The sequence below is a fragment of the Halobaculum saliterrae genome (assembly GCF_009831625.1).
In the GTDB taxonomy this organism is placed as follows: domain Archaea; phylum Halobacteriota; class Halobacteria; order Halobacteriales; family Haloferacaceae; genus Halobaculum; species Halobaculum saliterrae.
Genome location: NZ_WUUS01000012.1, coordinates 55711 through 108416, shown reverse-complemented (window position 1 = coordinate 108416; position 52706 = coordinate 55711). Strand labels below are relative to the sequence as shown.

Genomic DNA, 52706 nt, shown 5'->3' with positions numbered 1-52706 from the left:
GTGGAGATGGCCTGTTGATCCTGCCGCTCTTTCTCGTTCTGACGGGTGTCGTCCTCGTGTTCACCGGCCTTCCGCTGTTACAGGGTGCATATGTCAGTCTGAAGATGCGACAGCCGAACACGGACCTGCTTGTCGCACTCCCCATCGTGAGTGCCTACGTGTACAGTACGATCGCCTTTCTCCTCGGTCGGATCGATATTTTCTACGATCTCACAATCGTGGTTGCCGCGAGTGTGGTGGCTGCCATCTTCTACGAATCACTGAGCAAGCAGCGGGCGATGGATCGCCTGACTAATCTCACTATCTCCCACGTCACCAAAGCCAGGCGGTATGGCGCCGATGGGACGACGACGATGGTCGACGTACACGGTCTTGAACCCNGGGAACGGGTTCTCGTCCGTGAGGGCGAACGCATCCCAGTCGATGGTGTTCTCGCTGAGGGTGAGTGCACGGTCGATGAAGCGATCGTGACGGGCGAGTCGCTACCGGTATCGAAACAAGCTGGGGACGAGGTCGTCGGCGGGGCGATCGTCACAAATGGGGCTGCTGTCCTCACGGTGAGCGNTGAGACAACCAGTAGTATCGATCGCCTCATCACCTCTGTCTGGAATCTCCAGAGTGGGGATCACGGTGTCCAGCGGCAGGCCGATAGGCTCGCGTCAGTCATCATCCCGNTCGTCGTCGGTGGGGCGGTANTCGCTGGATTGGGGTCGCTTCTGGTGGGGGCTGGCATTCCCGTCGCCGTCCTGACGGCGCTGGTAGTTCTCTTGGTGGGGTGTCCGTGGGCACTTGGCNTGGCAACCCCGCTCTCGGTGGCAACCAGTATCGAACAAGCGGTAGAGCGGGGCATCGTCATCTTCGACGAGACCGTCTTCGAGCGCCTTCGGGACGTCGACGTCGTCGTCTTCGACAANACGGGGACGCTCACGACCGGCCAGATGGATGTCCTCGAGGCGGATGCACCGTCGGATCTGCTTGCAATCGTCGCGGCCCTCGAACAGCGAGCATCCCACCCAGCGGCCGACGCAATCGTGAATACGTTTGTACAAAGGAATCAGGAGGGCGATCGCTCGAGAGCCGATGGGGGGGTTGCCGATGGCAGTGACCACGAGTACGCAGCTGACATCACTGAATTCACGAGCCACGCGACCGGCGTCGAAGGAGTCGTCGAGGACACGCGCGTTCTCGTAGGGAATCTCGATCTCTTCGCAGAACTGGGGTGGTCGGTTAGCGAGCGGATCGAGACGCGTGCCGCAGAGGCACGAACGGCCGGTCACCTTCCGGTCGTCGTCGGTCGTGACGGTCATGCAGAGGGTGTCATCGTCGTGGGCGACGAACCACGGGCAGGTTGGGATGACACACTCACGCAGCTGAATGACCGTGATATCGAGATCGTCGTTCTGACCGGTGATGACGAGGCTGCCACTGACTTTCTCGACAGTCATCCTGGCATCGGTCACGTGTTTGCGGGGGTCCCGCCGGCAGGCAAGACCGCGACGATCCGGCGGTTACAGTCCCGGGGACAGGTTACGATGGTTGGTGATGGAACGAACGATGCACCGGCTCTTGCGACCGCAGACCTGGGAATCTCGCTCGGTGGTGGAACGGCACTCGCGTCCGATGCCGCGGATATTTCTCTCGTCGATGACGACCTCGCAGCGGTGGGGACGACGTTCGACCTCGCAGATGCAGCTCGTCGGCGTGTCAAACAGAACAACGGGCTAGCGCTGCTCTACAATGGGCTCACGATGCCCCTTGCAGCGACGGGGTTGCTAAATCCGGTGTTTGCGATGGGAGCGGTCGTGGCGACCGGCGGTCTCCTCGCGGCGAATTCGTTTCGAGACCTGCTTACCGAGTAGCAGCTCTAACCCCGCGAAGCGGCAGATACCTGCTGTAACCGGGTGGAGTCGGTTCATATCGCTTCATTTGAGAAGTTCGAAGACACTGAGGCCCGCGTACCCGACCGCAAAGCCTGCGACGATGATAGCTCCAGAGAAGATCTGGTAGAACGGGGTCGACGGGAGGAAGCCGGTCGCGAGGGTACCGACAACGATCAGTACCGCTGCCAGTACCAAAAACACGTACTGACGACGTTTCCCGTTCATATATTGAGACATTTGTACCCCCTAGGTACCGTGAGATCACGGTAGATACCTTACCTCAGTCCGCCGGGATGATGGCAGCCGATTGATCGGGCTGTCGGGCTGCTTGGACCGAGTAGATCAGACTTCCGGTGAAGAGGACGAAGCTTCCAACGATGAATACTGCACTGAGCGGCGAGGCCGAATCGACGAACACCCAGTAGAGAGGGGCGGCAATCGATGGCCCGGCAGCAAGTACCGCGATCTTCGCGACGAGTGGCCCACAGCAGCCACAGGTACACGTCCCGACGATTGCAGCACTTCCGGCGGTCCCTTCGGTCATGCCGGCTCGTTCCTCGACGCGCCAGTGACGGGCTATTAGAGCGGCGTTTAATCCGATGAGTGCGCTTAGCATCCCGACGACGATGACCTGGCCGGGTGACAGGGCTAGGAAGAACGGGATATGTATGAACGGGAGATGCGGAATCGCGATTTCGAGGGTGGGCCACGATACTAGCTGATAGATTGCGGGTAGAACGACGACCGTCACCTCTTCGGGGAAGCCCTCCTCGGGGAAAAACGAGAGGTACCCCGTCACGGAAACGAAAAAGAGCGCTAACACGACACCAACGCCGATGCCGAAGCGACGCGCAACCGGATCACGCAAAACTGCGCGAATGACACCTCCTGCGTCCTTCCAGACAACATAGCCGACCATGATTGGCGTTCCGAGGACGATAGCGTATCCGAGTGGATGTGTATCGCTTGCCAGTCCAGGAAGGAGGTATGGATAGGAAATCCACAATCCCATAAGTATGCCGAGAAATGTGTACCGCGGCCGGGATGGCCAGCGGAGCCACCCAATAATGAAGCTCACGACCATGATACCTAAGCCACTCAGCAGGGCCAGTGGCTGATACCACGCTCGAGGGAAGGGCATCGAACTCGCAGTATATGTCGGATCTGGGGAGAGCCCTTCGAAGAGAACGGCTCCGAGCGCGGTGATAGCGATTCCGACGAATACGCCGTAAAGCGCCGTTGTCGGCGTGACACGATCAGTCCGTTTGAGAAGGATGAATCCGCCGAGGATGACAGCACCGACGAGAATAAGAATAATACCGTGTCCTTGCGAGAGTCCACCGCTTCCGGTTGTACCGTGGGCGGACGCGACGGGAACTTGAGTTAGCGTGAAGATCGCGGCGAGAAATACAGAGAGTGGCCGAACAGACCCGATTCGAGAGGTCTGTCCACGAGGAGGTTCCTCCCGTGGTTGACGCCCTTCCGATGACATTATTCAAACTTGAGCAGGGAGCCACTTCTACCTGACTAATCTACCTCTGATATCCCGGATTTAACTGCCGCTGTATCATACTGGATGGAAGCATGACCTTTTCCGAAATTATGGGCGGTACAGTAAATTCACTCGTCGTCCAGAAAGACGATGAACTGTATATGCTTCAGAAACCAGACCGGAAGAACGGCTCCAACCCCTGCAGCGAGTAGGAGACTAGTCGACACTGTCCACGCGATCTGCCCAAGCACGGTTCCAAGAATCAAGACGCCGTTGTATGCAATCGCATTCACCGCTAGTTCGCCTCTCGACTCCGGCTGCGGCCACTTGATGAGACTGAACTCGACCACTGACGTCCGGTCAGAAGCTACTGCGACAAGAAGTCCGAACAAGCCGGATACAAACCATCCGAGTACGGTCAGTGGCCAGCCGTATACCACCGTTGCGGTTGCAAGAATAGTTAGACATGGGCTGGTGATTGTACCGATCTCTACGGCGGAATAGCGGGTCAAAATGTGTTCCTTGGTGTCTTGTTGTGCGGCGGCCATCTGTGAGGAGTCTGAGGAGACCATTGCAATGGAGCAGGGATGCTCCGTCGAGGATTTGAACCTCGGTCCTCGGCGTGAGATACCGAGATGATTGGCCGAGCTACACTAACGGAGCACATCTACATCGGGGCCTCAGTATTTCAAATACGACCGGTGTCCTACCCAGTGGGAATCCGCCGTTTCCCCTTATGTTGGGGTCTTTGATAAAACGGTATGGAGCGTCGACAAGTCCTCAAGACAGCTGGAATTCTTGCTACAGGTGGCGTAACTGGTCTCGCCGGATGCAGTAGTTCGGGGAACGGAGATGGTGGCGGTGAGCCGACCACGACTGAAACGCCGGAGACAGCTGGTGGGTCAGGAGACTCGAATACCGTTATGATGGTCACCGAAGGGAGCGAGTACTATTTCGATCCCATCGGTCTGTTCATCGAATCCGGTGAGACAGTCACGTTCGAAATCCAGAGTGGGAGTCACTCGGCAACCGCCTACAAAGAGGGAACGAGCACAGCATCAGTTACCCGGATTCCCGACGGAGCGGAAGCGTTCAACAGTGAGGTTCTGAGTGAACAGGGTGCAACGTTCGAGCACACGTTCGAGACCACGGGCACGTACGATTATTTCTGTATCCCGCACAAGTCCCTAGGGATGGTTGGTCGGATTGTCGTCGGCGAACCCGGCGGTCCGGCGGAGGGGAGTATGCCGCCGGATGGAGACGTTCCCGAAAGCCAGACCATCGTTGATCAAGGCAGCGTCTCGTACAGCTCCTTCTCCGGATAGGCGGCCGCGTACACTGCGAGCTGTGCGCTCCGGAATCACTTGTACACCATATGGCTGACATTGACTGTGCTTCGGACCGACAGTATCGAGACATACGCTGTCGATGACGCTCGCACAAGGCTCGTGGCCGACATACACGGATGCTGCCCTCGATAGTGTTCGGCGAGAACGACGCGAGATCGAACGCGAATGTCAAGCCTTCCAACGGTTTCGCCAGCGTATTCAGACTGTCGAAACACAGACTCCACGGTTCGAACGGTCAGTTGTTGGAATGAATCAGAACCTTACATCCGAAGAGAAGTCGGTTCGTGATACCATCGAGCCGTGGTATCATGATACTGTGATGGCGGTCGACCACTACGGCGACGTGTACGGTGATTCGTTCGAGGCGTGCCTCAGTGCCGAATTCGGGATCGATGTGCTGGTTCTAATTTCAGAAGCGACTACGTTCTCACCGCTCATCAAACAACGACTCCTCGAGGCCGCACAGCAGTGTATTGACAACCGCTGGGTCTTTCTGGAGACGCTCCAGGCTGAATTCACTACGCTCAAAGACGCACAGTCTACAGTTCAAGAGATTCGAGAGACGATAGTAGAACTTGATTCTACGGAATCACAGGGAATCTCAGATACTGAACTGACTGATCGATACGACACGCTTCACACGTTGAATGATGAATGTAAGAGCTGGATCCAGCAACGGCAGGAGGAAATCCACGCTCATCGAATCGATCGGTCGGCAGACGTGGACGCCTACACTGACCTCTGTTCGTACCTCTATGAGGGTCTGGAGGTTGACTATCCGGTATTGGCGACGTTTGTCGATATCTTGGAGATCATCTCCCAATATGAGTAGTTCTCTCTTTCACCTCCTACTCAGTCTTGACGTCCTCCCATGGCTGAACAGTAGTTGCTGATTTGGCTGCGATTAGTGCTGGCAAATTCGGCGATGGAATCGAAGGACCCCGTGGACCAGGTGCACGGCTCTCAGAATCGGCGTGAGTGGGCGTCAAACACATCAAATAATCGACTTCATCAACTACTGTGAAGGGGTGGCTTCCGCTCGCCCCGTGTCAGTGCCGGTTTCCAGCAAATCTACTTTGTTAACGGTTTTGTCTATCCGGTCACAACAGTACATATGGAATTCGACTTTGTGCGCTCGGTGGCTCCCCTCGTCGTAATTGTCGCTGTCGCGGCGATTGCGCTCACGACCGTGATGACCTCCTCGACGGTCTTTATGATGGTTCTACCCTCGATGATTGTCTTCTCGGTCATCGCGTTCTTCCTGGGAATGAAACATGGCGAGTTCCGCGCCAGTCCATAATAGGCTGACTCAGTAGCCGCAGTCCGCTGGGTTATGGTCCATGCTAGCCCCCCAGCTGTGTTGATTCAGATTTATTTCGATGCAATAGGGATCCACCAGAGCCGGGTAACCCCTATCGTTCAGTTAGACCCAGTCCTGGTCGTCGTGTAGAGCGTCTCTACGTGGAGTAACCGGCGTACTCCATAAGCTGGTTGAAGATGTCCGTATCCATGACGGACCGATAGACCACGCCGGTAAGCATCCCGCCGGGATAGAACGTGCCGTTCATGACGTGGTTGACCTTGTGGCAGTGCATCAAATAGATACCGGGGTCTGCATCGGCAGTAAATTCGATCGTGTGTCGTTCAGCAGGGGCAACGTTCGTGACGTCCATGTCGTGGCGGGCAGCCTCCGGAATCGTCCCGCCGTCCTTTTCGACACGCTGGAAGCGGTGGTTATGGATGTGCATCGGGTGCGACATGTACCCACCGTTAACGAGGTGGATACGAACTGAGTCGCCCTCGTCGACGATGATCGGTGACCCTTCTTCGGGGTGCAGCGTCCGGGGTGCGCTCTTCCCGTTGACGGTGAACACGTCCGGATTACGACTGGCCGAATTGTATGTGAAGTCCGCCTCACCGGCCCACTTCCGCGGAACCCGCGAATCCCAGTCCTTGATCGTCATGAAGTATTCGCGGTCCGCCGGTTCGTAGCCTTCGGGATCAACTCGGTAGATCCCGTACATGCCCATGTCGATATGCCGGTGGGTCTGGAAGTGACAATGGTAGAAATGCGTTCCAGGGACGTTAGCGGGAATCTCGTAGGTATGCGTCTCACCCGGCGGGACCTGAATTCCGGTCGTCGTCGGGACGCCGTCGTTCTCCCACGTTTTGCGTACCCCGTGGAAGTGAATCGTGTGGGGGCGTCTGCCGTCGGTATTGTCGAGTGTCACTTCCATCGCGTTACCCTCAGTCGTTCTGAGTATCGGACCTGGGACGCTGGGGTCGTTGTCGTCGGCCTGGAACGCCCAGACGCGTGGGAATTCGACGGGGCCACCCATCGTATCGAGCGGGTGGACCGCGTGTCGGGCCTGCTGGGTCCGCATCGTTACTTCGCCTCCCTGCTCGTCGACGTCGACAACCGCTGGAGGACTGGTGTAGGGGAGGTCAGCCGATGTGGCTTGTGTTTCAGTCGGTGTGTCGGTGGCTGCTGCCGATTCGTCAGCTCCACTTGTTGAACAGCCCGCCAGCGCCGAAACGCTGGTCACGCCGGTCGCAGCGAGAAATTCCCGCCGCGACAGTCCGGTTCCGGGGGCACCGATACGTGTGGTCATAATACATTCGATGGTTTGTAGAGCCCCAACATAGGGGGACGGGGGAGTCCCAATTCACGGGACAGCGCGTGGATATGTTCGGCAACAGCCGGATGGGTATCGCAGGTGAAGCTCTATGATGCTGTCGTGAATCCATTACCGGGGATCAAAGATTGGCGAGCTGTTATATCCCGCCCGTCGCTGTCAGGTATGCGCTCGCAAATTGTACCGCATTGTATGCTCCGTGAATCACGGCCGGGACAGCGAGGTTGTCGGTGTACTCGTAGGTTGCGCCCAGTACCAGGGCGAGAACGAACGCGATACCGACGTACACCAACTTCCCTTCACCGGTCAGTGAGAAGAGATGGATCGACGCAAAGAGGGCGCTTGCAAGAACGATTGCACGGGCTGGATGCAGGGTTTCTCGGAGTGTACCCTGAACCAGCCCCCGGTATAGTAATTCCTCGCCTGGACCGACCAACAGAAACGAGAGAGGAACAAGCAGTAGAAACACTGCTGGATTCTGCTGACCAATCGTTACGATCTGATTTTGCGCCGATTCGAGTCCGAATGAGGAGATGATCCTCGACGCGATTACGAGCAGGCCGAGGAGCGTAACTATTCCGGCAATGGTCACGGCCACATCGCGCCTGTCCGGAATCGTAAGCGGAACGAAGTCGACGTCGAGATCGCGGAATTTGAGATAGAGGACAGCGAGCCCTCCGAACGTTACCCCTTGCAAGAGGACTGTACTCAACACGAGACGCAACGATGGACGAGCTGTGACATCGATCCCGAATACAGCCAGCAACGTGGCAGCGGCAGCGACGACGACCGAGCCGATGATCGTGGAGCCGTATGTGAGTCCAATCGCAGTCACAACGGAGCGGATCCGTGAGGTTGATTCCGTCATTTGAGGAAGCTGAGAATGGTGCAAACTGTACAAGCTATACGCGGAGCTTCGGTACTCAATCGTGTTTGTGAGTTATCGTTGGGTTCTCTCATAGTTTGTGTGTTGTCGCCTCGTTCCGGTTCACAGTCATTCTCGAACAGATGAGCCCTGTGGCTGTGACGAATAGAAATGCGAGAAGAGAGAGGTTCGGAATCGTCAACTCGAGTATCGGTGCCTGCCACTGGACAGCTGCACACGACCCTTCGAAAGAGCAGGTGGTTGTCGTCACCTGTAGTATCGAGTGATACGCTGCGGTCACTCCCCCGGGGACTGAAAGCGGAATAACAGTCCGCCAGACTGCAGGACGGGCTTCGATTGTTGCGACACCGAGGATGACGACTAGCGGGTACATCAGGATTCGTTGGTACCAACAGAGGTCACAGGGTGCCAATCCGAGACCGAGGCTAAACCAGAGACTCCCCGCTGTTGCGATCCCGGCGATGAGGGTAGCACTGGCCAATACGAGGCGGAGTCGGTCATGAACCATCTGCGAGTTGCTCGATGAGGGTACGGGTTCGTTGTTCGTCACTCAGCGGGTTGACCGTCTCACCATCAATTACGAGGGCCGGGGTTCCCGAAACGCCTGCGTCGGCTGCTGCCTGACTGGTCTCCCGAATCGGTGATTCGTAGGCCTGCTCCTGAATCTTCGTTCGGAGCTGTCCCGTCTCCGGTACTCCAGCTTCCTCGGCGAATGATACGAGTTTGTCAGTGGTCGCCCACGTCGCACTCTCTGGTGGTTGGTTGGCGAAGACGTATTCGTGGTATCGCCAGTAGGTTTCAGGCCCCACGTTCCAGGCTGCGAGTCCAGCTTGAGCAGCACGAGGGGCATCAGGGCCGAGGAATGGCTCGCCGTCAATGTAGGCTAACGCACGGAATTGTAGGTTGACGTCACCGGGCTCAACGTAGTCTGTGATGATATCGCCGAGGAAACCCGTGCTGAAATCCGCACAGTACGGACATTTCCAGTTTCCATAATAGGTCACAGTTGGTCGATCAGCCGATCCTGTCCTTGCGTACGTGAACGATCTGGGGTCGTCGGGGATCGGTGCGTTTGCTACTGGTCCCTCTACCTCAGTATCTGGTGACCCCGTGTCTTCGCCACTGAGACATCCACTGAGTGCAATTACTCCACTTGCCGCGAGGAACCGGCGTCGCGTTAGTAGTCTACGTTCTCCGACAGATGACGTACACTGGGTTGAGTTACGTTCGGTATCGGTCATATTTCTTCAATTACGCGGTGGATTTCTGAATTCTTTCGTTACGAACGTAAGTCGTGAGCACGGTTGTGAGCAGGCTGAGGAGAATGAGCGTGGCGACTCCGAGATGCGTCGTGACGATTATCGGTTTGAGGTTCTCTGTGACAGTTAATCCTCCGAGTACGACCTGAATTGGAAGTAAGACGAGTGCCGTTGTTGCGGACCATTTGACTAGCGAATCGTCTGGATAGACGACCCACGCCCCAACTGCTGTCCCTGTAATAAACAGGCCAGCAGTCATCGCAAGGCCCCGGTGCGCCCATTCAGCGAATATCTGGAGGGCAGAGTATGGCGAATTTGCGATGATGCCGGGCTGAAGGAAGGGGACCCAGGTGCCATAGCAGGCCGGCCAGTCGGGGCAAGAGAGTCCGGCACCGATCGCGCTCGTGTAGGCACCGAGAAGCATGACGATATACGTCAGAACCAGCGTTAGGCTGGCGATGTGCCCGTACTTGACCGGAATCTCTGAAATCGTCTTTCGCAGGTAGTCCGAGATCGTTGAATGTTGAGACATATATCGGTTGAGGGGAGATACCAAATTGCGATATGAATTGTTGAAGCCGTGGTGACAAAGGTATACGTCGGATTCCCATCGACTGGGATTCCGCCATCTATTCAATGCGGATCCATCCCACGGTATTGGTAAGAAGACCCACGATTTGTTGGGAGACCACCTATCCGTGCGAAGTTTATGATACATCAAAAACATACACGCGAACGGACGTCAGATGGCCGCGAGCGGAGCTCGGAGTCTGTTGAAGGGGATACGTGTCCCGAGTGTCAAGGCCAAATCACCCACGGTGGTGACGGGGGAGAAGCGACCTGTGAGAGCTGCGGATTGGTTTTCGAGGGTAGCCGGGTTGACCACGGGCCCGAGTGGCGTGCTTTCACGTCGGACGAACGCGATGAAAAGAGTCGGGTCGGTGCTCCGACGACGCAACTGATGCACGACAAGGGGCTGAGCACGACTATCGGCTGGCAGGACAAGGACGCCTACGGACAGGCGGTTTCTGGTCGAAAACGTGCTCAATTACAGCGCCTTCGGACCTGGGACGAGCGGTTCCGGACGAAGGATGCCCACGAGCGGAATCTCAAGCAAGCGCTCGGTGAGATCAGCCGGATGGCGTCTGCTCTCGGGCTTCCAGAATCGGTTCGGGAAACCACCGGTGTCCTATACAGGCGTGCTGTAGAGGAGGACCTGCTCCCCGGTCGGTCAATCGAGGGAATGTCGACGGCGTCGTTGTATGCGGCTGCCCGACAGCACGGAATGCCACGGACCCTGACTGAATTTGCTGACGTGAGCCGTGTCGAAAAAATACGGATCCAGCGAGCATACCGATATCTTTCCCGTGAACTCGGGTTGGAAATCGAGCCGGAAAATCCGACTCGGTATATTCCACAATTCGCGTCATCACTTGACGTGAGCGACGAAGCAGAACGGCGCTCTCGAGAACTTCTTGAGGTGGCAACAAATAATGCCGTCCACAGTGGGAAGAGCCCTGCTGGATTGGCGGCGGCCGCTCTGTATGCTGCGACCCATCTCACCAACGAACAGCTCACACAGGAGACGGTAAGTGAGGTGGCCCACGTGAGTCGAGTAACGATCCGAAATCGATATCAGGAACTTCTCGAGGTGTACGCGGAGCATGACTGACCGGGCGGCTTGTTCGGACGGCGTACAGCTCGTGATTCACCCAGAGTCCGAGTTCTAAAATGAACGAATTCTCACTCCAAACCGACATTGACGTTTTGGAAATGCTTGCTGATCGGTCGCCTTGTCACGTGATGGAGATCGCTAATGCCGTCGATGGACATCCGATTACTGTCGACCAGACATGTGCCAATCTCCATACTGACGAGTGTATCCGTCCGCTCGGCCGAGGCCTCTACGAAATCACTGAAAAGGGGCAACAACGACTCGAAACGGAACACCGGTCATAACACCCCGCTACCAGTGTCACTATGTCGATTCTCGTCTCGCGACTCTTCCGACAGCTCCTCCGTTATGAGCGGAGAGATTCAATCTGTTATGAATTTGTACTGTCGGGCGAGTTCTCGAACGACAATCGGACACCATATCCCGACGAACGCGTATAATCAGATAATGGGAGACAATTCAGTGTCGTCAGAGGACACGCCGGAGTTGCAGGATGTCCTCGATGCGCTGGATGATCCCGAGTGCCGGGCCATTCTCCGTGAAACCGTTGAACCCATGACTGCGAACGAACTCATCGACGCCTGTGACATCCCCAAGTCGACGTTGTATCGTAAATTAGAACTGCTCAGTTCCGCTTCTCTTGTACGAGAGCGGGATACGATCAACCCAGGTGGCGGACGCGTCACCCATTACGAACGGTCGTTCGATGACGTGACGATTTCAATGGACGACACAGGCGAGTTTTCGGTGAGTGTCGAACGGCCACCGCAGTCTACCGACGAACGGCTTGCAGACATCTGGTCGATGATGGGGGACGAGGTATGAACGGAGTCATAACCGCGATTGCGGTGGTTAAGTTCGTAATCCTACTTCTCGGGGGTGGGATCACCTACATCGCGTTCAAAGCCTATCGACGAACGGGTGAGAATTCGCTCCGTATTCTGGGTATCGGATTCGGTGTCATCACGCTCGGCGCTCTACTGACTGGTGTGGCCAACCAGTTCTTTTCTGTCTCGCTAGCCCGTGGTGTACTCATCAACAGTGTGTTTGTCGCGCTTGGCCTTGCAGTTATCATGTACTCCCTTCATATCCAGAAATGAACTCCGTTCCGAACTTTGGCGTACCTGATTTGCGTCGGGGTGACTATCTGATCCTTTTCGGCGTGGTTTTGTTCGTTCTCACCATTAGTAGCAGTGCAATACTCGCCCCTGCTATTGGGACGGCTTCGGAGACAGGTCCGGCTTCTCGAACCTTGGTCGGTTCTCAGGGGGGTGGCCCGGGATGGCATGAATACGGGAGCGTCTACCTGCTTAACGGCACGAACAGCACATGGCGTGAATCGAGTGCCGATAGCTATTTCGACGTCACAAAAACAGAGAATGGAACGGTGTTAGCAGGTTTTATGGACAGCGGATACACTTCGTGTGGTCCGTACGAGTCACCCTGTACTCGAACGGGATTTCGGGTCATTAGCCCGGGCCCCGACCCTCAGGTGTTTTCGGAGTATAGCTTCCCGGTGCGAACAAACAAGAACAGCGAAGTTCACGATGTCGAACGGCTCCAGTCCGGCGAATACCTGCTCACGGACATGGAGTACGAGCGTATCTTTACCGTCAAAAACGGCGAGATCACATGGCAGTGGAACGCGAGTTCCTTCTATGACGCGCCTCCAAATCCGACGAAAACTGACTGGCTGCACATCAACGACGTCGACGTCATCGACGAGGGCCGGTACCTAGTCTCGGTCCGCAACGCCAACCAGCTCCTGATTGTCGAGCGTGGTGAAGGAGTCATTGATGTCATCAACGAGGACACAACCGATTCAAACGATGGCAACTGCCGCCAATCCGGTCAACTCACCGATTACGACGACGATGGGGAGGTCCGGTGTGGTGATCCCACTGTCCTGAATCATCAGCATAACCCGCAATGGCTTGGGGATGGCGCTGTTCTCGTCGCCGACAGCGAGAATGACCGCGTCGTCGAACTCCACCGGACTGATAATAGCAGCTGGAAGCCGGCATGGGCGCTCGACGGTGCGGGTGGGATCGCGTTCAACTGGCCACGAGATGCTGATCGGCTCTCGAACGGAAATACGTTGATTACGGACACGTTGAATCGGCGGATCGTCGAAGTGAACGAGTCAGGGGCAGTCGTCTGGAGTGTGCAAACTGAGCGGATTCCGTATGAAGCAGATCGACTTCCCGAGGGAGAATCGGTTGATGCACCTCGCTACGCGGTCAACTCATCGATAGGCAACAGTCCGTCTAACGATGTATCGATTCTTTCGCTCATGCTTGTCGGTCTTCGGGCGGTCGTTCCATCGACACCGTTCTGGTTTCGCGAGCCGCAACTTGCCGTAACTCTCGTTTCAATGCTCCTCATACTCGCAGGTGGAGTCGTCAGATTACAAGATTGAGACCGCCGAGAACGGGCTGTGATTGGCTTGAACTCCCCTTCCTAGCAGAACCTTGCGAATGTCCTGAGTTAGTAAGGCGCTGTCTAGTCCACCAATCCCCGAGGTACCAGGCCTGGAGTCGGACGCGACACCGGTCGCATCGTGAGATGAACAGCACGACTCGGACTATTCCATTTCTTCGCCGAACTGGCTGTCTTCACCCGGTCATCGGTATCCGGACCGGTCCCGGAGCCAGTTGAGGGCCTCTTCGCTGTTGTTCAGCTCAAAGTACCGCATCTCCTCCGGTGCGACTGGCCAGATCGGTCGAATGACACGCCACCAGTCGAAGAGGAGCTTTGCCCACTTCGAGTCCCCGACTGCCGCGTACCGGCCGATATCGAACTCCGGGCCATCTCGGAGATCGGGAACGATTCCATGGAAATGAGTAAGAAACGTCCGGAACGTCCAGTTTGGGACTTCCTCGTAGACGTGGATCTGCCCGTATTTTCCGGTCTTCTCTTTGAGAAGGGAGTACAGCTCCCGATATCCCTTAGGGGTACCTTGCCTGATACGAATCGCGACGAGGTTACCTTCCGTTTCATCCAGCACGTCGAACATCTGGGTTGTATCCGATGACATCGGTTAGTGGCTGTGGGTCGTCGAACCAGTCGGGCCATCCTCGGAATCGGATTCCCCGACCAATTCGACAGTTGCGTGGTCGACTCCTCGGCCAGAGAGGTGATCGTGAACTCGGCGTCGGATTTCTTGCTGTTCTTCGAGCGATGTCGCTGACACGGCCACGTGAACAGTGGCGACGGTCAGCTGACTGCACACCTGCCACACGTGCAGATCGGCAATTTGTTCGACGCCCTCGATAGCGGTGAGTTCGGCTTCGAGTTCGTCGGATGCGATCGGACTTCGTTGGAGGAGGATCGACGTACTCTCTCGAAGTACCCGACCGGCAGACCAGAGTATCAAGACGGCAATCAGAATTGCGGCAGCGGGATCAGCGATCGGGAGATCGAACAGAGCGACGGCAACGGTCGACACGATGACCGCAATAGAACCACCGGCATCTCCGAGCAGGTGATAGAACGCACCACGTTCGTTGAGGCTCATCTGGTCGCCCTGGAGGACGTACACCGAGCCAAGATTGACTAACAGGCCACCGACAGCGATAACGAGTGTCAGGCCAATATCGATACTGACGGGGGCGAGAAACCGTTGATACGACTCCCAGACGATGTAGGCGACCATCGGGATGAGGAGCACGCCATTGAGGAAGGCGGCGACCGGCTCGAGGCGGTGCAACCCGTACGACCACGTCTCACCGCCTTCGAACCGCTCAGCCGTATAGCCGGCGCTGAACGCCATCACGTACGCCAGCATATCGAACAGCATGTGGATCGCGTCGCTGATCAGTGCGACGGACCCGAACAGGATTCCACCGGCCAGTTCAACGACGAAACCAACGAAATTGATGATCGCGACCAGTGCAAGCCGACGGATGCTCCTGCCGGTATCAGATGAAGCTGTATCGTCGTCCGAATGATCGTGGAGTGCCATCGATAGATTCCGGTGAACTGGCGCTATGTCGAGTCTGAGGTCTCCGCTCTCTCTGGAGCGGAAGATTGCGAGGTGTTCTTGTTTGGGGGAGTATTGGACTGATCCGGTTCCTCGGCAGCGTTTGCGGTTTCAGCGTCGTCATGGTCTTCGCTCTCTGTTTCGACCTGCTCGGATTCAGTAGCAGGTGATGTGTCCTGAGCAGAGGAGCCACTGAAATCGAGCGGCCGAAGCCAGATGAACCAGACGACCAAGACGGTCGTCCCATAGCCAACGATCCAGACGAAATCAGCCACTGTAGAGAGGTTGGCTTGTTCGAGGGCGTATACGCCCAAGCCGGGACCGATGAGTCCAACGAGGACGACGAGAACGAACAGCTGGCGAGAGGACAGACCGAACGGATAGTCTCGCGAGGGAGAGTCGGAACGGGGGTCGACGTCTGTTTCAGGCTCTGTTCCCATTGTCCCCCTCCAGAGAGCCAGTTTCGGTCGCTGTGTCCGGACGAATCCGTGACAGCCGCATCGCGTTCCCGGTGACGGCCGTCGTCATCCCGGCGTCACCAGCGAGGACGGCAAGCCAAATAGGGACGTATCCGAATGGGACTGCGACTGCCAGACCGGCTTTGACGGCGAGACTCGACCAGATGTTCTGCCGGATGACGTCGTTCGCATCGTGTGCGAGTTCGTAGAGGTAGGGGAGCTTTCCAAGGTCATCTCCCATTAGGGCGATATCAGCGGTTTCTAATGCCGTGTCAGTACCGGCAGCTCCCATCGCTACGCCAACTGTGGCGGTAGCGAGCGCCGGTGCGTCGTTGATGCCGTCACCGACCATCGCGACGCCGTCATACTCGTCGACGAGATCCTCTATCGCGGTCACCTTCTCCTCGGGGAGCAATTCGGCCTGGAACTCGTCGACACCAACCTGTTCCGCAATCGCGCGGGCAGTCCGCGTGTTGTCACCCGTCAACATCACCGTTCGGGAGACGCCGAGTTGTTTGAGTCGCGCCACTGTTCGCTTCGCTTCCGGCCGGATCTCGTCAGCGACCGCGATGACGCCTTCGAGTTCGTCTTCGGTTCCAACGAGCACGACGGTCTTCCCTTCTGCCTGGAGTTCGGGGACGGTCTCTTCGAGGAGGTCGAGACAGTTGTTCCGGTCACACATCTGACGGGCTGTCTGCGTAACGACGCCCCCGTCGGTCGTCGCGTGAACGTGCGAGAGGTCGAAACCCAGTTCCTCGAACAGTCCTGGCTTGCCAGCGAAATGGGGGGTTCCGTCGAGGTCGGCACGCACGCCCTTGCCGGTGATGCTCTCGAACTCATCGATCTCGCGCTCGGCGACCCCCATGCTGCCGGCTTCAGCGACGATCGCCTCGCCGATGGGATGTTCGCTCCGCTGTTCGAGTCCACGTGCACACCGAAGGACGTCCTCCTCTGAATTTTCGTTCAATGGAACGACGTCAGTGACGGTGAGTTCACCTTTCGTGAGTGTCCCGGTCTTGTCGAATGCGACAACGTCGACGGCTCCCATCGCTTCGAGGTGATTGCCGCCTTTGATCAGGACGCCATTCTTTGCGGCACTCGTGATGCCCGACACCACGGAGACAGGTGTCGAGATGACGAACGCACACGGACAGGCCAATACCAGTAACGTCAGCCCGTAGACGACGGCTGTGGGCCAGGTCGTGCCGAGGACGTACGGACTTCCTACCGTCGTCAGGATGGCGAAGGCGACGACGACAGGCGTGTAGTACGTCGAGAAGCGTTCGACGAACTGTTCCCGTTCGGTCTTGTTCGACTGGGCGTCCTCGACCATCTCCACGATACGCGAGAGCGTGTTATCGCCAGCTTCGGAGGTAACCTCCACCTCGAGATATCCCGCTTCGTTGATCGTGCCGGCGTACACTTCGTCTCCCATCGTCTTGTCGACGGGTACGCTCTCGCCCGTGATGGGCGCCTGATTGACGGCGCTTTCACCGTCGACGACGGTCCCGTCCATCGGAATTTTCTCTCCCGGCTTGACGACGACCACGTCGCCGACAGCAACCTCGTCGACGGGAACCGTCTCTGTGCTATCCTCTCGCTTGACGGTCGCCTCGTCCGGTGAGAGGTCCATCAGCTCTCGGAGCGAGTTCCGGGCGCGATCCATCGAATACCGCTCCAACAGTTCGGCGACGCTGAACAGGAACGCGAGGGTGGCGGCCTCGAAGTAGAGCGCCTCACCGAAGGCCAGGCTCGCAACGAGTGCCCCGAGGATAGCCACCGACATCAAGAAATCAATATCGAGGTTCAGATTCCGCGCCGAGTAGTAGCCGTTGCGAAGGATCTCTTGCCCACCGGAGGCGACAGCAACGAGGAACAGTACGTCGGCAACGAGCAGCTCCGTACCGAGAAGACTTGCAATCTGGATATTCTGCCCGACCAGGAAGAACTCGAAGAGCAAGCCGAGGGCGACGAATCCACCACTAATCCACGTTTTGAGCGCCCGCGGGCTCGTCCAGATGTTTTCGCGCTCCTCAGTCCCCTCCTGATTTACTGATTCGTCGCTCGACGTGTCTGTTACCTCGTACCCGGTCCGTTCGATAGCACCGACGACATCGGCTTCTCCAGCCCTCGATGAATCGTACGTGACAACGACGGTTCCAGTCGTTGGCTGAGTTTCGTATGTTGTGACTCCCTCCACCCTGTCGAGAGCGTTTTCGATTTTGCCCGCGCACGACGGGCAATCCATTTCCGGAACCGTGAATTTCGAGGTTACCTCACCAGTGTCCTCCACGGTGTATCCGGCCTTTTCAACCCGACCAGCTATCGCAGTTGAACTCGTTTCCTCGCCGTCGTACGAGACGGTCAACGTCCCTGTGGTCACTTGCGGGTCGACACTGCGGATTCCGTCCAGTTTTTCGACGCTGTTCTCGACCTTTCCCGCACAGGATGGGCAATCCATCTCCGGGACCGAGAACTGTGCAACCTCCCCCTGTTCGATTGGTGGGGAAACGCTATCGGCACCCCGTTCTGCCTGTTCAGTGTGCTCCTGATCGCCATGGTCGTGATCATTCCTGTGACTATGCTCGTGAGACCCCTCTTCGTGCTCGTGGGTGTGATCCGGTGGTTCACCACTTCTGTCGTGGGAATCGTCGTCAGGTGAGGTCATCACTCACCGCTAGCCACTACAAGTTTATTAATCCGGCTGCTATAAAATGCCCATATTATACTAACTCCTAATAAAGAATCTGGAGTGAGTTATTAACTCTGCCATTGCCTCGTCTCAAACACAGGTCTAGACGCGGTTAGATCGATACTCACTATGTTTGATCCCGAGGAGGAGCGTAAGGATTCCAAACACGATGAGGCCGATGCTTACCATCACGATTGTGCTGGTGTTCATTCAGCCTCATCATCGTTCCACCAAGTATGATGGCGAGCAGGGCAACGAACGCAATCACCGTTTTCGCTCTATTGAATTCCATCTCTATTTGTTACTGAAACTCAGTCAGATGTTGTTTCCGATGGCTCGGCTGTCGACACATTGGCGCGGGTATTCTTTCGAACGTAGCCTATCCAGAGGAGTGCGCCAGCAAGACACATGATGCCAGCGATAGCGATCGATTGACCACGGATTGTCGTCCCGGTCTGGTTCTCTGTGATCAATAGGATACCGATGCCGACGAGGACGAGTCCTTGAACACCTGTTGCTTTCGCTGGTCTAGCAATATACCCCGCCTCTGTGAGAATGCCAGCGACAGACCCTACGAACAACAGGAGTCCCGCAACAGAGACAGGACGAAGGCCGAGAACGACACCGACCTCCGAGAGAACAAATCCAAGAGCGACGAAGAGTGGCCATGGACTCGATCCTGTGAAGGTTGAGTCCGAGTCTGATGATTCGCTCATTATCCCGATTTGGGAATCGAGATATAATAAATCGGCTGCTATCGACCTCCAGATTTTTATTAGAATATGCCAGAATTATACCGTTCAGTTAATACTCTCTCGATATCGAGGGAATTCTCTTGAGCCGAGTGAGGCTCTTCAAACATTGAACCAGAACGGTTTCAACGCTGACTGGCCTAGAGCCGACTAACAGTTTCCGAGTTATGTCATACGAGGAGACTACTATTCCACAGAGTGATTCACCCGCAGGTCGGTGTGAGTACTGTGGGCATCCGTTTCCAACGACTGGTCGTCTCGTCCTCCACAAAGGCTTAGAACACCCCCAGCAGCTGGATGACGACGAAGAGGAGGCATTCCGTTCTGCCCGAGCAGATGAAGAAGACGAGTTACGTACGCTGCGTCTGAAAGCACTTGGAGCCCTCGTGCTCCTGTACTTTGGTTTCTTGATGCTATATGCCATCTTCGCCTGACTCAGACACGAACTCCGGAGCATGCAGAGAGGGACACACAGAATCAAATCCAGAGTTGAGACTTCGTAATTGGGTCGTATCGAACACAAAATTCAGACTCTTCGTTCAGTTTGTAACTTGGGTTGCGATACTGACCTTGTTTACTGAGACAGTCGCTGCCGGGAACGGAATGACACTCTCAAAGCAGCCTCGGGATACTCTTGCCGTCCCCAGATGGCTGTATCTTGCCACTGGCGGCGCCACGATTGGAGCCTCTGCCCTACTTGCGAGCTTCGTCACTGATCGGGCGTTTATCCGGTATCTCCACAATTGGTCGTTCCCTGGCCCGACAGTCGACGACTGGTGGACGCTGCTCCAGTGGGCCGGACGTAGTCTTGGGGTTGCCGTCCTTGGACTGGCAGTGTACATCGGGCTGACCGGACCACAGCTTCCGACGGCAAGCTTCACCATCCTCATCACATTTGTCGTCGTTCGAGCGGGCTTGCCGATGTTCACGTATCTCGGAGGAAACATCTGGCCGGCACTGAACCCCTGGCGAGGGATCGTCTCGCTCCTCCCGACTGGATATCGGGCCTATCCGGATGCGTTCGGCCGATGGCCGGCTGTCGGTGGCCTGCTGCTCCTCGTGTGGATTGAGGTGATCTTCCCCGTCAGTACGATTCCAGCTGTTCTTTCGATTGCAATCCTCGGATACAGTGCAATCACTATCGCTGGCGCTGTACTCTTCGGTCCCAATACCTGGTTCGAAAACGGGGATCCGTTGTCTGTCCTATTCCGATTCTTCGGCGCTGTCGCACCTATCCAACGGCGGGATGAGACACTCACTGTAAAACTACCCGGTAGCGACTTGACGGCCTCGGAATTGGTCACTGATACGTCCGATGTCGCGTTCGTCATCGCTCTCATCTGGGAGCTCACGTACAGCGGATTCATCACGACCCAGACGGGTGCAGCAACTATCGAGACACTCGTCAACCTGACCAATATTGGAGTAGGAGCTATGCAGGCCCGGGCGATTCTCATCTACACACTGCTTTTCGTCGGTGGCTACGTCGTTTTCTTCGCCGCATATTGGTATGCGAGTATTCTCTCTCGGCGGCGGACTGGGACATACATCACCGCACAGCGGATCGCCTTTCGATTTGCACCCTCGCTATTGGCCATAGCAGCGGGATACCACCTCGCGCACTACACCGGGTTGGCAGTGTCTCTCAGTCCGGCTCTGGGGATGGCGATTGTATCCCCACTATCGCCACCAGCGAATCCACTGACGCTGTCTCCTCCCGGATGGTTCGATGGGTTGAGTATCGCCGTCGTACTCATCGGGCACCTCCTCGCTATCTGGGCAGCGCACGCAACCGCCTACGAACTCTTCTCGAGTCGACTCGTCGCAATCCGAAGCCAATACCCGTTCATCGCCGTGATGATCGGCTACACCGTCATTAGCCTCTGGATTCTTTCTCTTCCCGGTGCAACGCCTCCATATCTACCCTAACCGCAATTGGCTTTGAGAAAAGTATCGGTGACGCACAAAATCGGATCTGACCGTGAGAGGAATCACTCGACAGTGAACTCGATTGGGTCCATGTCGATAAACGCGGTTTCGTAGCCATCGTGACGTGCCAGTTGTGGTGGCGTCTGAACAGCGATTCTCACCGTGTCGCCCGATCTCAATCCGTCTAACGTCATCCCATAAATACTCCCGAGATCGGGGTCAAGAGTCGCTTGCAGTGATCCTTGATCGATTGTGTCCCCGCCTCGGTTGATTGTTGCTGACAGAGCCATCCTCGGGAGCATTACGCGGTTGTACGGGGTTCGTGGGGAAACGAACAGGTAGGGACCCGCAGTGTCACTAAACCGATGGTCTCCGTCGACGAGCGCGACGAGCATCGTCGCATCACCAGACTGGTCTTCATGGAGTAGTTGCCCCGGAAGTTCAGATTTTGCCGGTACGACCGGTTCAGGGATCATTTCCATCTCCATTAGATCGACCGTCCCACGGGTGCCCGCTTTCTCGCCCAGTCGACGGATCTCCAAGTTGTACGTCTCACTCGTATCGAACGTGAACTGCATCGTAGCTGACTGCCCCTGAGTAAAACGGCCTTTGAGCGGGTCAGTACGAGCCATCTGTAGCGGGCCGACCTGGAGTGTCACATCGTACTGGCCTTCTCCCGGTAGTGCAATATTGTCGCCGTAGTGGAATCCCATATTCGGCGAGATCATCGGCCAGAGGTTGGTAGAGGAAACCTGGCCGTCGCTGTTACTGATTCCGACAGAGACGTCGACCGGAAGGATCGTTTCTGTCTCGGTGTCCCAGACACTCGCCATCAGATGCACCGAATCATCGGACTGAACAACGACTTTCGTCTTGCGTGAGCCGGTGAGGTTCCAGAAGCGATGCGGGAAGGAATGCATCAGTGCAAATCCGATATCGCCGGCCGTCGTCGTTCCATACATTCCCATCCCTTCGATGATAGCAGGATAGTAGACGGCTTCAGGCCGATCCTCCACGAGCGGCGGATCACGCCACGCCGACTGCGTCTCGAATCCGAGCCGACCCAGACACCCAGACAACAACAGTCCACTTGAGAGTGCGGCCCCTTGGCCGAGAAATGTTCGCCGATTCATCGTTTGATCTGAGATCCTATGTTCCGTTGGTTCATATCGATTCAATCCCGCTGCCGCCAACCGAATGTATCCGTGACTGCCAGCCTTGGCTTCTCCATAAACCGTTACGCCACCCGAACGATGAACCCGGTGAGTACCAGCAGTGAGACAACGCCGAGCAATACCGCCAATAGGAGGTGTTTTTCTTCCATTAGTTTAGCTTCGGCTGGGATTCTAAAGACATCTTTGGAACTACAACGTCACCTGCACGTCCGGCATATCAGCGAAGGCTGTCTCGTATCCTTCGTGGCGAGCAGTTTGTGGGGGCGAATCGACTGTGATCGTCAGCTCATCTCCCGACTGTACGTCCGCGACCGTCGTCCCGTAGTGATAGCGGAGATCTGGGTCGATGGTCGCCTGCAGAATCTCGTCGAACACCGACGTGCCGTCACGTTGCAGTGTTGCCGAAAGCGACATCATCGGTAGCATCGTTCGATTGTAGGGCGTGCGGGGAGAAACAGCGAGATACTTCTGCCCCTCGCCACCACCGAAACGCGACGCGTCATCGAGGAGGGTGACCACAAACTTCGCGTCCCCGCTTGTCCCAGATCCACGGACATCGCCGGGGAGTGCGTCCGGTGTCGGCACTTGCGAGTTCGGCAACATCTCCATGTCCATCAGGCCGACAGCACCCTTCGTGCCTTCCTTGTCGTCAGGGATGTCCGTATATGAGATCTCGTTGAGCGTTGATTCGCTGAATTCGAATTCGAACGTGAACGATGCGTTCCCCTGGTTCTCGGTCAGTGATCCCGTCCGTCGTGTCGAGGGGCCGCCGATACTGACCTCGACAGTGTATGTGCCGTCGCCCCGGAGTTGTGCGTTATCGCCGAAATGAAACCCCATCGGCTGGGAGAGCATCGGCCACGGCGCGAACTGGTCGACTGACTCGCCGTCCTGCGTGATCGTCAACTGTGGATTAACGTCTGGTGGAATGATCCCCGTCTGGGTATCCCAAACAACGGGCATGAGATGGATCGAATCCTCGGGTTGGATCTCGACTTTCGAGATTCCATTCGGCTTCATCAGCCAGAATCGGTGCGCATACGAATATGTGAGTGCACATTTGTACCCGCTCTGTTCCTTCATTCCGGGCATTTCCATCCCCTCGTAGTGGGTTGGGTAGTAGACTGCGTCTGGACGGTTCTCAGGAAGCGGTGGTGCCTGCGCCGATTGCGTCTCGAACAGGTCAGTACACCCCGCGAGCCCCACGAATGAACCGCCCCCGGCCATCCGAAGCACGTCACGACGATTCATACGTCACCTCTTGTGCGTCCGCAGCCGGCTGGGCAGGCGGTAGTGCGCGCAACGATCGCGGAGGGACGAGGAAATTACCGCGACGCTCCGTACGGATGTACTGCAGGATGCCGTTATTGTTGCGCTGACCGACGGCCGATTGCTCGGTGACATCAGTTCCGTTCATCACCTCTCTCGTGTCGACGAAATCGGTGATTCGTCGCTGGAGTGCGAGGAAGTGAAGACTAGCGGTTCCATCGTCCGTAGAATCGAAGTCACGCCGAAGGATAAGGGGTGAGTCATCGTCGTCGCGAGCGCGAGCGGATTTCTGAGAGTGGCCGACGACGCCCATCTCGCGGGCTGTCTCATCTGTCGGCTCACAGTCATCGATTTTGCTGCTGGTGCCGAGGTTGTCACCAGCGCCCTCGATGACATCGTTCTCGGCGTGATACGGACAGAACATTTTCGCCTCACGCTGCCACCGATCGTCCTGATTGTACCACTGGTTGAGGTTGAGGTCGAGCTTGGAGATGTGCTGTGTCGTGCCACCAGCGAAGGGCCCGGACTGGATCGTCACGCGATCTTCACTGGCCTGGTTCTTTTTGAAGCCCGATTTGAAACCCATAAACAGCGGTGCATCCTCGGGGACCTTGTCGGCCGGAACGCCCTCGGCCTCGTCCGCTTTCTCCGCCGGGAGTCCATCCCCGATAAATCCCGTTCGCCGGTCAGCGATAGTAACGACATCAGTCAGTGTCGCGTCAGGTTGATCGACACCGTTGAGCGTTGATTTGTTTCCTTTGAGGGCTTCTTCAGCACCAAGTACCACCTGTGCCGTATTACTCGCGAGATGCACGACTGCATCGGGCGTATCGAACTCGGGATCCTCGAACGGAGCAAGTGCTTCTGGATCGGGGAGGTCAACACCTTCGGGAAGGGATTCGTCGAAACGGCCGAAGTATGCCGGGGAATAACTCACCGTGAGTAGTAACCCGTCCCCGCTTCGCTCGTAGGCGTGTTCGATGCCACGGAGAGCCGCCTCAACCTCTTCGCGGTCGTCTTCGCTCGGCTGCCCGTCTCGCTGGTAATCCAAATAGAGGAGCACACGATGGTTCGGAGCGACGACGTTCCCATGGTCATCTCGTGGCAGAGCTTCGTTCCAAGCGTGCTGACGCTGTGGATACGACGAGAGATCATCCGGCCCCGTCGGGACATCAACTCCTTCACGACCCAGACAGGCACTAAACGCCGCCGCCCCTCCGATAGCGACAGCCGACTTGAGGAATTCTCTGCGAGGGATGCCCCTCTCATCAGTCATTAGCCGGCAGTTAGGAACTCAGCCGAAAAGTGGTTCTGGTAGAGTTCTCGAATCCTTCCTTGAGGTTGGTAGCGGGCTATTTTCCGACGAGCTTGTTTAGTAGTTCCCATCCGATAAATCGAGGTGTCCGCTCACGGTACTCTTCGTATTCTTCTCCGTATTGTTCTCGTAGCCACGGCTCTTCGGCAAACGGGAAGAGCGCGTACACGACGATCGTTAGGATGCCATGCACCACCAATTTCTGAGAGTTCGTGGCGAGGAGCATACCCACGATGAATGTGATGAATCCCACACTCTGGGGGTTTCGTGTGTACTGATAAATTCCGTCCGTCCGAAGCTCCCCGTCTCTTCCACTGCTTTCCATCCACCCAAGTTCGAAGAGGGCCGATAAGGCAAACCCCATGCCGAGTGCGGCGATACCGCTGCCTGCGAGTTTGCTCCAGCGTTCGGTGAAAATAAATGAGTCCCGATCGAGCGCGGCCAGCACGGGAAATCCAGCGAACACGACGGAGAGCGTCGACCAATTGAACCACCACCGCGAGGAGCTATCGCCGATGGGCCACACTCGACGGTCAGGATGAACCGCACTGATGATGTACCCGAGAATCAGCATGACATCCGCGACGACAGTCGCCAGGAGCGCGCGATCTGAGAACGAGGACATGTGTGTATATCGTGATAGTGAAGGACGAAAAAAGTGAGACAATCGTAGTTTGCAGCTGGGTACTGCTCCCTCCAAAGAGGTTTGGAACCACCAGCCACTCTCTCCAATTCTAACACCCACGTCAACTCGAATCGACGTTCTCAGGTAGCTGTGTTTCAAATTTAGCCCACATGACGGGCGTCGTACCACTCCATAGCGAGCTCACCGGTTCGCAGTCCCTTCCGTTGCTCGCGGTGATCACCGTCGCGGCTGCGGGTACAGCGGTACTTCTGGGACTTGCGATCGGCGCGTTCGTTCAGCGCCAATCCCGTCCATATCTGTTAATCGTCGCTGCGCTGGCTGCCCTTCTTGGACGCTCTGCGGTTGCGGGGATCACCATCGTAGGCCTGTTCTCACAAGCCGACCATCACCTCCTCGAACACGGACTTGATATCATTCTTGTCGCGCTCGTCATTGCTGCAGTCTATCACTCCCGAACCATCTCGAACGAGACCAATTTCGATACATGACACACCAACGTGACCGGATTCACGAGTATATTGCGACCCACCCTGGAGAACACTTCAACGCACTCACGCGGAGACTCGACCTCGCACCAGGACAGGTACAGTACCATCTCAAGAAACTCCAGACACAGGGAAAAATAGTCGAACTACCCATCTATGGCCGAACGCACTATTACACACCAGAATATGATGCGTGGGAGCAGGGAGCAATCGCTGTCCTTCGACGGGAAACGGCACGCGACATTTTATTCTGTGTTCTCGAACAGGGGCCATCCAGACCGGATGCTGTCACAGAGTCCCTCGGGATTGCTCGAGGAAGCCTCGAGTGGCACTTGAATCATTTGATGGAACAGAATCTCATCGAGAAACACCGAGATACCAATAATCACGTGACGTTGGTCGCAGCCAAGCCAACAGAGACCGCTCGTCTCATGGAAGAGATCGCCCCCTCGCTGTCTGATCGGATGATCGACCGGTTCACCCGCCTCGTCGATAACCTACTGCCGGAGTGATCGTAACGAGTTTGTGGATGTGTTTCGTCGGAACGAGACCAAGATTGTTCGATTACTTCACTTGAATTGTCCCGACCATTCCAGAACTCTCATGCGGGATACAGAAGTATCCGTACGTTCCAGGGTGGTCGAACGTGTACTCGTACTTCTCCCCCGGAGCGATGAGTCCCTCGGTTATTCGGTTCCTCGCAGCCCGCTCTGATTCGAAGCCACCGCTTGCGAAGTATGCGGCCTCGTCTGGAATCTCGTCTTCATACGCGGTGACCGTGTGCTCGATATCGCTCTCGTTCGTCCACGTTACCGTCTCCCCTGTTTCGATCGTCGCAGTCTTCGGCTCAAACCGGTGGCTGTCGGGCATCGTTATGGTCTGAATCGACGATGACTGTCTGTTCAAACATCCAGCGGTGCTGAGTGTCGCTAGGGCGGCAGTACAGAGTCGCAACATCGTCCGTCGATCGGAGGATTCGAGTGACATTGGTAGAGAGATGGATGGGACCTGTTAGAGCGCCACGAAGAGGTCAGTCACGTACATAACACCGAGACCGAGCAGGAATGCAAGGAGATTCGTGGCGCTGGCCACGCGGCCGCCTGCATCCCGAACCATTCGCGCAATCTCCCAGTTGACCTGTAGGATGGCACCCACCCCGATTGCGAGGAAGAAGGCACCGATCGTCGGCGAGTACGCCAGACTCCCGATCCATCCACCGAGGATGACGGGTGCGCCGGCGATGACGCCGAGCGCGGCGAAGTGCTTGATCGACGGGCGTTTTCCGCGAGCGACCGGCGCGACGACAGCCGGGCCTTCCGTCACGTTGTGGAGCATGAACCCGATCACGAGGAACGCGCCGAGCGACACACGCCCGAGTGCGAACGAACTCCCGATCGCCAACCCCTCGGCGAGGTTGTGCAGGCCGATCCCGACCGCGACCAAATAGGCGATCCAGAGACCGCTACTCGCCCGACTATCACCAGCGACGACACGACCCTCCCGCCACGCACTGATCGCCTGTACCAACAGGAGTGCGCCGAAGATCCCGAAAACGACCAAGAGGTTGCCCTCGTAAGCGCCTGGAACCCGCTCGGCGAGTTCGAACGCCTCGAACCCGGCGTCGAACGCCAGAAAGCCCAGGACACCGGCCGCAAATAAGAGGACGGCATGTAGCCACCGGTCGCTCATCGTCTTGATATAGGGGAACCAGAGCATTCCGAGTGCGACCGGGATCACGCCGACGAACAGCCCGATGATTGCAAGCGTCCCGAGCAGACTCAGGCTAAAGCCGGGTGACTGGCTCGGAGCGACGATCGTATTATGGAACGTCGCTCCATCAGAGAGGACGAGAGCGACTTCGAGATCCCACCCTGGATTCCAGTGATACGGAATCACGATCCGTGCACTTTCCATCGGGGCAAGCGTTTGGTCACCACCGGCTCCTTCGACCCGGAAGTTCCAGTATGCTTCGTCGACGAGGACCTGTGATATCGTCACGGATTCGGGCCCGTTGTTCGTCACATGCAGTACGACCGTTTCGTCGCTCGGAAGCGTCGTGTGCGTGACCGTCACGTCGGGAAGCGGTTCACCGCTCTGAACACCAGCGAGCGGTGACGTGAACGCGAACACGCCCAAGACGAGTACGAGCAACACGATCGGGAGCAGTGCGCTGACCCACCGCGGAAGTCCGAGCGGTTGTGTGCGCTCGTTCTCAGCTGCCACCCCACCGTCTGTCGTCGAGTTTTGTGTCTTGTCCGCCATGTTAGACCACCTCGAAAAAGCTCATCCAGCCGAGTTCGGCGAACTCCGACTGATGCGCGTGGAACATGTATAGTCCAGGCTCGTGATCCGAGTAGTCGATCTCGATGATGCCGCGCTGCGCTTGGGTCTGCATAATCGTATCCACAGTCTTGCGCGTTGGCGTCAGCGTCGTTCCGTGGTCGTAGTAGTCGAAGAACTGCGAGTGCGTGTGGAACGAATTGATGAGGTCGAACTCCGTTGCATTAGAGAGGTACACGCGCTGGCGTTCGTTCTTGTCGATCTGGATGGGGCGTTTCGTCTCCCCCGCCGTCCAGTTGCCATTGCCGTCGGTGTCACCAACCCCGTATCCGAACGCCCGTGTGTTCGCCGCGTAGACCTCATTCCCGCCGTCAAAGTTGGTGTCGAACGAGTTCATCACCATCACCATCTCGTTGACGGCGTCGTTTTCGGCGTACTCGTGATTCCGGCTCTTCGCCTCTTCGACGAGCTGTGTCCGAAGGTCGTCGGTAATCGGCCCAGGATAATTGACGTAGTCGCGTGGGTTCTCCCTGACGCGCTCGGGGTCCGGATCGACGATGATCGTGCCGTAGAGTCCGCGGTGGATGTGCTCTTTCAGTGGGAGCGAGTGGCAGTGATAGAAGTGCGTTCCGGCAGGCTGGGCAATCCACTCGTACGTGAAGGATTCACCCGTATCGAGTACCCCTGGTCCGTTCTGGGGGATTCCATCCATTCGCGGGTTGAGATTCTTCAGGTGCGGGTGAATCGTGTGAGCGTGCCGCCCCAAGTTGGTGAACTTGACGCGGAACAAGTCACCCTCAACGGCGCGGATCGTCGGACCCGGTACCTGACCGTTGTATGCCCACGCCTGGAACTCGACGCCCGGCGCGATCGTGATCGTCGTGTCGACGGCAGTGAACTCGAACTCCCGTACGGTTCGGCCATCCTCCTCGTAGACCTGCTGGGGAACGTTATCTTGGCCGCTATCTCCAGTATTGAAGGCAGTGAGGAACTCGTGAGGGTCGAAATCCAAATCCCGGTATTCGCCCACCGCACCGAAGTTACCGTGTTCATCCTCGTCCTCATGGTCGGATGAAGCACTTGCCCGAGAACTCCCGAGTCCGACTGCTGCACCCCCGGCGACACCGAGACCACCGAGTACCGTGCGACGACTGACGCTCGATTCACCGGTGAGCGATTCAACCAGTCGCTGTTCGAGTCGTTCTGTGACGTCCGCTGCACTGTCGTAATCTATCGATGGCATGATCTCCTCCGCTGGTCGAGCCTTTGGATACCCATATTCGCTAATTGACCCACCCAATATATAAATTAGAGGCATCTAAACTTTGAGTGAGTCTAAACTAATATCCGGAAGTCAACCTTTCAGCGTCTCAATTAGTACCGGTGGTGAGAGATTGGGTCGATATAGAACGTGCAACGTCCTCGGGTAGCGAAATTGTATCGTCGCCGCTACCAAGTTCAAAAGTGACCATTCCAAACGATGTAGTCTCAATAATTTCCACTACAACTCCGGGGCGAATTCTGTGTTCGGACAGATACCGGAGAAGAGCCGGATCTTTGTCCGGAACCCGTTCGATTCGAACGCTGTCTCCCACCTGATGATCAGCAAGCGTATCGCCATGTTTTGCTCCCGAAACGTCCAGATCCGCCGTGGGAATCGGGTCGCCATGCGGGTCAACCGTTGGATCTCCCAACTGCTTCGCAATCCGGTCGGCGAACTGACTGCTTATGTGATGTTCGAGGCGATCTGCTTCGTCATGTACCTCTGCCCAATCATACTCGAGGTGATCCGTGAGATATCGTTCTAAGAGTCGGTGGTGGCGAATAATCTCGAGAGCAATAGGGATTCCAGCATCTGAGAGTGTGACCCCCTGATAGGGTTCGTAATGTACCAAATCTCGGTCTGATAACTTTTTCATCATACTGGTAATTGTCGATTGTTCTACGTCCATATACTCCGCAAGAGCTGAGGTTCGTACCCGGTCGTTCGTTTCGTTCTGGAGATAATAGATCACTTTGAGATAGTCCTCCATGATCGCGCTCAGCATTGGCCATAAATTAGACGTGACTAAATTTATAATTTGCTACGCAACGGTTCGTGATGTCGACGACTGTAGGCGCAATTCTGATGTCCCTGAGTCCGGTTATTTCCATATCCAATATTGGTGCGTTGATTTTTCCGGGGCGCTTGGTGTATTACCTATATACGCTCAGACGGCAGACCGAAAGTTCGAACTTTTATATGATGGACAAGAGAAGGCCGCGATGGAATGTCTGACCTAATCGTCAAAGCAGCCGTGAAGGACGCACTTGCGGACCACAACGTCTCGGCAGATTTCTACGACGCTCTCAACGAAGAGGTCGCCGAACTACTCGACGACGCTGCAGAGCGTGCCGAGGCCAACGACCGGAAGACGGTCCAGCCCCGCGATCTGTAGGTCTGCGTAACGCAGCCAACCTCGCCACTCGAACGTAGCTTTTTGAGGTTCCTGTTCAGAAGTTAGGAAACGGAGATGGCGGACGCACCGGATACCGAACGGCAGGCGGTCGAACCCGATGCGAGAGAGGTCCTCAGCGTGTCCCAGCTGAACGACCGGATCGCGTCGGTCGTCTAGGACACGCCAGCCCTCAACGGCGTCCGCTGTATCGGGGAGGTCACTGACCTCCACAAGAACAGTACGGCGCTCTACTTCACGCTCACCGACGGCGACGCCGAACTCCCCTGTATGATCTGGGCGAACCGCTACCGGGAGATGGACGCCGACCTCGAGGACGGGACCGAAGTCATCCTCGAGGGCGATATCGATTACTGGGTCGAAGGTGGGAAAATCGACCTCAAACCGTGGGAGGTGATCGTCGTCGGCGACGGCGACCAGGCGGCTGCAGTCGAGCGACTGCGAAGCGAACTCGAAGAGCGTGGCTGGTTCGACGACGAGCAGAAACAGCAACCACCGGCGTTCCCGGAGCGGGTCGGCGTCGTCACGTCCCTTCGAGGAGACGCCCGGTACGACATCCAGAACGCGATCCACGAACAGGACCCCACCGTCGACATCCTGGTAAAGGACGCAACCGTCCAGGGGTCGAACGCGCCGACGTCCATCGCGAACGGCATCCACCATCTTGACCGCTCAGAGGACGTCGACGCGATCATCGTTGGCCGTGGTGGGGGGAGCGATTCGAACCTCCAAGCCTTCAATACCGAGCGGGTCGCGGAGGCGATCTTCACCGCCAATACCCCAGTGGTCACCGCCATCGGACACACGGATGACCGACTCATCGCGGATCAGGTGGCGGACGTCGCGACGATCACGCCAACCGCCGCCGGCGAGTATATCGTAAACTCCCGCCAAGAGTTCCTCGCGAGTGAGATCGAGCCGCTGGAGCAACAGCTCGACGCCGCGTACGAGACCTTCCAGCAGGAGCACGAACACGAACAGGAGCTCGCCGAAGCAGTCGATGAAGCGACCGCACCCGAGGGCGTCCCACCGATTTACTACAAGGTCGCCATCGCTGTACTGCTGTTGCTGTTGTTGGTCATCACCGGACTTTGGCTGGGGGTGATCTAACCGTGGCAAACGACGCCGAAATCCATGATCGGCTGAACCGCGTCGAGGAGATTATTGAGCAGCTCGACACGGACGAATGCGGCCTCGATGAAGGTACAGCCCTCCACGAGGAAGGGCAGGAACTCCTGAGAGAGGTACGAGAGCTCCTCGACGAGGGAAGCGGCGAGGTTGTGGAGCTAGAGTAAGTGAGCGGAATCACACTCTTAACCAACAGAACTCTACCCCTACCGACAAGTGTTGGTTAAGTCTTTTCTACGAGGACAACCAGTAATTTGGTTATAATTTACTCAACAAATTTGCAGTTCTTGCTGGCCAGAAAGCATTTAGGTATCATCCAGCTACCGCGCCAATATGTACCGGGACTGAGCCGGTGCATACCCATACCCGCATGTATGATTACGAGGTCAGTCACCATCGAGGACATCGATGACCTGTACCTGATGTGGAACGACCACATCAACGCCTCCGCCCTCTATCGCCGCGCCCTCCGCGAGGAAATGGAAGTCCGCGGTGTTGACCCCGATGAACTCCGCGACCTCCTCGAACGGGCCCGCGAGCAGGGCTACACGCTCGAAGAGATCGCAGAGGACACCAACCGCTTCGACGACCTCCAGTCGCTCGTCGAAGAGCAGCAGAACCAGCCTACGGCTGGAGACGCCACCGATGATTAACCCGCTATGTCACAGGACCAGACTCCCTCCGACCCTGAGCGTAGCGTCGAAAACCAGTCACCGCTGACCGGGAAGATCCCTCGGCAGGCAGCACTCACCGTCGTCCTCCTGAGCCTGTTCGCTGTCCAGCCGGTTGCCGCCCAGAGTAACGCGGTCTGTAGCGCAGACAACCTCCCGAGTATGATTGAGGGGTTCTTCCAGCTGACCACCGCGCTGGGGATCGTCGGCCTCGCCATCGTCTGGCAGGCTGACTCCCTCATCGAGATGTTCACCCTCAATCCCGAGCAGAAGAAGGGCCTCAAGCGCCACAAGCGGTCGGCGATGAAGTCCGCGGTCGTCCTCGTCGTGCTCGGTCCGCTCTATACGGTTGCCGGGTCGATGATGGGCCTCCCGCTGGCGCAGTGCGTCGACCTCGTCCCCTGGTAACCACCCTACAGTCCCCGTTGCGAGCCCTATGAACCATCGAGAGCTCTCCGTGCTCATGGCCGGCTTGCTCGCGACGAGCCTAGTCACGGGTATCGTCGCCGCTGACCCGCCACGACCAGGTACGGAGGGGAACGGGCTCACGGAGAACGAGTCGGCAACGCTGTGGTCCCGCGATGCGGACAACTACATCAGCCAAGAGGAGTACCGCCAGCGCTACGGCGAGAACCGCTCCGCCGTCCACCAAGTCGCGAACGGGACCGACGTCACGTTTAAACGCCCGCCAGCGACCGCGGCGACGTGGACGCGGAACGACTTCGAGGACCTCGACGCCGGTGGCCCAGATACGTCCGTACATCCACCGCACGCAGACCTCGAGGACGGTGTCTTCATCGAGGATGCTCACGCGACGATCTTCGCGGTCCAGCCCTCTACTCGTGGACACCTCGAGTCCGGTGAAACCCCACTGTACATCGCGCCGAACGGGACGATGCGGGGCTTCGTTGATTACCGCGTTCGCGTCCCCAACGGGAGTTCCTCCGGTAACACGACTATCTCGTGGTCGCTCACGGAGCACGAAATCGAAGAAGTCCGGTTGAAGAAGGACGGTGAAACCATCGCCGAGCGTGACGGGGCCCATACGCCTGCCCTCGACTACCAGATTGAGGACGACTGGAGTGCGAATCTCACGCTGGAAGCGGAGATTAGCGTCCGGCTGAAGAAAACCGTCAGAACCGATCTGGGTGACCGGACGGACGTCGACGTCACCTATCGGACGGAAACACGGAACGTCTCCGATTCAATCGCCGTCGAGATCTACGACCTCTCGGCATACCCCTACTACGCCGAGTATCCGAACGGCGACGCCGGCGTGGCCATCTTCCAGTCGCGGCCGTGGCAGGGGTACACGCTCACGGAGGACGGTGAGGCACGGGTCCGTGGCATCTGGCGGTTCTACACCGCTCGGAACACCAACTGGGATACGCTCGTTCGGTCGAATCGCACGGATAGCGCCACCGTCGAGTCAGACGCGATTCCGGTGTACGTCCACGCCTATCCCTCTCGTATCGGGCCGCGTGCCGAGCCGGTTCGAGACGGGCCGGAACTCATCGAGACCTGGGGGACTGACCGCCCGTCGCCAGTCGGCACCATCGGTGAGAACATCAATATTGACATCGTCAACCAGTCGTACACGACGACGTACGGCGTCGCCGTTCGAGCCGAGAACGTCGACCGAGAGGCGCTGCACGTTGCGGGCATCGTTCGGGGCGTGAATGCGTCAATCGTCGAGCCGGATGCCGGCTCCGAGCGGCAGCTCCGCCGCAGCAATCTCACTGTTGAGGTCATCCAGCAGAATCAGTCCCAAGCGACGCTCAGGGTCGAACTACGGGACAATCAAACTGGTGCGCCGATCGCGCTCGACGATAGCCGTCAGTATCCAATCGGCGGCACCACTCGGAACGGGTACATCACGGTCGCGGATCAGCGCGTCGAGACCAACGCCTCCGGGGTGGCGATCGTGACCATCGACGAACCGGGCATCTACACGGCTCGGTACCACCCTGGCTCGTGGCTCGGCCACGACCCGGCATACGTGAGTGATACCGCGACGGCTCGCTGGCACCCTCTAGGGACGATCGACGGCTGGTTTGCGCTGGTGTTCGAGGTCGGCTGGCAGCTCCTGCCGTTCTTCGTGATGTTCTACGCTGGCAAACGCCTCCTGCGGATGCTCGGCCCAGAAGACATCTTCGGACAGAAACCATGACTCAGGACAATCCCCACCTCAGTAGACGGACCGCCCTCCGAACAGTCGCCGGCGCCGCTCTCGTGAGCGTGGCCGGTTGTATGGATGGTAACGGAAGCACCGATCCTAACGGTAGTTCAAGTCCAGAAGGCGGATCCGGTGTGTTCCGGCAGGTGACTGTTGAAGGAACAGAACTCATTGTCCAGTTCGATTCGGATTCGGAGTTCGACCAGATCAACCTCATCCAACCGAACGGCGAACTGTTCGGACAGCGGGAGGTCGCTGCAGGTTCCCAACAAGTCTCATTTGGTCTCGGCACAACGTACGCTCCTGGCGAGTACGAAATAGTAGCCCTCAGCGGTGAGGAAACAGTTGGTGAAAGCTCGCTTTCTGTCCAGCCAAACCTCGGGATCGTCGAGATGGGCATCGGTAGAAACCAGCCTGAAGAGATGTGGGATGGATCAGAAAGCGAAATCGAAGAGGAGGCCTTCGTCACCCTCGAAAACCAAGGGACTGGCCCAGATGCGGTTACAAAATTGCTCTTCATCGGTGATGTTCCCTATCCGTCCGGCGAAGAGGGGACGAACTATGTCGATGATGAAGACGTAAGCGGGATTTACGACCCGGAATCCGACTCCGAGGTCGAGCAGGTCATTATCGCACCCGGGGAGCAAATTACGCTCTATAGTTCACGCTCGCCGTTCGCCTTCGTTCCTGGAGCAGGCACGTCCTGTTCGGAGGAGTCGAAGACCGGTGAGTTTGAACTAATACTCGAGACGCGAGTTGGCGGAGACCGAGTCACCAAAACGTACAGTATCCAGTATTCGGCGTCCCAAGAACCCGATAACTGCGAAATTTCCATCAGTGAGGCGTAACCATGGTTGATCTAATCGACGTCGTCCTTGAGGGATTCAAAGAGGTCGTCGATTGGATTGTCGGTCTCTTCATGGACGGCCTGCGTTCCGGCTATGAGACCCTCACCGAGGAGATGTTCGGGACACCAACGCCGGAGACAGACGGTGCGTTCGTCTTCGGAGAGCCCAGTAATGCTCCTTGGCCGTCAATTCAGGATGCGCTTGTAGGTGGAGAGATCATGTTGATCTCGCTGCTGCTCCTCGTGATGTGCGTTCAGGGGCGTCACACGATCCGTATATTCAATATTGGAAGTGCATACGAGGCCAGGCGCACCAAGAAAACGGCTTGGGTCGGCGCGTTTCTGATTATCAGCTGGTACTGGGTCAGTATTCTTGGACTCTACATAGTGGACGGGTTCACTATCGCCCTGATGCCGAGTCTGGGTTCTCTGGGCGATGCGATGCTCAACCTGCTCGAAGTATCAATCACAAACCCTGGGCTTTCACTCGTATTCGCACTGATTGGAGGACTCTCAATGTGGGCTTTGGAGGCACTCTACTACATTCGCGAAGTCTTGCTCTACGTCTACGTGTATGGGATGCCGATTGCGTTCGCGCTGGCCTACGGAAACATCCCCGTGCTCTCGGATATCGCGATGGGGTTCAGTAAGAAATTCGTCCCGTTAGCTGTCCTGCCTCTGCCCGCAGCGGTGGTGTTCAAAGGATACGACTTGCTGTACTCTCAGAACGCCATCGCTCCGAGTAGTCCGTTTTTGCGGTATCTAGTCGCGGCATCGCTCCCGTTGATCGCACTCTACCTAACCTGGAAGACGTTCAAGTACGCGACCCCGCTGACGGCGAAGGTTCTCGGTGGTGCGACGAAGGGAGCGGCCCTCATCGGCGGTGTTGCCGCTGGGGCCTACATCGGCGGCGCCGGCGTCGCGACGACGGCGGCCCGGTGGGGACCGAAGGCCGCAGCGGGACACGCTGTGGCGCAGAAAGCGGCCGCACGAGGCGCGAACAGCGACGAAGACAGCGGGACGCCGTCCTACCGGCGAACCGAGAACGATCCTGGAAGCTACTAACAATCCATGTCCATCGACCAAGACGCAGCCGCACGGCGCATCATGGACCAGTTCGGTGAGGAGAGTCGCATCCCCTACCTCAACATTGAGGAAGGCGACGTTGGCGTCCTCATCGCCTTCCCGATCGTCGGCCTGTTCATCGCCGGCCTCACCGGCATCGAATCACTCGCCCTGCCGTTCGTCGCGGGTGGTTTCGGGTTCGGCGTCGCGATCGTCTACGTCTCGCCCGACCACCTGAACGCGTGGACGTGGACGAAAGACGTCTATCGCTACGTCAAGCGCCCCCAGATCACGTTCAGTGCCCCGGAGGAAGCCGACAGTAGCACCAACGAGACAGAGCGCAACGAAGGCGGGCTCGCGAACTACACGCCGTTCACGCCCGACGAGCGAACGCAGGACCTCACGAACATCGAACGGGCGTGGCCGGGAGCTGGCGCGATCCAGCGCGCGGACGGCACGATGGAGGCGTTCATCGAGATCAATCCCGGCAATATGGACTTCGCGATGTCCGACGATTGGGCACAGCTCCAGGACGCCGGCGAAGAGTTCGCCAACAAGGAACTCGACTCGAAACTCAAACTCCACGCCACGACCCGCTCGTTCCCGGTCGAACAGATCACGGAGAACATCGAAGACCGCCTGAACGACGAGGACGTCAAAGAGAACCCCATCTTCCGGGAACTCCTCGAAGAGTATCGGGAGACGCGGCCGAAGGAGATGCGCGAGCGGGGTATCCAGCAGGTGCGGTACTACATCGGCGTCGAGGTCACCCCGCTGGAGGTCTACGACCGCTTCCGCGACGAGGGGACGCCAGCCGAGAAGCTGACGCAGTTCCCCGTCATCGGGTTTCTGTTCAACCCGTTTGTGACCCGCCGCGAGGACCTCACCGACGTCGAGCGCCGCGCACAGATGTTCGAGAAGCTCGACAGCCGGGTCAACGATGTGCGGTCAGAATTCATCCAGCAGGCGTCGGGCTGGTCCGCACGTCGGCTCAGCACGGTCGAACTCTTCGTGTTGAATATGGACTTCTGGAACGGCCGCGAACACGAGTACGACGACGCAGAGAGCGTCGTTCGCGAACAACCCATCATCGGCCATTCGCGCCGGGAGGATGACCACGATGCGTAACCTCGTCCTCCAGACGGGCACCGGAGCCGTCGGCCAGCTCACGGAGTGGCTCACGAATCCGACCTCAGCTGAAGGTGCGTCCCTTTATATCCTGCTTGCGGTACTGATCGGGATTAGCGGGAAATTCCTCTGGGACTGGTACACCGAAGACGACGAGGAAGAGGTCGAGTTCTCGGACCTCCTCGACGAGGAGACCATCGAACAAGGAGAAGCCGAACGCCAGCTTCTCGACGACATCGCCGAGTCACACAAGACGGTGACCGCGCCGGCGGCCATCGAGTGGGAGACGCGCGCGGCACGGGTCGGCGAGCAGTGGACGACGACGCTGTACATCGCTGACTACCCGGACTACCCCAACGACGGCTACCTCTCCGAGCTCTTCGAGATGACCGACGTGCAGTTCGACCTGACGGCTCACATCACGCCGAAGAATCAGGAGCGGGCCCGGAACGAACTGCAGGATATCGCTGACGACCTCCAGGTGGATGCTGACCTCGAACAGAGCGTGCGGAGTGCCTACCTACAGGAGCGTGCCAACGAAGCCGCAGCGACGTACAAGGCCGTCGAGAACGGCGCGAACGTCTTCGACCAAGGAATGTTCATCACGGTGCGGGCTGACGAGAAAGACGACCTCCGCGACGCCGTCCAGAAGGTCAAGAGTGCGCTCCGTGACGATCCGGCGAACCTCACGCCGAAGACGGCGATCTGTCGCCAGGATCTCGCCCTCCAGTCCGCCGCACCCATCGGCGACAACGAGTTCGGGCGGACGTCGATTGCGCTCGGCGGCGCCGTCGGCGCGTTACTCTCCTCGCCGCACAACGCGACGATTCTCGAGGAAGGCGGGGTGGAGTTCGGGATTCACAAGGACAACCAGAGCCCGGTCGTCATCGACCCGTTCGCGCGGGACAACGGCTACGCGATGTTCACCGTCGGGGACACCGGTTCGGGGAAGTCGTTCAGTTCGAAGCAGAATTTTATCCGCTCCATCGAGCAGAGTAAGGACCGTATCGGCATCATCCTCGAGCCACTGAACAACTGGGCCGGCGTCGCCGAGGCCCTCGACGCCAAGCGGATCACGGTCGGCGGGACGCTCGGGTTGAACCCCTTGGAAATCCGGGAGACACCCGAGCACGTCCAGCGGGCGATGGGCGAGGACGCGAGCCCGTTCAACGAGAAGCTCGACGACGCGATGAGCTTCCTCACCAACTTCTTCGCGCTCCGTGGCATCTCCCTCGGCGACCGACGGACGACACTGGAACTCGCGCTCAAGCGAGCGTACAAGCGCAACGGCATCACCGATGACATCTCGACGCACGACAATCCGAGCCCGACGATTCAGGATATGATGGACGTCTTCGAGGACATGGTTGACGACCCCGAGGAATTCGTCGTCCGGTCCGACGAGGAGGCGGGGAAGATCAAAGAGGACGCGACGTGGCTCCTCGATCAGCTTCGCCCCTTCGAGGACGACGGTCGGCACGCCAACCTCGGCCAAGAGTCCGACTTCGACATTCGCGACGAGAAGGTCATCTACCTCGACCTCGCTCAGCAGGAGGGCAGCGTCGACAGCAGCACGGCACTGACGATGCAGTTGCTTATCTCACTGGTGTACGAGCGGGCGAAAGTCTCGGAGAAGGAGGTCGTGTTCTACATCGACGAGGCGCGCTACATTATGCAGGACGCCGCGAGCCTGGCGTTCCTCGAAACGGTGTTCCGCCACCACCGGCACCACGATCTCTCGATCCGGCTGGTCACGCAGACCGTCGACGAGTTCTTCGAACACGCCGAGTCCGAGGCCATCCTCGACCAGTGTGCGGTCAAGCAATTCCACCGTCTCGACGGGATGGACGAAGAATGGGCCGACGAGTTCGGGCTGAACTACGCGCAGATGCGGTTCGTTCAGGACGCTGTGCCCGGCAACGAGGACGCCGGCTTCTCCGAGGCGCTGGTGGGCGTCGACGGCGAGTGGCGCGGCATTCAGGTCAAAGCGATGCCCAAGGAGAAGCAGGTCATCGACTTCGACCCGACCTCCCAAGTTCGGTCCTCGCTGCCCGGCGCCGGCGACGACGCCGTCGATACCGAGATGCAGGAGTTCCAGGAAGAGCTCGAGCATCGAGCAACGAACGGAACGAACGAAACGAGCGAACTGAACGAGGAATCAGACGCCGTCGAAGCCGAGCCAGACGGCGGGTCAACGGAGGACACCAACGATGGCTGAGTACCTGCGCGTCACGCCGACGTCCGAGCGGCTTGACCCGGAGAGCATCCCCCGGGTCCTCGACAGCCTCCACAAGCTGACCACGCCCGGCTCGTCGGGTCTCGGGGCGAAGCTGAACCCGCTCCACAGTGAGACACCACCCCGGTTCGAGTTCCTCGCGATCAGTGATGGCCCGGACGACCCGGTGGAGTTCTTCTACGGGGCCGATGCGCACCTCGATACGCTTGAGAAGCGCCTCCGTTCCATCTATCCGGCCACGTTCGACATCGAGCGCGTCGACGTCGACGTCGCCGCCCGGCTCATTCAGCCAGTCGAGTTCACACCGCAGGAATTCGTCGACCACTACGAGGCCGGACTGCTGCAGTACGAGTTTGGCCCGGCAGAACAGTACGATATCGTTGACGAGGAATCAGCGGACTCCGAGGCATCCGAAGCAGACCCCGTTGTCGACGGCGGTACGGCATCCACGAGCGTCCCCGATCATCACGTGACTGTCGAGGACTCAGCGCTCGAACTAGCGTCGCCCGATGCACTTCCAGACGACGAGGAAGAGCGACGGGCCATCGAGAAGCCGACGATGACACCGGCGGGAACGATTCTGGCCCGCCTGGCCCAAGACGCTGTCTCGCCGCTCGGGGTTCGGTGGTGTGGCTCCGCGTCGCGGAAGCAGGACTGGATGACCTCGCTGACACCGTTCACGGCGGAGGAAACGAACGGCGATCTCTCGTCCGTTGACGAACCCGGTGCCGCGCTCGCGACGCTCATCGACCATCTGATGGAAGCGACAGCACCGACCGCGTTCCAGGTCGTCTTCCAACGGCGGAGCAGCTGGCAGTCCGACGCAGAAGTGCGGAAAGAAGACCTCATCGACGGCCGGGACACGTTCTTCCAGGAGGTCGTCGGGTCGTTCCTCGAGGTCGAGGAGCAACGGAGCGACCAGGATGAACGACAGCTCAGCGAGTCCGTCGAGAAACGAATCGCATACATCAACGCGAAGAACGCTAAACGGTCGTTCACGGCCAATATCCGTGCCATCGGCGTCCCCATCGGCGACACTCGCGACGATCTCGATGCCCGGATGGACTCACTTCTTCCTGTGTTCGACCCTCTTGATGGGTCGTTCTACGAGGTTGAGGGGCAACGCCTCCGGAACAGCGGTTTTCGTGAGAAAACGAAGGAGAAGAAGGCACGGGCCGCGCTTCAGCGCCTCCTCAATCGCGAGTTGACGACAGGCCGGGGAAAGACCCGCCCCGAGCTGGTCCTCTGTGGGACAGAGCTCGCGAACTTCGTCCTCGTCCCCTCGTCAGAGCAGTTGACCGTTGAGGGGACACGGGGAACCAGGGCCGAACAGCAGAGCCGGAATCCGCTCCCGTGGCCCAATCCGGATCTGATCCAGCAGTTCCAGGACGGGATGGCCATCGGCTACGCGCTCGACGAGAACGGTGAGCCACGGCCGGACCCCATCCGGATCCCGCCGGACCTGTTGCCGACGCATTACGGGCGGTTTGCGTCGACAGGTGGCGGGAAATCAAAGGCCATCATCAACGACGCCCTTTCGCTTCGCGAGTCGACGGGTGGCCCCGTCGTCCTCGTCGACCCGAAGGGGGACGGAATGTGTGAGAACTACCTGCGCTGCCACTACGAGCGGTTCGGTGGTCTCGACGATGTCTACCACTTCCGCGTCCCGGAGACCATCCCCGCGTTCTCGTTCTTCGACATCCGCCCCGCGCTCGAGGTCGGTCGCAACCGTGAGGACGCGATTCAGGACAAGGTCGACCACTTCCACGACATCCTTCGGATGATTATGGGTCGCGAGCAGTACGGGCAGGCGTTCGTCGCGAACGAGATTCTGAGCTATCTGATCAAGGCGCTGTTCGACGAGGAGTACGGGAGCGACGTGTTCGGGCTGGACGATCTCTTCGCTGCTGCCCTCCGGATGCAGCGCGACCAGACGATCCCCCCGGTCTCAGCGGACAACCAGAACATCGAGGAATCACTGACGCGCCACTTCGCGAAGGACAACCACCAGTTCCAGGTGTCGATGGACGCCGTCGGGAACCGTCTCGACAAGCTCAAAGAGGACGCGCATCTCCGCCGGATCTTCAGCCACGTTCCCGAGCAGAACGACGCCGGCGATTACGTCGACAACCGCTTTGACTTCCGCGAGTTCCTCGATGAAGACGCGACCATCATCTTCGACCTCGGCGACCTGCGGCCGGAGGCACAGCGAGCGATCACACTCCTGCTGTTGAGCAACCTCTGGGATGCCGTGCAGGTGCGCCGTCGCGACGGTCAGACCGACTACGAGAAGCTCACGAACCTCATCATCGAGGAGGCGGCGCCGGTCGCGTCGACGAAGCTTGTCTCCGAGCAGCTACTTCCGCAGGGCCGATCGTTCGGGCTGAGTATGGGGCTCGTGATGCAGTTCCCCGAACAGGTGCGGAACCGGAACGAGCGGGCCTACGACGAGGTGCTGAACAACATCAAGACGAAGCTCATCGGGAACATCTCGATCGAACGCGACCTCGCAGAGTCGCTTGCCCACGAGGACCTCTCTCCGACCGAACTCCGCAACCGAATCAACACGCTGCCGAGTGGTGAGTGGATTGCGCAGCTCCCGAGTCCGTCGTTCGGGGAGACTGGGCCGCCGCCGTTTTCGCTGAAGCCGCTTCCGATTGCAGCGGGGCATCCAGAAAGCGACCAGCCGCTCACAGAACCCCAGGAAGACCATTTCGAGTCCGTGTCCCGGCCACGGATGGTCGAGCGGACACAGGCCCAGTACGGGCTAACAGAACCGACTGAGTCGAGCACTGCTCCGGAAGAGACTGGCTGGGGGAGTTCGGGGGCCGAGACGACGGGCTCGGCTACCGACGGCGACTCAGGAACGGACCCGACGCAATCCGCGTTCATCAGCAAATCGACGACCGAAGATGCGTCGACGTCGACCACGCCGACCGAGACGGACAGCGACCCAGATGCAGACGAGTCAGAGATGAGCTCCCTGTTCGGGCAGGCCACCGAAACGGACGAGGACTCAGCTGGTGACCAAGCAGCGCAGCCGGAGAACGGGGCAACGCCCGTCCAGGAAAGCAGCGTACCCGTCCCCGATGACGAACTCCGACAACGCGGGCTCAGCCGTGACGACGTCCGGTTCCTGAATCGGGTCCTCGACGTGATGAACAGAGAGGACGACGAGTACACGCTACTGGACAGGATGAGCCAGCTTCGGGACGAATACGACGACCTCCATATAGAGCGGCTCACAGAGCAGGATCTCCTGGAAGCGGACTCCGCTGCCGGGCGCAAGTACTACACCGTCCTCCCCGACGGTCGAGACCTCCTGGGGAGAGAAATGAAGGCGGGACCAGGAGCGGGCGATCTCGGCGAGAAAACGCCACACAAGGTTGGCGTCCGACTCCTCGAACTGTGGGTCCACCAGCAGGACGACGTCGTTCGTGTGGAGCCGTACTACGAAAGCGACGACGGCACGGTACTGGACGTGGCCGGCTTCGACGGAGACGGCGATCTCGTCTGGGCCGGCGAAGCAGAGCTCGCGAGTAACAACCGGCACGCCCCGGTCGAGGATTACGACAAACTCAGCGCGGTGGACGCCGACGCAATCTGGGCCTTCAACAATCGCGAGACGGCGCTCGACGTCCTGGATAGCCTTGCCGACGCCGATCGGATCGGCGAGCGGGTCAGCGGGCGGGCGGCACGGTCGTTCGCGACCATCAGAGACGCCGTCGACGAGTTCGATGCTACGGGCCTGACCACCGTTCGGGGCTTCAAAAATCTCGATCAAGAACTAAACCAATGACTTGGCGACAGGCGACCCACGAGGAGATTTACGCCTACTACGCCGAGGAGTTCCCCCGCTATCTGGACGACCTGCCGGAATTCATCACGGCGACCGGTCCGAAACAGTACGCCATCGCCTTCCGAGAGTCCCACCCGGTTCGCAAAGACGAGGTGCCGGCCAAGGACTTCATCCGGCGGGATACGTGGCAGACAGATACGTCGGGGGACCGAACGACGCCCGAGTTCGACGACTTCGAGGACGTCGTTGAGTTCATTCGGCATCCAGCTCGCAACGACCCGCTGGGGCGGAGCGAGTTCGCGCTTGCAGATCCGGAGGTGCTGGAGCAACCGGACCCACGGCCCGACGCCGTCTACTACGCGCTGGATCACTGGGAACGACCCTGGGTCCTCCTGGTCGACATCGACGCGAAAGAGATCGCCCGAGACCGAGCGGACGAGATGGTGTCGGCGGACGTCGACAGTCGGGACGACGATGCGCTCCTCGACGCTGCGGGTATCCTCGACGCCGCTCCCGAGGGGTATCCGTACGCCTTCGAAGACGTCGACCGCGCCATCGAGTACGGGTTCGAGGTGCGCGACATCTTTGAGGACGATTTCGACGCCGAGGAGACGATGGTCGTCTACAGCGGGCAGGGTGTCCACGTCTACCTCCTCGACTCTGACCCGGCGCACCGATACGACGAGCAGAGTCGCGAGGTGTTGAACGACCTCCTCCTCGAGACGTACGACATCCCCATCGACCCCGTCGTGACGGCCGACCGCCGGCGGGTCGCCCGTCTGCCCTACTCACTTCACGCCGACGTTTGTAGCATCGTTCAACCCATCGAGAGCCCGGCATTCGACGTTCGGTCGGCTACACCGGAGGTAATCGACGAATGAGTCCGAGTACGCCCACCGACGACGAGGACATGGCGTATCGAGTTGCGGCACTCCCGCTGGAGTACGGTGAGACCCGCATCAACCAGCTGTTTACACGTGGCTACAACCGATACGTCGTCGACGGCGAGGACAAGCCCGAGGACCTCGTGAACGATCTCGAGCGGTTCGGGACGGCGGCGTTCAAAGAGCAGGTTCGTGCCGACGCCGCCGAGGAGCCGTTCGTCGACGAGCCGGGGACGCTCGCCGTGCTCGCGACGTTGAGTGCGATCTGTGTGAAAGAGCACCCGAAGTTCGAGCACGCGTCGCCCCGGAACATCCAGGTGCTCTACGACATCCGGGAGCTGTACGTCAACAATCTCGCCTCCCTCATCCGCGCACACGGCGATGGGTCACTCCAGCAGGACATCGCCGACGTGCTGTACAGCAAGGAGCCCGGCGAGGATGGACCGCATCCCGGCCGAGTCTGTACGGGCATCACAGAGATGCCGGAGTTCGGGGAGGGCCTCTACCTCGAAATCCCGATGGCGGCGGCGTCACGCAAATGTCTCGTTCGAGCGGAGGGCGAGTCATCGACGGGGAGTGACGATGGCGGGGAGATACTGACGCGAGTGAAGGACAACAACCTGTACGTCCCGGTCGGTGATTTCGACAGCAAGTATCGGGACTACGCTGAACGGGCGTTCAAGAAGCTCCTCCGGGTGCAAGAAGACGGGCTCTCTGACGACCAGCTGACGTGGCTGACCACGAACGAGTCGGCGATTTCGGAGCGGATCAATCGCTTCCTCGAGACCGGCCATCACGAGCGAATCTGGCGGAACTGGGACCGTGGGGAACGGACGATTCGCGTTCTCCGGCGGGCCCTAAGTGATGCGCCCGACGACGTCGCGCAAACGGGCGAATTCTACACGGCGAAAGAGCTCTACCGAGCGGTTACGGCGTACGACGTCGAGGACGACTGGGAATCCTCAGTAACAGACTGGATCTCGAGTCCAAGCAGTCTCGCGAAGACGCTGGCCGACCACGAGTCGCATTCGGCGGTCACCATCGACCGCGACGGGCGCGTCAATACGTACCGAATCGGGCGGGCCGGAACCGGCGCCGAACAGATCGAAGTGAGAGAGATTGAGGATCTCTTCGAACTCCCCTGTATGGCGAATATGGAGGACCGACTCCACGAGAAGAAGCCGGTTCGGAAGGATCTCTACAACTTCGCGCGGATGGTGATGTGGCTCCCGCAGTACCAAGACAGCAGCCTCGACGAAATCGTCGCGGACCTCAAGGATGTCTTCTCTCGGTGGCCGTGGTACGATGAGCAGGAAACTGAGTACCAAGTCCGCTACGAGTTCTCGAACACGATCGGCGGGGACACGCCGTTGCCGATGAACTGCGATAACGACGATATGCAACGGTACTGTATCGGCCAGGACCAATGTCCCTACTCGATCTGGGGCAGTCTTCCGTTCCCGGATGAGATGTACGAACAAGTTGACGAGCAGTCTGCCGGCCCCGCTGAGCAATTCTAAATAATAGACTTCCTTGGCTCTGTTGAAATCCTGTTATTCAGATATATTTTCATATGAAACAGACGGTCTATGAGAGCTGCGCGTCTATCACGCGCTATCAAGACATGGTCACCTTACAGATCCGTAAAGTATTACGCTAGCCCCCGGGACGGTCCAATATGGCTGTCTCGACGACATCTCCTCTCTTTCTGCTCTATGTTGGTCTCTTCGTCGTGGCTGCATTGGCCTGTTTTGTAAGTCTCACACGCCTTCAGCGTATCACGAATGCTGATACGCGACGGGGATTGTGGGCACTCCTCCTGACGAGCGGTGGATGGGCGACCGCTCACGTCGGATTTCTCGTCTCTTCAACGATATCACTCCAACTCGCGTGGTATACGTTCGGGCTCGTACTGGGACTCGCAGCTGTCGGCGCATGGCTCTACTTCTGTTCAGCGTATACTGGTCGGACCTACCATCGAAATCCGACATACCGTCGTCTTGCTATCGCCGTCTACATCGTACTTGTCGCGGTGAAAGTCACCAATCCTCTCCACCACGGATACTTCACGACGACGGCCGTCGCCACACCGTTCCCTCATCTGTCCGTGTACACAGGGCCGCTACACTGGACTGCAATGGGGCTCTCGTATGCACTCGCCTTTGTCGGCTACTTCATGCTGCTGGAACTGTTCACCGAGATCGACCTCGACACACGAGCGCTCCTCGTTCTCGTTGGAATCACCGGCCTGCCCGTCGTGTTCGATATTATCGGGTACACCACGCCCTACCTCATCGATATTACCTACGAGCCGCTCGGGGTCGCCGTCTTCGCCGTTGGTGTCGCGTTCGTCTATATCGACCAGTTCGATGCCATCCAATTGGCCGGCGAACGGGACGAGCCAATTATTGCGCTTGACGCGAGCAACCACATTCGAGACACGAATCGCGCCGCGCAGACGCTCTTCCCTGACCTTGACGGTGCCGAGGGCACCCCTCTGAAGACGACACTTCCACGAGTAGCGGACTGTCTTGACAGCGACAACGCTATTTTGAAACTCCAACAAGAGGATCACCTCCGGTATTACCATGTTACAGAGACACCGTATGGGACAGCAAAAGCCGGGCTCGGCCGAACCATCCTTCTGACCGACGTAACTGACCGTGAGCGGTACCGTGAGGAATTAGTGCGACAGAACGAACGTCTCGAACAGTTTGCCAGTTTAGTGAGTCACGACCTCCGTAATCCCCTCAACGTGGCCACAGGGCGGTTCGAATTACTCCGCGAGGATGTCGAGGAGATTGCAGAGAATGAACACGCAGCAGCCATCGAGCGGGCGCTAACTCGGATGGAGGACTTGATTAGGCAAATTCTCTCGCTCGCCCGTGATGGCCAACCAGTCGAGCAGTGGGATGCAGTGTTGCTCTCGTCGGTCGCACAGAACAGTTGGGAGATGGTTGAGACAAACGCTGCCGAGTTACGCGTCGAGGACGACCTGACGTTCAAAGCGGACCCGACACGGCTACAACGCCTGTTCGAGAACCTGTTTCGGAATTCAATCGACCACGGCGGCCCGGACGTGACGGTCTCCGTCGGAGTGCTTCCTGACCGGCCGGGATTTTACGTGGCTGATGATGGGGCCGGTATCCCTGAGAGTGATCGTGAGTCCGTGTTCGATCCGGGGTATACGACCCGCGAGGAAGGGACCGGGTTTGGACTCGCTATCGTCGCTGAGACAGTTGCTGCTCATGGGTGGAAGATTCAGGTGACTGAGAGCGAGATCGGTGGAGCTCGCTTCGAGATCCTCGGCGTTGAAACCGTAGAGTGATTCTGTACTGACAGGAACTGACTGTTCTGCGAAGTGTGTCCGCTGTACTGAACGATTGGTGAGTACCCTGTACTGAGCGACCGAGGCCGTGAAAATATCAACTGTTGAGGGTTTCAACAGAGCCACTTATTTTAGAATTTCGAGGTTTGTGTTGCAGATCAAAGCCAGTCTGTTCAGAATCCCGTCGAGCAATTTTCAGCGGCTAACACAACCAGATCGAGGGAATCGGGGGTGTTTCACGATTCGAAGTACCGATCCGGGGAGCCTCGAGAGACTCAGAACAGGTGAAGCAGCGGCCCGGTGTAATTTAGACACGTCTGAAATCACCTTCATTACCCCCTCGTCGAGCAAATTTTGGGATTCCAGTATTAGTCCCGAACTCGTCGAGGTATTTATTACCGCCTCAAATCGGCCCGACGGGGTTCTTCTTCGATTTGAGGCCGTCATATCGTCTTGCATATCGCGGGTTTCGTCCAAAGAAAGAGGCGATATGCAGTGTGCGAAGGCCGCCGGCTCTCTCAGGCCGAGGGGCCGTCACAGGGGTAGCGGAGTCGCGGAAGTATCAGATGTAGCGCATAGGTTGACGGGGTGCGTTTCGGTGGTGTCTATTGCCCCCCGCGAGGGGGTGACGGGGCGCATCACGTGCCCCCGATAGACGATGGCTTCGGAACGACGCAGCAAGTCACGAGCAGCGCATCAGGCAGGAACCACCCCCGACAGTCAGGCGCCGTGGGGAGACCTCGAGATGACAGTTCCGACCGACCGAGATCACGCGTCGGTCGTCGCCCTCGTGGAGTGTGCTCTCGTCGAACTCACGCACGAAACCGTGGGGGCCGTCTTCATCTCCCGGCAGGTCGGACGGTCGACGCGGACGCAGTACGTCGCCGCCGACGACGTCGGCGAGCAGTTCCAGAAACGGCACTTCGACAACCGGCTGGGCTGGCACGAGACCACCGTCCCTCGACGAACCGTTCGCGACGAGCTCATCACTCAGCTCACGCGGTCGGCATCAACGACGGCGGAGCGGGCAGGTGAAGAAGCAGCCAGCGAGCCAGATACCTTCGTCGTGAAGCCAGTTCGAGAGCTCCGAACGCTGTAGCGGCTAGACTTAACCAACATTCCGAACCGATAACGACCCAGTGTTGGTTAACTCTGGGGCTGGTTCCACTCCCTCGCCCCCACCCACCGCCGACTCCTCGAGTGAGTGTATCCTGGCGGCCGGGCGATCCGAGGAGGTGCCGAATCTGTACGCTATGAGCTGTTTGTCTGCGCCAGGAGGCGTGCAGCGCGCAACAGCGGGCGCTGCGTGACCCATTATGCCTGGTCCCGATCCGCACGACGACACAAGTCGCGACTACGAACAGTTCGAGAAAGAACAGCTCGCCCAAGACCGCGGCGCCACCAGCGTCGACACGGCGGACGTCGACGACACGACGGCCCAGGACTTGGTCAGCGAGCTCATCGACGCGGACATCGTCAGTCCAGTTCCCGAAGACCAGATTCTGGTTCACGAGCCGAGCGGCACCACGTTCGACTCGACGACACAACTGGCTGTCTTCCACCGTGGCTGGATGGCCAACCGCGACGCCGACGGGGAGGGTGAGTGATGCAGCAGACCCTCGTCGGCTGTGCGTTCTGCGACGCGCCCCCTGGTACCGAGACTGGCGAAGCCCACACTTGGGGGCAGGACGAGCGGGTCACCCACCCGATCTGTGTCGACTGCGCGATTCAGACGGAGCCGGATCCCGACGAGCGCGATCACGTTGCCTGTGACGGCTGTGGGCTCGTCGTCGACGCCCTCGCCGCGCTGACGCGCTTCCGTGTCGAACTGGGGCATCTGGAGGGCCCGTTGCAGCTGTGCGCCCGTTGTAGTCCGGGCGGGCTCGCGACGTACTGGACGCGCGACCTCGAGGAGCATCTCGTCGCGACGCCGGCGGAGTGACCCAAACACTCTTTACTGTTTCGCTGTAAACTGTAATCAAGAACCACCGTGTCACGCACCTCAAATCGCGCCGACGGCGACATCGTCCGGGACTTCCTCTCAGTCGCGGACCTGCTAGAGGAGCCACAGCTCGCCCAGCTGTACGCCTACCTCGCTCGGGAGGGCAAGGCGACCGTCCAGAACGTGATGGACGACCTCGAGCTCGCACAGGGGACAGCTTACAGCTACGTGAACCGGCTCGTCGACGCCGGCGTCGTCGACGTCACCGACGACGACCAGCCCCGCCGGTACGCCGCCCGAGAAATCGATCTGACCGTGACGACGGCCGCGGGCGACCGCGAGTACACGATCACGCCGGCGCTCATCGACGCCGTCGGCCGCCGTGAGACGGACGCCGACATCGACACCTACATCGACCGGCACGGGGTCGCCGGCCTCGCGACCGCGCTTACCTACGCGGTCGCTCGCGAACGCGGCGAAGTGACCCACCGGCTGATGGCCGACGACCTCGATATCTCCCCGCTGGCCGCGGAGATGATCCTCCAAGCGCTCCGGCCCGTCGTCCACGAGCACTACGACATCGAGGCGGCAGGAGCGTCGCTCGAGGAGTTGGATATCGACGACGACGTCTCCGCTGACGACGCGTGAGCCGGCTCCACATCGCCGACACCGGCCTGTTTGTCGCGATGGGACAGCCGTCGAACAGTCGCTACCAAGCAGTGCGGCGATTCGCCCGCCGGAACGACGTTACCTTCGTCCTGCCCGAACGGGTGTACGAGGAGCTGACCGTCGACGACCCCGACGTCAAGGACGTGCCAGTCGACGCCGCGATCGACGAGGGATGGGCGACGGTGGCGGCGCCGCTTGAGTTTTCGGAGCCCATCGTGTCCCGGGTGATGGACGGCGTCCAGCGGTACATCGCGAACGCCGATGACCGGCCCGCGGACGAGGTCGAACGGGCGGACGCCGCACTTGCGGCCCTTGCTACTCAAGAGCTCAGCGCGGGGGCGGTGATGGAGGTGTACATCTATACAACGGATATCGCGGCCGGCGAAGGCGCTGAAACCGTGCTCGCGAGCGAGGGGTACGGTGACTCGGTGACGTTCGTGAACGGCTTCCGGTTCATCGAGGACCTAGTCGGCGGCAACAGCTGACCCTATTCGGGGGCGAGGTTACGAGCGTCGAGGTCGCCAGCGAGATACTGTTCTCCCTGGCGAGTGATGTCGTAGACGCCGTTGCCGAGGTGGACGAGGAGGCCGTATTTGACGAGGGTCTTGCAACGGGCGTTGATGTGTTGCCGGGAAAATCGCACGCGGTCGCTGTCAGCCATTTCTTTCGGGGTATCGGGTCCGTCGTCAGTAAGATGCTCTAGAATGCGGTCATCGGCGCGAGACATCCAGTCGGCGTCAAAGCGCATAATCGCTTGTGGTTGCGCCGACGCTATCCCAAACGCGCTAAGTCAATTAGAGGAGCGAGTAGCAACTATAGTTGACTCACAACGTTTTTAACGGCTCCCCGCCCTACTGTGCAAGTATTGAGATGGCCCAGTCCTCGACTCAAACACTCACCGTAGAGATCATCGAGGCCTTGGAATCGTGTGGAGTGGATCGCGACCAGTACCAGTTACACGACTATATCGACGTCGAAGCACTTGAGCAACTGGTAGCCGGATCCAGTGGAGCCGTCGAAGTTCGTGTGACTGTTGAGGGGATTCAGCTCGCAGTTACAGGCGATGGTGTCGAAATCGTAGATTCCCAAGGTGGACACGCAGAGGACCAATAACATGCCGTCCGTTGAATATCGACTCCCGGATTCATTCAATTCCCGTTGTAGCTGGCGTGAGGCTTGGAATCACGTACGGTTCCCAATCAGGCAAATTATGAAGCTGGAATCTGATATACCCTCCAGATGAGGGATTGGTCTCGGGCGGTGAGTCAATGGTCGGTCACCATCCTTGGGGTTGTGCTTCTCCTGCTCACGCTCGCCCGAGCCGCGGCAGACACCGATGATCCCCTTATTGACTTCATTGAGGTAGTGCTACCGTTCGTCGTCGGAATCGGACTTATCCTCGGCGGGATATGGCTCGCCAGAACGACTCCAACACCCCGTGTCAGACAGCTTTCGAAGTGGACACTCGGTGGTGGCATCGTCGGCGTAGCTGTCAATCTCTGGTTCGTCTTCATCATCTCGCTGGAACAGGCCCCATCCGGAGAGCCGGTCGTGTTGAATCTCAATGGCGCTGGGATTTTCATGACCGCCGGTGTGCTTCTCGGCTATTATGCAACGGGATTGCAAGCGCGGGAACACCAACTCGAACTCTCAGAAAATCGCTTCCGGGCGCTCACAGAGAACTCGTCGTTCGCAGTCATCTCGATCGATGAGACGAGTACGATTCGGTACGCGAACGATGCGACCGAAGCCCTCTTCGGCTATCCCACAACAGACCTTGTCGGGGAACCGCTGACGAAGCTCATGCCCACTCGGTTCCGTGAGGCGCATCTCAAGGGGCTGTCTCGATACCTCTCAGAAGGTGCCCGAACCGTCGACTGTGACGGCCTCGAATTGGCCGGACTGCGAGCCGACGGCGAAGAATTCCCCGTCGAAATCAGTTTCGGCGAATACGTCGTCGACGACGACCACCTCTTCACGGGCGTCATTCAGGATATTTCCGATCGGAAAGCAGCCGAGCAGCAGCTTCGGGACCATACGTCGAAAGTCACGCAGTTACACGAGGTTGCAACCGAGATCACCAAGGCAGCGTCCAAAGAGCAGGTGTACCAACGCACTGCAGACGGGACCGTTGACGTCTTTCCAGCTGATGTCGCCCGCGTGGCGATCGCGGACGGAGACCAGTTCGTGCCGGCCGCCAGTTCGGACCACGACCTC

54 protein-coding genes, 1 tRNA gene and 1 pseudogene (1 of these 56 running past the window's edge) are annotated in these 52706 nt (G+C 58.4%); 33 read left to right on the top strand and 23 right to left on the bottom strand.

From position 1 onward, the window contains the following. On the top strand, positions 1-1859 hold a 1859-nt coding region (locus GRX01_RS17225), incomplete at its 5' end, for a heavy metal translocating P-type ATPase (protein ID WP_159670593.1). A 301-nt stretch (positions 1860-2160) separates the two neighbouring features. Here the strand turns inward: GRX01_RS17225 and GRX01_RS17220 are convergent. From GRX01_RS17220 to GRX01_RS17210, 3 genes are all read right to left on the bottom strand, one after another. After that, complete coding sequence (locus GRX01_RS17220; protein WP_159670590.1) at positions 2161-3372, bottom strand: hypothetical protein; 1212 nt, start codon at positions 3370-3372, stop codon at positions 2161-2163. Positions 3373-3500: 128 nt separating this feature from the next. Beyond that, the gene (locus GRX01_RS17215; RefSeq protein ID WP_201289632.1) at positions 3501-3944 is read right to left on the bottom strand and encodes a hypothetical protein; all 444 of its coding nucleotides are present in this window, start codon (positions 3942-3944) and stop codon (positions 3501-3503) included. A gap of 16 nt (positions 3945-3960) precedes the next feature. Further along, positions 3961-4035, bottom strand: a tRNA-Glu gene (locus GRX01_RS17210). 98 nt (positions 4036-4133) lie between these two features. Here GRX01_RS17210 and GRX01_RS17205 point away from each other — a divergent pair. From GRX01_RS17205 to GRX01_RS17195, 3 genes are all read left to right on the top strand, one after another. Continuing rightward, complete coding sequence (locus tag GRX01_RS17205; RefSeq protein WP_159670587.1) at positions 4134-4697, top strand: plastocyanin/azurin family copper-binding protein; 564 nt, start codon at positions 4134-4136, stop codon at positions 4695-4697. Positions 4698-4800: 103 nt separating this feature from the next. Then, positions 4801-5553 carry a DUF7260 family protein gene (locus GRX01_RS17200; RefSeq protein WP_159670584.1) on the top strand — a complete coding sequence of 251 codons (753 nt, stop codon included), beginning with the start codon at positions 4801-4803 and terminating at the stop codon, positions 5551-5553. Positions 5554-5835: 282 nt separating this feature from the next. After that, positions 5836-6021: a DUF7333 family protein gene (locus tag GRX01_RS17195; RefSeq protein WP_159670581.1), complete on the top strand. Its 186-nt coding sequence runs from the start codon at positions 5836-5838 to the stop codon at positions 6019-6021. Between the two features lie 157 nt (positions 6022-6178). On the opposite strand, the gene GRX01_RS17190 is transcribed toward GRX01_RS17195, so the two are convergent. From GRX01_RS17190 to GRX01_RS17170, 5 genes are all read right to left on the bottom strand, one after another. Then, positions 6179-7333 (bottom strand): multicopper oxidase domain-containing protein, encoded by a 1155-nt coding sequence (locus GRX01_RS17190; protein ID WP_159670579.1) that lies wholly within the window; start codon positions 7331-7333, stop codon positions 6179-6181. A 163-nt stretch (positions 7334-7496) separates the two neighbouring features. Next, positions 7497-8225 carry a CPBP family intramembrane glutamic endopeptidase gene (locus GRX01_RS17185; RefSeq protein WP_159670576.1) on the bottom strand — a complete coding sequence of 243 codons (729 nt, stop codon included), beginning with the start codon at positions 8223-8225 and terminating at the stop codon, positions 7497-7499. A gap of 88 nt (positions 8226-8313) precedes the next feature. Then, entirely contained in the window at positions 8314-8751 is a 438-nt protein-coding gene (locus tag GRX01_RS17180; protein WP_159670573.1) for a disulfide bond formation protein B, read from the bottom strand. Continuing rightward, positions 8741-9484: a DsbA family protein gene (locus GRX01_RS17175; protein WP_159670570.1), complete on the bottom strand. Its 744-nt coding sequence runs from the start codon at positions 9482-9484 to the stop codon at positions 8741-8743. Before GRX01_RS17175 ends, GRX01_RS17180 begins: the two co-directional genes overlap by 11 nt. Before the next feature lie 10 nt (positions 9485-9494). Beyond that, complete coding sequence (locus GRX01_RS17170; RefSeq protein ID WP_159670567.1) at positions 9495-10034, bottom strand: COX15/CtaA family protein; 540 nt, start codon at positions 10032-10034, stop codon at positions 9495-9497. 177 nt (positions 10035-10211) lie between these two features. Here GRX01_RS17170 and GRX01_RS17165 point away from each other — a divergent pair, with 177 nt between their 5' ends. From GRX01_RS17165 to GRX01_RS17150, 4 genes are all read left to right on the top strand, one after another. Further along, positions 10212-11174 (top strand): transcription initiation factor IIB, encoded by a 963-nt coding sequence (locus GRX01_RS17165; protein WP_159670564.1) that lies wholly within the window; start codon positions 10212-10214, stop codon positions 11172-11174. Positions 11175-11624: 450 nt separating this feature from the next. Beyond that, positions 11625-12002, top strand: coding sequence for a winged helix-turn-helix domain-containing protein (locus GRX01_RS17160; protein WP_159670561.1), 378 nt, complete (start codon positions 11625-11627; stop codon positions 12000-12002). Further along, entirely contained in the window at positions 11999-12277 is a 279-nt protein-coding gene (locus GRX01_RS17155) for a DUF7521 family protein (protein WP_159670558.1), read from the top strand. Before GRX01_RS17160 ends, GRX01_RS17155 begins: the two co-directional genes overlap by 4 nt. Further along, positions 12274-13596: an arylsulfotransferase family protein gene (locus GRX01_RS17150; RefSeq protein ID WP_159670555.1), complete on the top strand. Its 1323-nt coding sequence runs from the start codon at positions 12274-12276 to the stop codon at positions 13594-13596. The genes GRX01_RS17155 and GRX01_RS17150 overlap by 4 nt, the downstream gene beginning before the upstream one ends. A gap of 204 nt (positions 13597-13800) precedes the next feature. Here GRX01_RS17150 and GRX01_RS17145 read toward each other — a convergent pair whose 3' ends face one another. The 6 genes from GRX01_RS17145 to GRX01_RS17125 all read right to left on the bottom strand — a co-directional run bounded on the left by GRX01_RS17145 (position 13801) and on the right by GRX01_RS17125 (position 19025). Then, positions 13801-14193, bottom strand: coding sequence for a SpoIIAA family protein (locus GRX01_RS17145; protein WP_159670552.1), 393 nt, complete (start codon positions 14191-14193; stop codon positions 13801-13803). Positions 14194-14217: 24 nt separating this feature from the next. Further along, the gene (locus tag GRX01_RS17140; RefSeq protein ID WP_159670549.1) at positions 14218-15141 is read right to left on the bottom strand and encodes a cation diffusion facilitator family transporter; all 924 of its coding nucleotides are present in this window, start codon (positions 15139-15141) and stop codon (positions 14218-14220) included. A gap of 23 nt (positions 15142-15164) precedes the next feature. Beyond that, positions 15165-15599: a hypothetical protein gene (locus GRX01_RS17135; protein WP_159670546.1), complete on the bottom strand. Its 435-nt coding sequence runs from the start codon at positions 15597-15599 to the stop codon at positions 15165-15167. After that, on the bottom strand, positions 15583-18285 hold the full coding sequence (locus GRX01_RS17130) for a heavy metal translocating P-type ATPase (RefSeq protein ID WP_159670543.1): 2703 nt from the start codon (positions 18283-18285) through the stop codon (positions 15583-15585). Before GRX01_RS17130 ends, GRX01_RS17135 begins: the two co-directional genes overlap by 17 nt. A 126-nt stretch (positions 18286-18411) precedes the next feature. Next, positions 18412-18498: a DUF7333 family protein gene (locus GRX01_RS19720; protein ID WP_449271455.1), complete on the bottom strand. Its 87-nt coding sequence runs from the start codon at positions 18496-18498 to the stop codon at positions 18412-18414. 122 nt (positions 18499-18620) lie between these two features. Continuing rightward, on the bottom strand, positions 18621-19025 hold the full coding sequence (locus tag GRX01_RS17125) for a DUF7541 family protein (protein WP_159670540.1): 405 nt from the start codon (positions 19023-19025) through the stop codon (positions 18621-18623). A 203-nt stretch (positions 19026-19228) separates the two neighbouring features. On the opposite strand from GRX01_RS17125, the gene GRX01_RS19640 reads away from it, so the two are divergent. Beyond that, entirely contained in the window at positions 19229-19495 is a 267-nt protein-coding gene (locus GRX01_RS19640; RefSeq protein ID WP_394351399.1) for a DNA-binding protein, read from the top strand. Further along, the gene (locus GRX01_RS17120; protein WP_159670537.1) at positions 19479-20990 is read left to right on the top strand and encodes a hypothetical protein; all 1512 of its coding nucleotides are present in this window, start codon (positions 19479-19481) and stop codon (positions 20988-20990) included. Before GRX01_RS19640 ends, GRX01_RS17120 begins: the two co-directional genes overlap by 17 nt. Before the next feature lie 62 nt (positions 20991-21052). Here the strand turns inward: GRX01_RS17120 and GRX01_RS17115 are convergent, their stop codons facing one another. The 4 genes from GRX01_RS17115 to GRX01_RS17100 form a co-directional block, all read right to left on the bottom strand. Beyond that, entirely contained in the window at positions 21053-22123 is a 1071-nt protein-coding gene (locus GRX01_RS17115) for an iron transporter (protein WP_159670534.1), read from the bottom strand. 231 nt (positions 22124-22354) lie between these two features. Further along, complete coding sequence (locus tag GRX01_RS17110) at positions 22355-23416, bottom strand: iron transporter (RefSeq protein WP_159670531.1); 1062 nt, start codon at positions 23414-23416, stop codon at positions 22355-22357. Then, the gene (locus GRX01_RS17105) at positions 23403-24710 is read right to left on the bottom strand and encodes a DUF7405 family protein (RefSeq protein ID WP_159670528.1); all 1308 of its coding nucleotides are present in this window, start codon (positions 24708-24710) and stop codon (positions 23403-23405) included. Before GRX01_RS17105 ends, GRX01_RS17110 begins: the two co-directional genes overlap by 14 nt. Before the next feature lie 76 nt (positions 24711-24786). Beyond that, positions 24787-25374, bottom strand: coding sequence for a methyltransferase family protein (locus tag GRX01_RS17100; protein WP_159670525.1), 588 nt, complete (start codon positions 25372-25374; stop codon positions 24787-24789). Positions 25375-25544: 170 nt separating this feature from the next. On the opposite strand from GRX01_RS17100, the gene GRX01_RS17095 reads away from it, so the two are divergent. Together GRX01_RS17095 and GRX01_RS17090 are read left to right on the top strand one after the other, a co-directional pair. Then, the gene (locus tag GRX01_RS17095; protein WP_159670522.1) at positions 25545-25883 is read left to right on the top strand and encodes a DUF7471 family protein; all 339 of its coding nucleotides are present in this window, start codon (positions 25545-25547) and stop codon (positions 25881-25883) included. Next, a complete protein-coding gene (locus GRX01_RS17090) occupies positions 25880-26392 on the top strand; it encodes a winged helix-turn-helix transcriptional regulator (RefSeq protein WP_159670519.1) in 513 nt (170 codons plus the stop codon). The genes GRX01_RS17095 and GRX01_RS17090 overlap by 4 nt, the downstream gene beginning before the upstream one ends. 52 nt (positions 26393-26444) lie before the next feature. Here the strand turns inward: GRX01_RS17090 and GRX01_RS17085 are convergent, their stop codons facing one another. From GRX01_RS17085 to GRX01_RS17070, 4 genes are all read right to left on the bottom strand, one after another. Further along, entirely contained in the window at positions 26445-26750 is a 306-nt protein-coding gene (locus GRX01_RS17085; protein WP_233741091.1) for a cupredoxin domain-containing protein, read from the bottom strand. Positions 26751-26891: 141 nt separating this feature from the next. Next, complete coding sequence (locus GRX01_RS17080; RefSeq protein WP_159670513.1) at positions 26892-28142, bottom strand: ZIP family metal transporter; 1251 nt, start codon at positions 28140-28142, stop codon at positions 26892-26894. Between the two features lies 1 nt (position 28143). After that, positions 28144-29403 carry a multicopper oxidase domain-containing protein gene (locus tag GRX01_RS17075; protein ID WP_159670510.1) on the bottom strand — a complete coding sequence of 420 codons (1260 nt, stop codon included), beginning with the start codon at positions 29401-29403 and terminating at the stop codon, positions 28144-28146. Positions 29404-29530: 127 nt separating this feature from the next. Beyond that, on the bottom strand, positions 29531-30208 hold the full coding sequence (locus GRX01_RS17070) for a metal-dependent transcriptional regulator (RefSeq protein ID WP_159670507.1): 678 nt from the start codon (positions 30206-30208) through the stop codon (positions 29531-29533). A gap of 222 nt (positions 30209-30430) precedes the next feature. Between GRX01_RS17070 and GRX01_RS17065 the strand changes: the two genes are divergently transcribed. From GRX01_RS17065 to GRX01_RS16975, 19 genes and pseudogenes are all read left to right on the top strand, one after another. Continuing rightward, positions 30431-30598 carry a DUF1931 domain-containing protein gene (locus tag GRX01_RS17065; RefSeq protein ID WP_159670504.1) on the top strand — a complete coding sequence of 56 codons (168 nt, stop codon included), beginning with the start codon at positions 30431-30433 and terminating at the stop codon, positions 30596-30598. A gap of 198 nt (positions 30599-30796) precedes the next feature. Beyond that, a pseudogene (gene xseA, locus GRX01_RS17060) lies at positions 30797-31726 on the top strand (exodeoxyribonuclease VII large subunit); the annotation flags it as partial. Positions 31727-31728: 2 nt separating this feature from the next. Next, complete coding sequence (gene xseB, locus GRX01_RS17055) at positions 31729-31911, top strand: exodeoxyribonuclease VII small subunit (RefSeq protein ID WP_321168187.1); 183 nt, start codon at positions 31729-31731, stop codon at positions 31909-31911. A 207-nt stretch (positions 31912-32118) separates the two neighbouring features. Further along, positions 32119-32397 carry a hypothetical protein gene (locus GRX01_RS17050; protein WP_008364407.1) on the top strand — a complete coding sequence of 93 codons (279 nt, stop codon included), beginning with the start codon at positions 32119-32121 and terminating at the stop codon, positions 32395-32397. 6 nt (positions 32398-32403) lie between these two features. After that, entirely contained in the window at positions 32404-32823 is a 420-nt protein-coding gene (locus GRX01_RS17045) for a hypothetical protein (RefSeq protein ID WP_008364408.1), read from the top strand. A 28-nt stretch (positions 32824-32851) separates the two neighbouring features. Next, positions 32852-34585, top strand: a complete 1734-nt coding sequence (locus tag GRX01_RS17040; protein ID WP_201289630.1) for a hypothetical protein — start codon at positions 32852-32854, stop codon at positions 34583-34585. Further along, a complete protein-coding gene (locus GRX01_RS17035; protein ID WP_394351398.1) occupies positions 34582-35439 on the top strand; it encodes a hypothetical protein in 858 nt (285 codons plus the stop codon). The genes GRX01_RS17040 and GRX01_RS17035 overlap by 4 nt, the downstream gene beginning before the upstream one ends. Positions 35440-35441: 2 nt before the next feature. Beyond that, positions 35442-36503, top strand: coding sequence for a hypothetical protein (locus tag GRX01_RS17030; protein WP_159670498.1), 1062 nt, complete (start codon positions 35442-35444; stop codon positions 36501-36503). A 6-nt stretch (positions 36504-36509) separates the two neighbouring features. Next, a complete protein-coding gene (locus GRX01_RS17025) occupies positions 36510-37631 on the top strand; it encodes a hypothetical protein (RefSeq protein WP_159670495.1) in 1122 nt (373 codons plus the stop codon). Next, a complete protein-coding gene (locus GRX01_RS17020) occupies positions 37615-39849 on the top strand; it encodes a VirB4 family type IV secretion system protein (protein ID WP_201289629.1) in 2235 nt (744 codons plus the stop codon). Before GRX01_RS17025 ends, GRX01_RS17020 begins: the two co-directional genes overlap by 17 nt. Then, on the top strand, positions 39842-43666 hold the full coding sequence (locus tag GRX01_RS17015; protein WP_159670489.1) for an ATP-binding protein: 3825 nt from the start codon (positions 39842-39844) through the stop codon (positions 43664-43666). The genes GRX01_RS17020 and GRX01_RS17015 overlap by 8 nt, the downstream gene beginning before the upstream one ends. Beyond that, complete coding sequence (locus GRX01_RS17010; protein WP_159670486.1) at positions 43663-44547, top strand: DNA primase; 885 nt, start codon at positions 43663-43665, stop codon at positions 44545-44547. The genes GRX01_RS17015 and GRX01_RS17010 overlap by 4 nt, the downstream gene beginning before the upstream one ends. After that, entirely contained in the window at positions 44544-46070 is a 1527-nt protein-coding gene (locus tag GRX01_RS17005) for a primase-associated protein (RefSeq protein ID WP_159670483.1), read from the top strand. The genes GRX01_RS17010 and GRX01_RS17005 overlap by 4 nt, the downstream gene beginning before the upstream one ends. Positions 46071-46228: 158 nt before the next feature. Next, positions 46229-47878 carry a sensor histidine kinase gene (locus GRX01_RS17000; RefSeq protein WP_159670480.1) on the top strand — a complete coding sequence of 550 codons (1650 nt, stop codon included), beginning with the start codon at positions 46229-46231 and terminating at the stop codon, positions 47876-47878. A 658-nt stretch (positions 47879-48536) separates the two neighbouring features. Then, positions 48537-48977, top strand: coding sequence for a hypothetical protein (locus tag GRX01_RS16995; RefSeq protein ID WP_159670477.1), 441 nt, complete (start codon positions 48537-48539; stop codon positions 48975-48977). A 217-nt stretch (positions 48978-49194) separates the two neighbouring features. Continuing rightward, positions 49195-49485, top strand: a complete 291-nt coding sequence (locus tag GRX01_RS16990) for a hypothetical protein (RefSeq protein WP_159670474.1) — start codon at positions 49195-49197, stop codon at positions 49483-49485. Then, the gene (locus GRX01_RS16985; protein WP_159670471.1) at positions 49485-49820 is read left to right on the top strand and encodes a DUF7558 family protein; all 336 of its coding nucleotides are present in this window, start codon (positions 49485-49487) and stop codon (positions 49818-49820) included. Before GRX01_RS16990 ends, GRX01_RS16985 begins: the two co-directional genes overlap by 1 nt. Before the next feature lie 48 nt (positions 49821-49868). Then, positions 49869-50468, top strand: coding sequence for a DUF7437 domain-containing protein (locus GRX01_RS16980; RefSeq protein ID WP_321168185.1), 600 nt, complete (start codon positions 49869-49871; stop codon positions 50466-50468). Next, positions 50465-50974 carry a hypothetical protein gene (locus GRX01_RS16975; protein WP_321168184.1) on the top strand — a complete coding sequence of 170 codons (510 nt, stop codon included), beginning with the start codon at positions 50465-50467 and terminating at the stop codon, positions 50972-50974. The genes GRX01_RS16980 and GRX01_RS16975 overlap by 4 nt, the downstream gene beginning before the upstream one ends. A gap of 2 nt (positions 50975-50976) precedes the next feature. Here GRX01_RS16975 and GRX01_RS16970 read toward each other — a convergent pair whose 3' ends face one another. Continuing rightward, complete coding sequence (locus GRX01_RS16970) at positions 50977-51237, bottom strand: MarR family transcriptional regulator (RefSeq protein ID WP_159670468.1); 261 nt, start codon at positions 51235-51237, stop codon at positions 50977-50979. 122 nt (positions 51238-51359) lie between these two features. On the opposite strand from GRX01_RS16970, the gene GRX01_RS16965 reads away from it, so the two are divergent. Next, a complete protein-coding gene (locus GRX01_RS16965; protein ID WP_159670622.1) occupies positions 51360-51602 on the top strand; it encodes a HalOD1 output domain-containing protein in 243 nt (80 codons plus the stop codon). Between the two features lie 147 nt (positions 51603-51749). Further along, on the top strand, positions 51750-52706 hold the 5' portion of the coding sequence (locus GRX01_RS16960; RefSeq protein WP_159670465.1) for a PAS domain S-box protein. The gene runs 930 nt beyond the window's last position; 957 of the gene's 1887 nt are visible here — the first part of the coding sequence; it begins with the start codon at positions 51750-51752; its stop codon lies off the right edge, out of view.

Bases quoted from the DNA above. Each gene is read 5' to 3' on its own strand.
- GRX01_RS17220 (WP_159670590.1), bottom strand. From the start codon at position 3,372: ATGTCATCGGAAGGGCGTCAACCACGGGAGGAACCTCCTCGTGGACAG.
- GRX01_RS17105 (WP_159670528.1), bottom strand. From the start codon at position 24,710: ATGACTGATGAGAGGGGCATCCCTCGCAGAGAATTCCTCAAGTCGGCT.
- GRX01_RS17190 (WP_159670579.1), bottom strand. From the start codon at position 7,333: ATGACCACACGTATCGGTGCCCCCGGAACCGGACTGTCGCGGCGGGAA.
- GRX01_RS17205 (WP_159670587.1), top strand. From the start codon at position 4,134: ATGGAGCGTCGACAAGTCCTCAAGACAGCTGGAATTCTTGCTACAGGT.
- GRX01_RS17185 (WP_159670576.1), bottom strand. From the start codon at position 8,225: ATGACGGAATCAACCTCACGGATCCGCTCCGTTGTGACTGCGATTGGA.
- GRX01_RS17125 (WP_159670540.1), bottom strand. From the start codon at position 19,025: ATGAGCGAATCATCAGACTCGGACTCAACCTTCACAGGATCGAGTCCA.
- GRX01_RS17180 (WP_159670573.1), bottom strand. From the start codon at position 8,751: ATGGTTCATGACCGACTCCGCCTCGTATTGGCCAGTGCTACCCTCATC.
- GRX01_RS17030 (WP_159670498.1), top strand. From the start codon at position 35,442: ATGGTTGATCTAATCGACGTCGTCCTTGAGGGATTCAAAGAGGTCGTC.
- GRX01_RS17085 (WP_233741091.1), bottom strand. From the start codon at position 26,750: ATGCCCGACAGCCACCGGTTTGAGCCGAAGACTGCGACGATCGAAACA.
- GRX01_RS17020 (WP_201289629.1), top strand. From the start codon at position 37,615: ATGACCACGATGCGTAACCTCGTCCTCCAGACGGGCACCGGAGCCGTC.
- GRX01_RS17160 (WP_159670561.1), top strand. From the start codon at position 11,625: ATGGGAGACAATTCAGTGTCGTCAGAGGACACGCCGGAGTTGCAGGAT.
- GRX01_RS17080 (WP_159670513.1), bottom strand. From the start codon at position 28,142: ATGGCGGACAAGACACAAAACTCGACGACAGACGGTGGGGTGGCAGCT.
- GRX01_RS17035 (WP_394351398.1), top strand. From the start codon at position 34,582: ATGACTCAGGACAATCCCCACCTCAGTAGACGGACCGCCCTCCGAACA.
- GRX01_RS17215 (WP_201289632.1), bottom strand. From the start codon at position 3,944: ATGGTCTCCTCAGACTCCTCACAGATGGCCGCCGCACAACAAGACACC.
- GRX01_RS17005 (WP_159670483.1), top strand. From the start codon at position 44,544: ATGAGTCCGAGTACGCCCACCGACGACGAGGACATGGCGTATCGAGTT.
- GRX01_RS17155 (WP_159670558.1), top strand. From the start codon at position 11,999: ATGAACGGAGTCATAACCGCGATTGCGGTGGTTAAGTTCGTAATCCTA.
- GRX01_RS17075 (WP_159670510.1), bottom strand. From the start codon at position 29,403: ATGCCATCGATAGATTACGACAGTGCAGCGGACGTCACAGAACGACTC.
- GRX01_RS16990 (WP_159670474.1), top strand. From the start codon at position 49,195: ATGCCTGGTCCCGATCCGCACGACGACACAAGTCGCGACTACGAACAG.
- GRX01_RS17100 (WP_159670525.1), bottom strand. From the start codon at position 25,374: ATGTCCTCGTTCTCAGATCGCGCGCTCCTGGCGACTGTCGTCGCGGAT.
- GRX01_RS17025 (WP_159670495.1), top strand. From the start codon at position 36,510: ATGTCCATCGACCAAGACGCAGCCGCACGGCGCATCATGGACCAGTTC.
- GRX01_RS17175 (WP_159670570.1), bottom strand. From the start codon at position 9,484: ATGACCGATACCGAACGTAACTCAACCCAGTGTACGTCATCTGTCGGA.
- GRX01_RS17065 (WP_159670504.1), top strand. From the start codon at position 30,431: ATGTCTGACCTAATCGTCAAAGCAGCCGTGAAGGACGCACTTGCGGAC.
- GRX01_RS17120 (WP_159670537.1), top strand. From the start codon at position 19,479: ATGCCATCTTCGCCTGACTCAGACACGAACTCCGGAGCATGCAGAGAG.
- GRX01_RS17050 (WP_008364407.1), top strand. From the start codon at position 32,119: ATGATTACGAGGTCAGTCACCATCGAGGACATCGATGACCTGTACCTG.
- GRX01_RS17015 (WP_159670489.1), top strand. From the start codon at position 39,842: ATGGCTGAGTACCTGCGCGTCACGCCGACGTCCGAGCGGCTTGACCCG.
- GRX01_RS16965 (WP_159670622.1), top strand. From the start codon at position 51,360: ATGGCCCAGTCCTCGACTCAAACACTCACCGTAGAGATCATCGAGGCC.
- GRX01_RS17095 (WP_159670522.1), top strand. From the start codon at position 25,545: ATGACGGGCGTCGTACCACTCCATAGCGAGCTCACCGGTTCGCAGTCC.
- GRX01_RS19640 (WP_394351399.1), top strand. From the start codon at position 19,229: ATGTCATACGAGGAGACTACTATTCCACAGAGTGATTCACCCGCAGGT.
- GRX01_RS17045 (WP_008364408.1), top strand. From the start codon at position 32,404: ATGTCACAGGACCAGACTCCCTCCGACCCTGAGCGTAGCGTCGAAAAC.
- GRX01_RS17150 (WP_159670555.1), top strand. From the start codon at position 12,274: ATGAACTCCGTTCCGAACTTTGGCGTACCTGATTTGCGTCGGGGTGAC.
- GRX01_RS17010 (WP_159670486.1), top strand. From the start codon at position 43,663: ATGACTTGGCGACAGGCGACCCACGAGGAGATTTACGCCTACTACGCC.
- GRX01_RS19720 (WP_449271455.1), bottom strand. From the start codon at position 18,498: ATGGTAAGCATCGGCCTCATCGTGTTTGGAATCCTTACGCTCCTCCTC.
- GRX01_RS17140 (WP_159670549.1), bottom strand. From the start codon at position 15,141: ATGGCACTCCACGATCATTCGGACGACGATACAGCTTCATCTGATACC.
- GRX01_RS17000 (WP_159670480.1), top strand. From the start codon at position 46,229: ATGGCTGTCTCGACGACATCTCCTCTCTTTCTGCTCTATGTTGGTCTC.
- GRX01_RS17195 (WP_159670581.1), top strand. From the start codon at position 5,836: ATGGAATTCGACTTTGTGCGCTCGGTGGCTCCCCTCGTCGTAATTGTC.
- GRX01_RS17090 (WP_159670519.1), top strand. From the start codon at position 25,880: ATGACACACCAACGTGACCGGATTCACGAGTATATTGCGACCCACCCT.
- GRX01_RS17135 (WP_159670546.1), bottom strand. From the start codon at position 15,599: ATGGGAACAGAGCCTGAAACAGACGTCGACCCCCGTTCCGACTCTCCC.
- GRX01_RS17070 (WP_159670507.1), bottom strand. From the start codon at position 30,208: ATGCTGAGCGCGATCATGGAGGACTATCTCAAAGTGATCTATTATCTC.
- GRX01_RS16995 (WP_159670477.1), top strand. From the start codon at position 48,537: ATGGCTTCGGAACGACGCAGCAAGTCACGAGCAGCGCATCAGGCAGGA.
- GRX01_RS17200 (WP_159670584.1), top strand. From the start codon at position 4,801: ATGACGCTCGCACAAGGCTCGTGGCCGACATACACGGATGCTGCCCTC.
- GRX01_RS17115 (WP_159670534.1), bottom strand. From the start codon at position 22,123: ATGAATCGGCGAACATTTCTCGGCCAAGGGGCCGCACTCTCAAGTGGA.
- GRX01_RS17130 (WP_159670543.1), bottom strand. From the start codon at position 18,285: ATGACCTCACCTGACGACGATTCCCACGACAGAAGTGGTGAACCACCG.
- GRX01_RS17165 (WP_159670564.1), top strand. From the start codon at position 10,212: ATGATACATCAAAAACATACACGCGAACGGACGTCAGATGGCCGCGAG.
- GRX01_RS17145 (WP_159670552.1), bottom strand. From the start codon at position 14,193: ATGTTCGACGTGCTGGATGAAACGGAAGGTAACCTCGTCGCGATTCGT.
- GRX01_RS16985 (WP_159670471.1), top strand. From the start codon at position 49,485: ATGCAGCAGACCCTCGTCGGCTGTGCGTTCTGCGACGCGCCCCCTGGT.
- GRX01_RS16970 (WP_159670468.1), bottom strand. From the start codon at position 51,237: ATGCGCTTTGACGCCGACTGGATGTCTCGCGCCGATGACCGCATTCTA.
- GRX01_RS17110 (WP_159670531.1), bottom strand. From the start codon at position 23,416: ATGAATCGTCGTGACGTGCTTCGGATGGCCGGGGGCGGTTCATTCGTG.
- GRX01_RS17170 (WP_159670567.1), bottom strand. From the start codon at position 10,034: ATGTCTCAACATTCAACGATCTCGGACTACCTGCGAAAGACGATTTCA.
- GRX01_RS17040 (WP_201289630.1), top strand. From the start codon at position 32,852: ATGAACCATCGAGAGCTCTCCGTGCTCATGGCCGGCTTGCTCGCGACG.